Annotated in this window: 51 protein-coding genes, 1 tRNA gene and 1 other RNA gene (2 of these 53 only partly in view); 27 read left to right on the top strand and 26 right to left on the bottom strand. The window is 69.7% G+C overall.

Features of this window, described 5'->3' with window-relative positions:
• Nucleotides 1–603: the 3' portion of a DNA alkylation repair protein gene (locus tag GT755_RS07775; protein ID WP_161479021.1), read on the top strand. It extends 465 nt beyond the left edge of the window; 603 of the gene's 1,068 nt are visible here — the last part of the coding sequence; its start codon lies beyond the left edge, outside the window; the stop codon is at nt 601–603.
• Here the strand turns inward: GT755_RS07775 and GT755_RS07770 are convergent.
• On the bottom strand, nt 597–1,382 hold the full coding sequence (locus tag GT755_RS07770; RefSeq protein WP_161479020.1) for a hypothetical protein: 786 nt from the start codon (nt 1,380–1,382) through the stop codon (nt 597–599). The genes GT755_RS07775 and GT755_RS07770 overlap by 7 nt on opposite strands.
• A gap of 601 nt (nt 1,383–1,983) precedes the next feature.
• Here GT755_RS07770 and GT755_RS07765 point away from each other — a divergent pair.
• Nucleotides 1,984–3,315, top strand: a complete 1,332-nt coding sequence (locus tag GT755_RS07765; protein ID WP_161479019.1) for a hypothetical protein — start codon at nt 1,984–1,986, stop codon at nt 3,313–3,315.
• Nucleotides 3,316–3,331: 16 nt separating this feature from the next.
• Nucleotides 3,332–3,404: transfer RNA gene (locus GT755_RS07760), tRNA-Lys, on the top strand.
• A gap of 27 nt (nt 3,405–3,431) precedes the next feature.
• Here GT755_RS07760 and GT755_RS07755 read toward each other — a convergent pair.
• From GT755_RS07755 to GT755_RS07745, 3 genes are read right to left on the bottom strand one after another with little or no spacing between them, the layout of a single operon-like run.
• A complete protein-coding gene (locus GT755_RS07755; protein ID WP_328794234.1) occupies nt 3,432–4,061 on the bottom strand; it encodes a response regulator transcription factor in 630 nt (209 codons plus the stop codon).
• Nucleotides 4,058–5,158, bottom strand: coding sequence for a sensor histidine kinase (locus GT755_RS07750; RefSeq protein WP_235966196.1), 1,101 nt, complete (start codon nt 5,156–5,158; stop codon nt 4,058–4,060). Before GT755_RS07750 ends, GT755_RS07755 begins: the two co-directional genes overlap by 4 nt.
• Nucleotides 5,159–5,162: 4 nt before the next feature.
• A complete protein-coding gene (locus GT755_RS07745) occupies nt 5,163–5,345 on the bottom strand; it encodes a hypothetical protein (RefSeq protein WP_161479017.1) in 183 nt (60 codons plus the stop codon).
• Nucleotides 5,346–5,433: 88 nt separating this feature from the next.
• On the opposite strand from GT755_RS07745, the gene GT755_RS07740 reads away from it, so the two are divergent.
• Nucleotides 5,434–5,778, top strand: a complete 345-nt coding sequence (locus GT755_RS07740; RefSeq protein WP_161479016.1) for a hypothetical protein — start codon at nt 5,434–5,436, stop codon at nt 5,776–5,778.
• Between the two features lie 390 nt (nt 5,779–6,168).
• Here GT755_RS07740 and GT755_RS07735 read toward each other — a convergent pair whose 3' ends face one another.
• From GT755_RS07735 to GT755_RS07725, 3 genes are all read right to left on the bottom strand, one after another.
• A complete protein-coding gene (locus tag GT755_RS07735; protein ID WP_202609753.1) occupies nt 6,169–6,876 on the bottom strand; it encodes an HNH endonuclease in 708 nt (235 codons plus the stop codon).
• Between the two features lie 44 nt (nt 6,877–6,920).
• Nucleotides 6,921–8,225, bottom strand: a complete 1,305-nt coding sequence (locus tag GT755_RS07730) for an AAA family ATPase (protein WP_202609752.1) — start codon at nt 8,223–8,225, stop codon at nt 6,921–6,923.
• A gap of 859 nt (nt 8,226–9,084) precedes the next feature.
• Entirely contained in the window at nt 9,085–9,495 is a 411-nt protein-coding gene (locus tag GT755_RS07725) for an ATP-binding protein (RefSeq protein WP_161479015.1), read from the bottom strand.
• A 189-nt stretch (nt 9,496–9,684) separates the two neighbouring features.
• Between GT755_RS07725 and GT755_RS07720 the strand changes: the two genes are divergently transcribed.
• From GT755_RS07720 to GT755_RS07685, 8 genes are all read left to right on the top strand, one after another.
• Entirely contained in the window at nt 9,685–9,993 is a 309-nt protein-coding gene (locus GT755_RS07720; RefSeq protein ID WP_161479014.1) for a putative quinol monooxygenase, read from the top strand.
• Nucleotides 9,990–11,192 (top strand): helix-turn-helix domain-containing protein, encoded by a 1,203-nt coding sequence (locus tag GT755_RS07715; protein WP_161479013.1) that lies wholly within the window; start codon nt 9,990–9,992, stop codon nt 11,190–11,192. The genes GT755_RS07720 and GT755_RS07715 overlap by 4 nt, the downstream gene beginning before the upstream one ends.
• Nucleotides 11,193–11,370: 178 nt before the next feature.
• Entirely contained in the window at nt 11,371–11,700 is a 330-nt protein-coding gene (locus GT755_RS07710) for an SCO3933 family regulatory protein (protein WP_137249469.1), read from the top strand.
• Between the two features lie 93 nt (nt 11,701–11,793).
• A complete protein-coding gene (locus GT755_RS07705) occupies nt 11,794–13,152 on the top strand; it encodes an FtsK/SpoIIIE domain-containing protein (protein WP_161479012.1) in 1,359 nt (452 codons plus the stop codon).
• 2 nt (nt 13,153–13,154) lie between these two features.
• Entirely contained in the window at nt 13,155–13,742 is a 588-nt protein-coding gene (locus tag GT755_RS07700) for a DUF2637 domain-containing protein (protein WP_161479011.1), read from the top strand.
• Nucleotides 13,743–14,053: 311 nt separating this feature from the next.
• Nucleotides 14,054–15,382: a replication initiator gene (locus GT755_RS07695; RefSeq protein ID WP_235966194.1), complete on the top strand. Its 1,329-nt coding sequence runs from the start codon at nt 14,054–14,056 to the stop codon at nt 15,380–15,382.
• The gene (locus GT755_RS07690) at nt 15,379–15,555 is read left to right on the top strand and encodes a helix-turn-helix transcriptional regulator (protein WP_137249473.1); all 177 of its coding nucleotides are present in this window, start codon (nt 15,379–15,381) and stop codon (nt 15,553–15,555) included. The genes GT755_RS07695 and GT755_RS07690 overlap by 4 nt, the downstream gene beginning before the upstream one ends.
• Nucleotides 15,552–16,706, top strand: coding sequence for a tyrosine-type recombinase/integrase (locus GT755_RS07685; RefSeq protein ID WP_161479010.1), 1,155 nt, complete (start codon nt 15,552–15,554; stop codon nt 16,704–16,706). Before GT755_RS07690 ends, GT755_RS07685 begins: the two co-directional genes overlap by 4 nt.
• 133 nt (nt 16,707–16,839) lie before the next feature.
• Here GT755_RS07685 and GT755_RS07680 read toward each other — a convergent pair whose 3' ends face one another.
• Nucleotides 16,840–17,406: a hypothetical protein gene (locus GT755_RS07680; protein WP_161479009.1), complete on the bottom strand. Its 567-nt coding sequence runs from the start codon at nt 17,404–17,406 to the stop codon at nt 16,840–16,842.
• A 579-nt stretch (nt 17,407–17,985) separates the two neighbouring features.
• Nucleotides 17,986–18,377, bottom strand: an RNA gene (gene rnpB / locus GT755_RS07675) — RNase P RNA component class A.
• Nucleotides 18,378–18,605: 228 nt separating this feature from the next.
• On the opposite strand from rnpB, the gene GT755_RS07670 reads away from it, so the two are divergent.
• Complete coding sequence (locus tag GT755_RS07670; RefSeq protein WP_161479008.1) at nt 18,606–19,181, top strand: GNAT family N-acetyltransferase; 576 nt, start codon at nt 18,606–18,608, stop codon at nt 19,179–19,181.
• Nucleotides 19,182–19,254: 73 nt separating this feature from the next.
• Here the strand turns inward: GT755_RS07670 and GT755_RS07665 are convergent, their stop codons facing one another.
• The 3 genes from GT755_RS07665 to GT755_RS07655 are packed head-to-tail and all read right to left on the bottom strand — an operon-like array spanning nt 19,255 to nt 22,084.
• Nucleotides 19,255–20,514: a bifunctional RNase H/acid phosphatase gene (locus GT755_RS07665; protein ID WP_161479007.1), complete on the bottom strand. Its 1,260-nt coding sequence runs from the start codon at nt 20,512–20,514 to the stop codon at nt 19,255–19,257.
• A complete protein-coding gene (locus tag GT755_RS07660; RefSeq protein WP_030454429.1) occupies nt 20,511–21,251 on the bottom strand; it encodes a zinc ribbon domain-containing protein in 741 nt (246 codons plus the stop codon). The genes GT755_RS07665 and GT755_RS07660 overlap by 4 nt, the downstream gene beginning before the upstream one ends.
• A gap of 2 nt (nt 21,252–21,253) precedes the next feature.
• Nucleotides 21,254–22,084, bottom strand: coding sequence for a Nif3-like dinuclear metal center hexameric protein (locus GT755_RS07655; protein WP_161479006.1), 831 nt, complete (start codon nt 22,082–22,084; stop codon nt 21,254–21,256).
• Nucleotides 22,085–22,121: 37 nt separating this feature from the next.
• Between GT755_RS07655 and GT755_RS07650 the strand changes: the two genes are divergently transcribed.
• The 4 genes from GT755_RS07650 to GT755_RS07635 are packed head-to-tail and all read left to right on the top strand — an operon-like array spanning nt 22,122 to nt 26,073.
• Nucleotides 22,122–23,543 carry a flavin-containing monooxygenase gene (locus tag GT755_RS07650; protein ID WP_161479005.1) on the top strand — a complete coding sequence of 474 codons (1,422 nt, stop codon included), beginning with the start codon at nt 22,122–22,124 and terminating at the stop codon, nt 23,541–23,543.
• Between the two features lie 36 nt (nt 23,544–23,579).
• Entirely contained in the window at nt 23,580–24,602 is a 1,023-nt protein-coding gene (locus GT755_RS07645; protein WP_161479004.1) for a dipeptidase, read from the top strand.
• Nucleotides 24,599–25,702: a M20 family metallopeptidase gene (locus tag GT755_RS07640; protein ID WP_285583158.1), complete on the top strand. Its 1,104-nt coding sequence runs from the start codon at nt 24,599–24,601 to the stop codon at nt 25,700–25,702. The genes GT755_RS07645 and GT755_RS07640 overlap by 4 nt, the downstream gene beginning before the upstream one ends.
• Nucleotides 25,699–26,073, top strand: coding sequence for a hypothetical protein (locus GT755_RS07635; RefSeq protein WP_235966192.1), 375 nt, complete (start codon nt 25,699–25,701; stop codon nt 26,071–26,073). Before GT755_RS07640 ends, GT755_RS07635 begins: the two co-directional genes overlap by 4 nt.
• A gap of 96 nt (nt 26,074–26,169) precedes the next feature.
• Here GT755_RS07635 and GT755_RS07630 read toward each other — a convergent pair whose 3' ends face one another.
• Nucleotides 26,170–27,618, bottom strand: a complete 1,449-nt coding sequence (locus GT755_RS07630; protein WP_161479003.1) for an AMP-binding protein — start codon at nt 27,616–27,618, stop codon at nt 26,170–26,172.
• A 57-nt stretch (nt 27,619–27,675) separates the two neighbouring features.
• Here GT755_RS07630 and GT755_RS07625 point away from each other — a divergent pair, with 57 nt between their 5' ends.
• Entirely contained in the window at nt 27,676–29,064 is a 1,389-nt protein-coding gene (locus tag GT755_RS07625; RefSeq protein ID WP_328794232.1) for a sensor histidine kinase, read from the top strand.
• Between the two features lie 30 nt (nt 29,065–29,094).
• On the top strand, nt 29,095–29,676 hold the full coding sequence (locus GT755_RS07620; protein WP_202609751.1) for a TetR/AcrR family transcriptional regulator: 582 nt from the start codon (nt 29,095–29,097) through the stop codon (nt 29,674–29,676).
• Here GT755_RS07620 and GT755_RS07615 read toward each other — a convergent pair.
• The 6 genes from GT755_RS07615 to GT755_RS07590 are packed head-to-tail and all read right to left on the bottom strand — an operon-like array spanning nt 29,664 to nt 37,839.
• Complete coding sequence (locus GT755_RS07615) at nt 29,664–31,610, bottom strand: acetate--CoA ligase family protein (RefSeq protein ID WP_161479001.1); 1,947 nt, start codon at nt 31,608–31,610, stop codon at nt 29,664–29,666. The two genes, GT755_RS07620 and GT755_RS07615, sit on opposite strands and share 13 nt — an antisense overlap.
• Nucleotides 31,607–32,725 (bottom strand): Glu/Leu/Phe/Val dehydrogenase dimerization domain-containing protein, encoded by a 1,119-nt coding sequence (locus GT755_RS07610; RefSeq protein WP_161479000.1) that lies wholly within the window; start codon nt 32,723–32,725, stop codon nt 31,607–31,609. Before GT755_RS07610 ends, GT755_RS07615 begins: the two co-directional genes overlap by 4 nt.
• Nucleotides 32,722–34,470 carry a thiamine pyrophosphate-binding protein gene (locus tag GT755_RS07605; protein ID WP_161478999.1) on the bottom strand — a complete coding sequence of 583 codons (1,749 nt, stop codon included), beginning with the start codon at nt 34,468–34,470 and terminating at the stop codon, nt 32,722–32,724. Before GT755_RS07605 ends, GT755_RS07610 begins: the two co-directional genes overlap by 4 nt.
• Entirely contained in the window at nt 34,467–35,633 is a 1,167-nt protein-coding gene (locus GT755_RS07600) for an acyl-CoA dehydrogenase family protein (protein ID WP_161478998.1), read from the bottom strand. The genes GT755_RS07605 and GT755_RS07600 overlap by 4 nt, the downstream gene beginning before the upstream one ends.
• Nucleotides 35,600–36,619, bottom strand: a complete 1,020-nt coding sequence (locus GT755_RS07595) for a DMT family transporter (RefSeq protein ID WP_161478997.1) — start codon at nt 36,617–36,619, stop codon at nt 35,600–35,602. The genes GT755_RS07600 and GT755_RS07595 overlap by 34 nt, the downstream gene beginning before the upstream one ends.
• On the bottom strand, nt 36,616–37,839 hold the full coding sequence (locus GT755_RS07590) for a metal-dependent hydrolase family protein (protein WP_161478996.1): 1,224 nt from the start codon (nt 37,837–37,839) through the stop codon (nt 36,616–36,618). The genes GT755_RS07595 and GT755_RS07590 overlap by 4 nt, the downstream gene beginning before the upstream one ends.
• 75 nt (nt 37,840–37,914) lie before the next feature.
• On the opposite strand from GT755_RS07590, the gene GT755_RS07585 reads away from it, so the two are divergent.
• Entirely contained in the window at nt 37,915–39,699 is a 1,785-nt protein-coding gene (locus GT755_RS07585; RefSeq protein WP_161478995.1) for a S9 family peptidase, read from the top strand.
• An 8-nt stretch (nt 39,700–39,707) separates the two neighbouring features.
• On the opposite strand, the gene GT755_RS07580 is transcribed toward GT755_RS07585, so the two are convergent.
• The 4 genes from GT755_RS07580 to GT755_RS07565 form a co-directional block, all read right to left on the bottom strand.
• Nucleotides 39,708–40,559, bottom strand: a complete 852-nt coding sequence (locus GT755_RS07580) for a hypothetical protein (RefSeq protein WP_161478994.1) — start codon at nt 40,557–40,559, stop codon at nt 39,708–39,710.
• Nucleotides 40,560–40,624: 65 nt separating this feature from the next.
• On the bottom strand, nt 40,625–42,157 hold the full coding sequence (locus GT755_RS07575) for a glycoside hydrolase family 43 protein (protein ID WP_161478993.1): 1,533 nt from the start codon (nt 42,155–42,157) through the stop codon (nt 40,625–40,627).
• An 85-nt stretch (nt 42,158–42,242) separates the two neighbouring features.
• Nucleotides 42,243–45,125, bottom strand: a complete 2,883-nt coding sequence (locus GT755_RS07570) for an endo-1,4-beta-xylanase (RefSeq protein WP_161478992.1) — start codon at nt 45,123–45,125, stop codon at nt 42,243–42,245.
• Nucleotides 45,126–45,137: 12 nt separating this feature from the next.
• Nucleotides 45,138–46,508: a glycoside hydrolase family 5 protein gene (locus GT755_RS07565; protein ID WP_161478991.1), complete on the bottom strand. Its 1,371-nt coding sequence runs from the start codon at nt 46,506–46,508 to the stop codon at nt 45,138–45,140.
• Nucleotides 46,509–46,665: 157 nt separating this feature from the next.
• On the opposite strand from GT755_RS07565, the gene GT755_RS07560 reads away from it, so the two are divergent.
• On the top strand, nt 46,666–47,694 hold the full coding sequence (locus tag GT755_RS07560; protein WP_030454448.1) for a LacI family DNA-binding transcriptional regulator: 1,029 nt from the start codon (nt 46,666–46,668) through the stop codon (nt 47,692–47,694).
• On the opposite strand, the gene GT755_RS07555 is transcribed toward GT755_RS07560, so the two are convergent.
• The 3 genes from GT755_RS07555 to GT755_RS07545 are packed head-to-tail and all read right to left on the bottom strand — an operon-like array spanning nt 47,669 to nt 50,821.
• Entirely contained in the window at nt 47,669–48,526 is an 858-nt protein-coding gene (locus tag GT755_RS07555) for a carbohydrate ABC transporter permease (RefSeq protein ID WP_161478990.1), read from the bottom strand. The two genes, GT755_RS07560 and GT755_RS07555, sit on opposite strands and share 26 nt — an antisense overlap.
• Nucleotides 48,523–49,524 carry a carbohydrate ABC transporter permease gene (locus GT755_RS07550; protein ID WP_285583196.1) on the bottom strand — a complete coding sequence of 334 codons (1,002 nt, stop codon included), beginning with the start codon at nt 49,522–49,524 and terminating at the stop codon, nt 48,523–48,525. The genes GT755_RS07555 and GT755_RS07550 overlap by 4 nt, the downstream gene beginning before the upstream one ends.
• Nucleotides 49,525–49,531: 7 nt before the next feature.
• Nucleotides 49,532–50,821, bottom strand: a complete 1,290-nt coding sequence (locus GT755_RS07545) for an extracellular solute-binding protein (protein WP_161478989.1) — start codon at nt 50,819–50,821, stop codon at nt 49,532–49,534.
• Between the two features lie 229 nt (nt 50,822–51,050).
• On the opposite strand from GT755_RS07545, the gene GT755_RS07540 reads away from it, so the two are divergent.
• From GT755_RS07540 to GT755_RS07515, 6 genes are all read left to right on the top strand, one after another.
• Nucleotides 51,051–52,847 carry an alpha/beta fold hydrolase gene (locus GT755_RS07540; protein ID WP_161478988.1) on the top strand — a complete coding sequence of 599 codons (1,797 nt, stop codon included), beginning with the start codon at nt 51,051–51,053 and terminating at the stop codon, nt 52,845–52,847.
• Between the two features lie 250 nt (nt 52,848–53,097).
• Nucleotides 53,098–54,132, top strand: coding sequence for a Gfo/Idh/MocA family protein (locus GT755_RS07535; protein WP_161478987.1), 1,035 nt, complete (start codon nt 53,098–53,100; stop codon nt 54,130–54,132).
• Nucleotides 54,120–54,959: a DUF6807 domain-containing protein gene (locus GT755_RS07530; protein WP_161478986.1), complete on the top strand. Its 840-nt coding sequence runs from the start codon at nt 54,120–54,122 to the stop codon at nt 54,957–54,959. The genes GT755_RS07535 and GT755_RS07530 overlap by 13 nt, the downstream gene beginning before the upstream one ends.
• The gene (locus tag GT755_RS07525) at nt 54,947–55,585 is read left to right on the top strand and encodes a cupin domain-containing protein (RefSeq protein ID WP_161478985.1); all 639 of its coding nucleotides are present in this window, start codon (nt 54,947–54,949) and stop codon (nt 55,583–55,585) included. The genes GT755_RS07530 and GT755_RS07525 overlap by 13 nt, the downstream gene beginning before the upstream one ends.
• 181 nt (nt 55,586–55,766) lie before the next feature.
• Nucleotides 55,767–56,336, top strand: a complete 570-nt coding sequence (locus GT755_RS07520) for a copper resistance CopC family protein (protein ID WP_161478984.1) — start codon at nt 55,767–55,769, stop codon at nt 56,334–56,336.
• On the top strand, nt 56,333–56,435 hold the start of the coding sequence (locus tag GT755_RS07515; RefSeq protein ID WP_161478983.1) for a copper resistance D family protein. The gene runs 920 nt beyond the window's last position; the window shows 103 of its 1,023 coding nt (coding positions 1–103); the start codon lies at nt 56,333–56,335; the stop codon falls past the right edge of the window. The genes GT755_RS07520 and GT755_RS07515 overlap by 4 nt, the downstream gene beginning before the upstream one ends.

Raw genomic sequence — 56,435 nt, 5'->3', positions numbered from 1 at the left:
CGTCCCCGCCTGCCGTGGGGGTCGCGGGTGCCGTGGCTGAACGACGGCGTGACCGTGCCGATCCTCGACGCGCTGCGCGACGACCCGAGCGAATACGTGCGCCGGTCGGTCGCCAACCACGTCAACGACCTGACCAAAGACCACCCCGACCTGGCGCTCGACCTGCTCGACCGCTGGCGGTCCGAGCCCGGCGAACACACCAGGGCCGTGCTGCGCCACGCCCTGCGCGGGTTGTTGCGCGCCGGTCATCCGCGGGCGCTGACGCTGGTGGGGGCCACCCCGGGCGGCGGCTCCGTCGACGCCCTGGCCGCCGAGTCGGCGACCGTCCAGATCGGCGGGCACCTGCGGTTCACGGTGACCGTCCGGGCCGACGCCCCCGGCCCGCTCGTGCTGCGCTACGCCGTCACCCGGGAGCGCTCGCGGCGCGTCTTCCATCTGGGCGAACGGGTCGCGACGGCCCCCGGGCAGACGTTCACGCTGGTCAAGGCCCATTCGTTCCGCCCGGTCACCACCCGCAGCGAACCGGTCGGAGACCGCCGGCTGGAGATCATGGTGAACGGGGAGACCCGGGCGGAGTTGCCGTTCGTGCTGACCGGTCAGTAACCCGGCACGACCCGGCCCGCGAAGTCGACCACGACCCGGTTGCCGAGCGGTTCCTTCAGGGTGAGCGTCGCCTTCGTGAGCGGCGCGGCCACCCGCTGGTCGCAGTCCCCCATGTCGGTGCTCGACGCCTTGAGCCCGATCGAGACGAACGAGGGATGCTCGACGACCGTCGGGATGATCCGCGGCGCCGCCGTACCCGGGCAGGGCATGCCCCAGCTGACCGTGAACGTCGCCGACACCGTCCGGCCGTCGACGGACAGGTCGCTGACCAGCGTGGACGGCACGATCGAGCCCAGCCGCCAGAAGTGGCTCGCCGTGAGGGCCGGCCACCAGATCGTGCCGCCCTCGGCCAGGCGGAACTCCCAGGCCGGCAGCTCGACCGGCCCCCGGTCGGTGCTGAACGGGGACACGGTGAGCTCCGTGCCCGTGACGCGGGCCTCCGGCAGGGCCGCGTGCGCGGTCTGGGAACGGATGGCCGCCAGGGCGTCACGGGCGCTGGTGAGGGTGACGTACCGGGACAGGCCCTGCACGGTGAGCTGCCTCGACGGCGGCGCGACCGCGGACAGCGCGGCCGAGGCGGGCACCCGCCCCCGGGCCGCCTCGTCGGTGAGCGGAAGCGGATCCAGGACGATCAGCGGCCGGTCGAGCGCCGAGGTGACCGGGAAGTCACGCCACAGGTCGGCGACCTTCGGACCGGGGGCCTTCGGCGGGGCCGCCGGGTCGGGGGTGCACGCGGCGACGGCGAGGACGACGGCGAGGAGCACCAGGAACCTGCGCATGACGCCTCCCGTTTCGGGTTCCCAACCGAAGAGACGGATTCCGGGGACGTGAGGTTCGGGTCGCATGATGATCTGGAATTCCACCATAAGTGCGGGCGGACCGTTCCAGAAGGTGTAGGCGGACGCGCAGCGTAGATCGCGAAGGCGAGGACGACGGCGATGATGAGCGCTTTCCGGGTGATGTGCGGCATGGTGCATCACGCCGCCGCCGGATACGCGATCACTCCGTCGGCGACGATGAGGACGAGATCGCCAGGGCGACCTGCCAGATGGCGGTCAGGAAGAGGGCGGCGAGGACCGCCACGGGCAGGGCGGGCCGGACGCAAAGTAGATCTAGCAGCGGCCGGCATCTCGCGTCAGGACCAGGTAGCACCGCGATACTCGGACTGGGGTAGAGCCGGGTGAGCGAGGCCACCCCTGCCAGGAGCGCCGAATGCACGTCGGTGCCCCCGACCGGCGATTCGCCAGATGGGCTTCGCCCGCGATAAACGTGGGTCTGTCTCGATCACTCGCGCATGATGGCACCTGGCTGTGACGGAGTGGCCGCGCCAGGGCTTTCTCCCGGATGACGGGCCGCCGTCCGGAAACCCTGGAAGGAACCATGACCAGCCCCCTCGTCGAGCTGCACTCGACCCTTGACCGCCGATACCGGCCCGAAGACGTCGCGGAACTGGTGCTGCGCGTCCTCGACCCGTCGCTGGAGCCGCGGGAACGGGCCGTCATCGAGCGGGCTGCCCGCCACTCCCACGGCAGGCGCGGATACGCCTCATCGATGGGCGACGACTTCGCCCGGCCCGTGGGCGGCTCCCGCCAGCTCGCCGCGACGGCGCGGCTGTTCGAGGAGCCGTCCTTCGCGGCTGCCGCCGCGGACAGCCCTTCGGCCCTGGCCGCGGTGGCGTCCGCAGCGGGAGAACGGATCGGCTGGGCTCATGACCGACACGACTTCAAGGCAGACCGCCTGTCGCGCGCGGAACGGGCGGCAGCCGGAATGGACGTCTCCAAGCGTCAGTACAACCGTCGTTTCAGGGCGTTGGGGCGGCTGGCGGCCAAAGCGGATAAGCTCGCCGACGAGCAGGATCTGCGCCGTCTGCTGCTGATCGGCCGGTCGGGCTTCGCGTCGACGATCACGTTGGAGAGGTTCCGGGCCGACCCGGCGGCCGCGTGCTTCGTGGCCTATTTCGCCGCCCGGAGGAACCTGCGCCGCGAGTTCTCCCTGGACGGCCGGGACAACCCCTTCGACGAGATCGCCCAGCTCCTGCTGGCCCGCTGCGAAGCGAACCAGGGCACGGACTGGCCGATGGTCGCGTCCGTGTACGGCAGGCCGTCGATCCTCGCCCGCCTGACCGACGCCCAGCGTGGCGAGATGCTCGGGCAGTGGACCTCGGTCATGCACGAGTGCGGGCAGCGGCTGGAGCGCATCTGGACGTCCACGCCGTTCGACCGGAAGTCGATGATCGTCAAGCGTGGAGACGACTCCTCCACGTGGAACACCGTCGCCCAGGCGTACAACGGCGCGCGGGCGGGATGGTTGGCGTGTCTCACATCGATGGGCGCGCTCGACCTGCTGGACGCGGCCTGCCCCGGAAAGGTCATGCGGCTGATGGCCGCCGACCTGGCATGGTGGCACCAGGCATCCGGCGGTGGCCTCGACCCGAACACACGCGTGTGGGCCTCCCTCCCGTCGCCGTGGGACGTGCTGACGGGACGGGCCGTGTCCACCCGGGCCGACGTCGAACAGGCGTGCGCGGCGGCGAACCTGAACCCGCACGAGTCGGGGTGGACGGCCGCGCCCGCCACGCATCAGGTGGCAACGTTCGAGCCCACTCCGGAGCTGGTCCACGGCGTCACGGTCGCCGACCCGGTCTGGGCCTCTCTGCTGCGCCGCGCCGGTGTGTTCAGCGGCAGGGCCGGTGGCGCGCGTCGCGGCGAGTAGGGGATGATGGCGGAGCTCCGCTGTAGCTCAGTGGTAGAGCGCCTGGCTCTTGGACCGGGTGGACGCCGGTTCGAGCCCGGTCAGCGGAGCTGAACCATTCATGACCCGGCGGGCGTTCACAGTTGGTCGCGCGCGTACCCCGCGGCCTCCGTGCGGTTCCGGACGCCGATCTTGGCGAAGGCGTTGTTGATGTGCGTCTTGACGGTCGTCTCCGCGATGAACAGGGCCGCGCCGATCTCCGTGTTGCTGAGCCCCCGCGCCACCAGCCGCAACACTTCTGCCTCCCGCCCGGTCAGCCCGTCGGGAAGGGGCGCCGGTGGCGGCGGCGCGGCGCGGGTCAGCGCCTCGACCAGCCGCCGCGACACCGCGGCCGTGAACGTCGACTGCCCGGCCGCGGCCGACCGGAGGGCGGCGGCGATCTCGGCCCGCCCGGCGTCCTTGGTGAGATAGCCGCGCGCCCCGGCCAGCAGCGCCGAGTCGACGGACCGGTCGTCGTCGTAGGTGGTCAGCACGACGACCGCCGTCTCCGGATACTGGCGGGAGATCCGCCGGGACGCCTCGACGCCGTCCATGACGGGCATGCGCAGATCCATCAGCACGACGTCGGGACGCGCCTGCGCCACCAGGCGCAGGGCCTCCTCCCCGTTCCCGGCGTCGCCCACGACCTCGACCCCGTCGACCAGTCCGAGCAGGGCCACCAGCCCCTCGCGCATGACCTGCTGGTCGTCCACCACCACGACTTTCACTCGGGCACCTCCGCCCGGACCGTCCATTGCCCGCCGGAGGGACCGGCGGTCAGCGTGCCGCCGGCTAGGGCCAGCCGCTCCTCCATGCCGCGCAGCCCGTGCCCGGTCGTTCCGGGAAGGTCGGCGCACGGGTTGCGCACCACCAGCCGGACCACGTCCTCTCCGTACCCGAGCTCGACCGTCACCGGCGCGTTCGCGGCATGCTTAGCAGCGTTGGTCAGCGCCTCACGTGCGGTGCGCAGCAGGCAGACCTCCGCCGCCGGGGTGATCGGCCGCCGCACGCCGGTGGTCCGCAGCTCGGCGGCCACGTCGTGATCGCGGCGATGCTCAGCGATGAGCAGGCTCAACGCGTCGGGCAGCGGAGGAACGTCCTCACGTAGCGCCGCCACCGCCGACCGCGCCTCCAGCAGTCCTTCCCTGGCCAGCGCCCTCGACCGCCGGATGCGCGCCGCCGCCCCGTCCACGTCGCCCTTCTCGGTGAGCAGGACCTCGGCGACCTCCAGCTGCACCCCGAGGGCCCCGAGGGAGTGCGCGAGGACGTCGTGGAGCTCCCGCGCGATACGAGCCCGCTCGGCCAGGGCCATCGCCCTCATCCGGTCGTGCTGGGCCCGCCGGTAGTGGCGGCGGTGCAGGGCGAACAGCACCGCGCACGTCATGACGGCCCCGCTGACGACGATCGCGGACCGTGGCTGCGTCCACCACGCCATGCTCACGGCCATGATCGCCAGATCGGCCGCGGTGACCACGACGATCACCGCCATCGACGGCGTGAGGTGCGCCGCGAACAGCAGCAGCGTGGCGAACAGGAAGACGGTCGGCGCGGCCTCCGCCGACCCCGACACCGCCGCGGCGGCCCCCGAAGCGGCCGCGAGCAGGGCCGCGGCCGTCCGGGGACGTCGCGCGTCGAGCAGGACGAAGGCCAGCCAGCACACCATCGACGCCCCGAGCGCGGACCAGACGAACGCCGGGGCCCGATCGGGCGAGGCGGTCGCGAGGGACCAGGCCAGGACGAGCGTCATCAGCAGCCTGACCAGGCGACCCGTCTCCGGGTCGTCGGCCGCCAGCAGGCGCATGACCCGTGCGCGCACCTCGCTCATCGGCTCAGCGCGCGTCCTTCAGGGTCAGAATCATGTCCACCAAGATAAGGCGGAAGGCGACGAAGCCGACTACCACCAGGATGGCGACGAGGACGATCGCGAGCAGGAGCTTGCCGTTCATCTTTTTCCCGTTGGCGTCCAGAAGGCGGTGCAGCAGGTCGAGCCACATGCCTGAGCGTTTTGTCATGTGGTGGACGGTAGGGAGGGGGCGCGGTGGAGTTGGCCCTGCTTTGGGTGGAGAGGGGGGTGGAGGCCTGGGCGATTACAGTGCGAGGATGGCCCTACCTCGCAAAGGCTCCCGGCTCATCACCGTGGACGGCAAGGCCTATCGGTGGCGGGTTCGGCACAAGCCGACGTATTGCGAGGGTCTCGGCTGGAGTCCGCTGTCCTTCTCGGTGGAACACGGCGTGCGTCCCGGGAGTGTGCTCCAGGTCAGCCTGCCCTGGGCACGGCCGGACAACTGGATCGGCGCGAGAGCCGTGACGGTACGCCCGGGACTGGTGGCGTCGGTCGTCCGGCGGGCACTCGACGAGGGATGGACGCCGGATGCCGCCGGCTCGACGGTTTTCCTTGCGATCGCTGAAAACGAACTGGCTGAGTACGTCGTCCCGTTCCGGTAGAGCCTGGCCGGGAAGGACACGCCCGGGTGGGGGCGACGTCCGTCAGCGAATAGTCGGGAACGCGAGTGACGACCACGACGCACCGTCGTCAAGCAGCTACGCGATGATCTTCCTTAGAGGTGCTGAGCGGCGAACCGCTAGCGAAAAGCCAGCTCAGGGCGGACGAGTCGGCCTGTAGGCCGGGTTCTAATTCCGTAGCGGCGCTACCTGCACGAGTACGTTGAAGACAGCACCCTACCTGCAGAAATGCTTCCACTAGCTCTCATCATTTGCCAGTAATTTTTAGCGCCATGTGCCCTCAAAGTGCCCGACGGGCAGGGCTCGCGAGCTCGTCGCTGTCCACGGCACCCGAGCAGAGCGGTCATGGAAGGGCCCGTAGCAGGCAACGGATTAGAACGATGGCATTTGTCGCCCTACCAAAAGCAAGATCTCTCGTTGAAAATCTTCACCGAGAATTATCCTGACAATATGCGATCCACCTATAACGTCAGCTGCACCCGGATCGGCCGCAACCTTCAACATGGCATAGAGGACGTCCGCAAAGGGTTGCTCACAGAGCGATACTAGAAATTCGCGTGCTTGATCTACTCTTCCATCCTGCATGGAGAGGTCATAAGCAATAATCATCGCCCGACAACGCGGTAGCGCCCTTTCTCTGCCACGAGTCAAGGATCGGCGGTTTAGATCAAGGGCATTGATAGTTTCACGCCCCTTGTCCGACAAGGCATAGTAGGATCCACTGGAAAGCGTTAGCCTCATGTGATCATACGGATCTTCGGTCGTAGGATTTACAAGAAGGCAATTCCCGTTCTCATCACATGGAAATTTTTCACGCTTCGCATTACTATTACATGAGCTGCAAGCCAGCAGATGATTTAGCCAATCAAATACGCGTGCCGGCGCGTGCGCTATAGGCTCAAAGTGATCGATATCCGTCCCAAGACTGTCGCCGCAGTACATACAGCGCTCGATGCCTGCAGCCATTATCTCCAGATGCCATCGGATACCCCTCTTAATTGAAGTAGCACCCTCCCACGCTTTCCGAGCCTTGCCGGAATCGACATTATCAGCTACCAGTTCAGCCGTGCGCTTTAGCATGCGATCGGCAAGCGTTTGCTCAAGAGGAATCCGCTGTATAGGAATCAAGGTTCCAGCCCGAGACGAGAAGCGATTTCATCGACGCGTGCGCTCGGCGAGCTGGTCAAACTCCTAGTGAGTTCGCGATACTCATTTTTCTCTTCACCGGTAGCCTCGCCGTTAAGCACACGCCGTTCGAGGTACTCCAGCCGACCCCTCATTTTTTCCGCTTGAGCCGAATAGGGCGAATCCATACCGAACAAATCCGTGAGGATCGCGTCGTCTGCACTCCCAAAGACAATCCGCTCATAGAGATCTTGATCTACCTGGTGCGGGCCGACATTTTCCTCCGGCCCAGGTAGCCTGATGAGCCCTCCCGGATCGGCACTTTGGCATATGAATGGGCTATGCGTAGACACAATAAATTGCACGTTCGGAAAATGGCTCTTAAGCCAATCTCCAATGCGCATCTGCCAGCTGATATGGAGGTGCACATCAACTTCATCAATCAGCACAAGGCCGGGGTTTAGAATTACGGGAACAGCATCGTGTAGACCGAAATCGAGCTCGCCGTACGCGCCCGACATCTGACGAACTATATCAAGCACCAGCGCTACAGTTGTCTGGTAGCCGTCACTCATATGACGAAGAATGACGCGATCTGATCTCCGCCGCACCCAAAGCCCATCCGAGTCGACATCCTCAATGGTGTAATCTTCCGGCAATAGCCCATCGCCGATAAGTCCTACAACGTGCTTGAGGAGCTCCGCCGCACCGGGGCGCTTTTCAAGCCGGTAAAGATGTTGCTGAATCAGCCAACTAACGCCCTCGGTGAGTCCAACCTCATCGTCAAACAAAGTTCTGAATGAATCGAATGCAGGTATATGGTGCCGCAATCTTGGAGAAGTAAGTCTGCGCCGGGGGCCATATCCGCATGCAGGAAGCACTTTGGGCACCTCGCCGAAGATTGCCCTAGGAAGCGACGGATCCGCGCCAGGTGCGCCATGAAAGTTTAGATTTCCCCAAGTCGCAGAGTATGTAAAATTGTTAAATTGCCTAGTGAATGGCTCCGGAATTTGTACCACATTTACAGCGACATCGGCCGTACCGTTTGACGAATACCTGCCCCATTCCTCGATTTCCTCGCTATTAATATTCCCCATTCCACCCATGATGCTCAATGCAATCGCTTGCAATATTGACGTCTTTCCAGAGCCATTCCTTCCAGCCAATACAGTCCATCCTGAATATGTGCCATCAGGACGAGCGAAGTCCAGATGTACCGATCTCGGTCCAACAAAACCTCGAAGGCCGGAAATATCCAGTCGTGATATATACATGCCGCTTCTCCCTCGGATGGCTATCCTCATTTTGAACAGAAGCTCTTTAGAATTCTAGCCCTCTGCGCTGGAGCCCTGCTCTCACTTTAGGTCGTATGGAGCCCAGTGGCGCCAGACCAGCGCACACCAATACATCACCTCGTACGCCGTCGTCCCACCCCGAAGGGGCAGCGGGCCGGTGGCGGAGGGGCAAGCTTGGCTTCGTGTGTCCATGTTCCCGGTGACCTTCCACGCTGACTGGTTGCCCTACCTAGATAGCCGAGCTTGAGCCGGAGTTGCCGGTCTGCTGGGCTTGCCTGGGACGACGGTGTGCGAGGTGATCCCCCGCCACCACCGGTGAACCCATGACGTTTTGCATCGGCGATCACCTCGGGGCCGGAATCCCCCGCCGGAGGCGTAGAAAGCCTGTTTTCCTGCATGGCCGACGAGGTCGTCGCTCCGCCCGAGTCTGGTTCTCATCTCGCTCTAAACCAAGGCGCCGTCTCTAAGTCGGGCGCGGGGAGGTGGCGCGGCCGGGTCGGCCCGAAGAGGCCGCATGCCCGGCCGCGCCAGGCCGTACCGCGCCGCCGGCGCCCGCAGGGCGGCGGCTTGAACCCGTAAAGAAGGTTGTAACCAGCCTTCAGCCTGTCCTACTGAACAAGTCCGGCGAGCAATGACACCCACAAGTCATGCCCTGCGACGGTCGGCATCCGGGGCGTCTCGCACGTCACCCCTCGGCGCCGACGCCGGATGAACGTCTGCCCTCCGGCCGCGCACAGCTCATAGACAGTCGGCTGACAATCACATGTCCATGCAAGCGACCGAACCCGGCCCATGGTCTCCGTCCGCCACCACGTCAGCTTCACGTGCTTCTCCTGCGCTGGCGCGGGATGCGGGCTCAGGCACGAATTCATGCGCAAGGAAGCGGCGAACCCATCGCCACCGTCGCCCACACGGTCCGGCTCCGCTCGTCCCCGTGCACACCCCACGTCTGCGCCAGGTGGTCGACGAGATCGAGCCCACGCCCGCACTCCTGGCGATCGTCAGGCTTGCGTACCTCGGGCCGTCCGGCTCCCCCTTCGTCGAGTACGCCAAGCCAGACGCGCGACGCCTCCAAGCGGACCGTGACCATGAACCGTCCCCCAGGTTCACCGCTGCCCGTGTGCCGGATGGCGTTCGTCGCCAGTTCCGAGACGATCAACTGGGCGGTCTCGATCTCGGCCCGTGGGGGCAGATGCTCCGCCACGAACCGGCGGGCTTCGCTGACCTGTCTGGTGATTCCGGGAAAGGTGCGGCGCCACTCAAAGGGGTGGGCGTTCATCTCGGCGCACCTCACGATCATGCAGGTCACACACGGTCAGCTCGCGATCGGTACTTAAAGTACTGCTACAGTATTTCAAGTACAAGCCACTTCCAGTACTTGCCACGCACATTAAGTACTGATCGCATGGGAAGCGGCGACTCCAACCGGGCCACACGAACGGCCCCACACACGAAGGGAAGGGGTGTCATGTTCGGGCTAGTAGTCCGGTTCACCTGCAAGGACGAGGCCACCGCAGAGGCATTCGACCAGCTCATCGGCGAGACCATCGAGGGCATCAAGGCGCACGAGCCGGGCACGCTCGTCTACACCGTCCACAAGGTCGAGGGTGAGCCGCTGCTGCGGATCTTCTACGAGCTCTACCGTGACCGCGCAGCCTTCGACTTCCACGAGGAGCAGGAGCACACGAAGCGTTTCCTCGGCGCCCGGGACGACCTGCTCTCGGATGTCGAAGTCGACTGGCTCGACCTCCAGGTCGGCAAGGTCACGACCCCGTGAGCGAGGAGTACCAGCGCGCCTTGGGCCGGCGGATCGCCCAGGAGCGTAAGCGGCGCGGTCTGTCCCAAGTCGAGCTGGCCAACCTCGTCGGCCGGTCGGTCGCCTGGGTCTCCCAGGTCGAGCGCGGCGTTCGCAAGATCGACCGCATGTCGGTGTTGGAGAAGGTCGCCGAGACCCTCGAAGTGCCCTTGTCCGAGTTGGCCGCCGAGGCGCCCATCGTCGCCGCCACCGCTGAGGAGATCCCGGGCTCGGCGAACCTGCGTCTCGTGCTCTCCGGGGCACATGCGCTGCGGGCGATGCTGCACGCGGCCCCCGTACCGCCGACTGATGAGATCCGGCCGCAGGTCGAGCGGGCTTGGCATCTCACCCATGAAAGCCAGTACGTCGAACTCGGAGACCTGCTGCGCAGCCTCATTCCGGTATTGGAAGGGGCGGGCCGGTCGGCGCCCGAGGAACGGCGGCCGGAACTGTTCGAGATGCTCGCCGCGCTCTACCAAGCCTGTTCGGCGGCGCTGGCCAAGCTCGGCGAACCCGAGGCCGCGTGGATCGCCGCCGACCGCGCCATGGTCGCGGCCGAACGTGGCGGTGACCCGTTGATGGTGGCCGCCGGCGCTTTCCGGCTCGGCTTCGTGTTCCTCGGTGCCCGTCTCTTCGACCAGGCCGAGGAGACCGCGCGGACCGCTGCTGAGGCGTTGTGGTTCCTGGCCGACCAGGGCAAGCCCGAGGCCATGTCGTTGTGGGGTGGGCTCACCCTGCAACGCGCGGTCGCGGCGTCGCGGCTCAACCACGCCGATGCGGCTTACGACCATCTCGCCCGTGCCCGGAGCATCGCCGAGAAGCTCGGTGAGGGGCGCAACGACTACAACACCGAGTTCGGCCCGGCGAACGTCGCCCTCTATGAGGTCGCGGTGGCGGTCGAGCTGGGCGACGCCGGTCACGCTCTGCGGGTCGGGACGGCGGTCGACACGTCTTCACTGTCGAGTGAGCGTCGCGCCCGGCTGCACATCGACGTGGCCCGTGCGCACGCTCAGCGCCGCCAGGTCGCCGAGGCGACGAACGCGCTTCTCGAAGCGGAGAGGATCACACCCGAGCAGCTTCGCAACCATCGCATGGCCCGGCAGCTCGTCTCCGATCTCCTGACCATGCAGGACCCGCCCGCCTCTGACCTGCGAGAACTTGCAGAGCGGATCGGCGCGTAGGAAAAGTACTAGAACCAGTACTTATAGTACTAGCTAATATTCGGAGTACCAGGTAGCGTCTGTGTTGGCGCTGAGGTCCCTGAAGCACCAGGGATCACGGCCCCAGCACAGGCGCTTTCTGCGTTTCCAGGCCGCCGCTCACGGCGGCGAACACCAACAGCCAAGAGATGAGTTCAGCATGCGCAACATCCCCGTTGACCTGTCCGCCCTGTCCTTCATCGTGGCCGGCGAACCCGAACCCAAGCTCCTCGACCGCGCCACCGGTGAGGTCAAGAAGGACGCCGAGGGCCGCGAGCTCTACACCATCCCGCTGCTGCCCAAGCCCAACGACGACCGGCGCAACCCCGTGATCGTCGTGACCTTCCCGTCCGCCACGTTCCCGAGCATCCCCGAGGGCGTGCAGGTCCGGCCGGTCGGCCTGGCCGCCTTCTACTGGCAGATGGACGGCCGCTCCGGGCTTGGCTTTCGCGCCGAGGCCATCCTTCCGGCCAACGTCAAGGCCGCCTGACCGGCGACGTCCAGCGCCCCGGGAGCGGGTCTAAGCCTGCCAGCTCCCTGCTCCCGGGGCCTTCCCTTCGCTCACCGAAGAGAGGCACCAAGTATGACCGACCTACTCGATTCACTCGCCCCGATCGGGGTCGTCCTGGCCTTCGTCGCCGCGCTCCTGGTGACCTGGCGCTACCTGCACCAACCGTCGTTCTGGCTCGGCATCGGCTACCCCTTACGGGCCATGCGCGTCTACCTCACCTGGCCCAGCGTCGCCGCCGGATGCGGGCTGACCACCAAACGGCGTCGTCTCCGGCGACGGCTGGACGGCGTCGAAGTCCTCAACCTCATCGCGACCGGCCGCGACCACAAACGCCGAGTCCATCGCGTCGCCGTCGACAAGGCTCCCTGGCTCGGCCTGGTCCTGCCGCTGCGGCACGGCTTCAAGCTGTGGGTACGCCTCCCGGACGGCCACACCCCCGACCACTACGCCGCCAAGCTCGACCATCTCGCCCACGCCTGGCGCGTGCACTCGGTTCGGGTACTGGGCTGGAAGCCCGGCAAGGTCCAGCTTCAGGCGACCGTGTACGACCCGCTCACCTCGGTCAGCGCCCCCATCGTCGACCGGTTCCTGAAGGTGTGCGTCGGACGGTTGGAAACCAACGCGCCCTGGGTCATCGACTTCCTGACCGTCCCGCACTGGCTCATCACGGGCGCCACCCAGTCCGGCAAGTCGACGCTCATCAACCGGCTCATCTGCGGCCTGGCGCCGCAACGACTCGCCCTCATCGGATGCGACCTCAAGGGCGGGGTCGAGCTCACCCCGTACGAAGACCGGTTGACGGCGCTCGCCACCGACCGCGCGCAGATGACGGCGGTGCTGAACCGGCTCGTCGACGAGATCCGGCGCCGCATGGCGATCTGCCGTGACTTCCGGGTGCGCAACATCTGGCAGCTCCCCGAGAGTGGTCAGCCCATCCCGATCGTTGTGTTCGTCGACGAGGTCGCCGAACTGTTCCTGATGGCCGACAAGTCGGAGAAGGACGAGATCGCCGCGACGGCGACCAACCTCATCCGCATCGCCCAGCTCGGCCGGGCGTTCGGGGTCTATCTGGTCATCTGCGGTCAACGGGTCGGCTCCGACCTCGGGCCTGGAGTCACCGCGCTCCGCGCCCAGCTCTCCGGCCGCGTCTGCCACCGCGTCAACGACCCCGAGACGGCGAACATGACGCTCGGCGACATGGACCCGGCCGCGCTCAACGCCGCCCGGCTCATCCCCGCCGAGACGCCCGGCCTGGCCGTCGTCACCGGTTCGGACGGCCGGTGGTACAGAGCCCGGTCCGAGTACGTCACCGAACAGCAGGCGGAGCAAGCCGCGGTGACCTACGCCCACATGACACCCACGTGGGCCGACATCACGACCGTGAACGTCGAACCCGTCGGCGACGACGAGTTCGACCAGTACGCGGCCTGACCATGCGCCGGCACCTCCTCGACTCCGGCCCGGTCGCCGTCCTGGCGGTCATCGCGGCGGTCGGCTCCTTCACCCACATCAGTTCGCTCGCCGCCAAGCACGGTCAGCCCGGCTGGCAGTCCTGGGCCGTGGCCGTCTGCATCGACCTCATGTGCGTCATGGCGACCCACGAACTCCAGCGCGACAAACGCACCGGCCGCCCTCGACGTGGGCTCGTCTCGTGGCCCGGCCTGGTCCTGGCCGGCGGGATCGTGCTCACCCTGGCGGCCAACCTCGCCGAGGCCGAACCGACCGCCTGGGGCTGGATCACCTCCGCCACTCCGGCCATCGCCTTCCTGGTCGCGGTGTCGATGCTCGAACGCCGCTCCTCGCACCAACCGGAAGCACCTTCGCCTGAAGACGACCTGATCAGCAGGGCGCGGTACATCGCCCAGGACCACGGCACCTCGCTCACCTGGGAGGTGCTCAGCGAACGCCTCGACGTCGCCCCGGAAATCGCCTTCGACCTGCTGACCCGCGTACGAAGGGAGACCCCTCATGGCCAGACCTCTGAAGAAGAAACCCGCTCCCTGCCCGGCCTGCAACGGTGAGGGCCAGATAGAGGCCACGATCACCATCGCGGGTGGGCGGATCGTCGCCCAGATCGACACCTGGGCGTTCTGCTTCGAGTGCACCTCATGATCCGCTCCCGCTGCTGCACGTGCGCCGGAACCGGACTCGTCAACGACGACCAGGGCGCGGCCGTCACCTGCCTCGACTGTCTCGGCACCGGCATCGACAACCACGGCATCTGAAGCCTTCGACGCGCGGCGGGTCCACGCCTGCCAGCTCCCCGCCTCGCGTCCTCATCCCTCAGCTCACCTGGAGAAGCCTTGTCTTTCGCATGCCTTCGGGCGGTCGCATGACCCCCACCCCGCTGAACGACCTCCTCGGCCCGGTCCTCCGTGACCTGGCCCGACGATCCGGACATGACCTCAACCGCTGGTTGGAACAGGTCGACCGCCTCGGCGGCTGTCGCGAACCGATGCGACTGACCGGCCACACGGAAACCGTTGACACCCGTACCGGCCAGATCATCGCGACGTACGACACCAAGGGCGAACCCCACGGACACCTCCTCTTGCGCTGCGGCAACCGGCGCGCGTCCCGCTGCCCGTCCTGCGCCGAGGTCTACCGCCGCGACACCTTCCACCTCATCCGGGCCGGGCTGCTCGGCGGGGACAAGGGGGTGCCCGAGACCGTCAGCACTCACCCGCGCGTCCTGGCCACCCTCACCGCCCCATCCTTCGGCCCGGTCCATCGCGGACCCGGCAAGGACGGCAAGACCGTGGTCTGCCACCCGCGACGGACCGGCCCGTCCTGCCACCGATGGCACAAGGCCGACGACCCGCGCATCGGTCAGGCTATCGACTCCGGCACCTACGACTACACCGGTCACGTGCTGTGGAACGCCCATGCCGGAGACCTCTGGCGGCGCTTCGCCATCTACCTCCGCCGCCACCTGGCCGCCGCCGCTGGGCTGACCCGAGCCGTCTTCAACGACACTGCCCGCGTCTCCTTCGCAAAGGTCGCCGAATACCAGGCGCGCGGCCTGGTCCACTTCCACGCGGTCATGCGACTCGACGGCCGCTCACCTGGTGGGCTCGCCGCGCCTCCCGGCTGGGCCTCCGTCGACCTGCTCGACGGGGCGATCCGGTCGGCGGCACTGGCGGTCAGTCTCGACGTTCCGGGCCTCGGCGAACCGCTCCTCTGGGGTCGACAGGTGGACGTCTCCCCCATCGCGGCCGGCGCCATCACCGAACGCGCCGTCGCCGGATACGTCGCCAAGTACGCCACCAAATCAGCCGAGACCTCCGGCACCCTGGACCGGCCCGTCAAAGCTCACGACATCGCCCAGCTCTACGCCCAGGGCGTGCCCGACCACACCGCCCGTCTGATCCGCACCGCGTGGCGGCTCGGCAACCATCTCGTCCACCCTGAGTACGCCCACCTTCGGCTCCGCCAGTGGGCGCACATGCTCGGCTTCCGGGGCCATTTCTCGACCAAGAGCCGCCTCTACTCGACGACCCTGACCGAACTCCGCCAGGCTCGCGCCGACTTCCGCATCAGGTTCACCCGCGACCCGGCGACCACCCTCGTTCTCGGCTCCTGGACGTACGCGGGGCAGGGATTCACCGAGGGTGAACGCGCCTTAGTCGCCGGACTCACGGCGAAAGAGGTGGGCCGATGAGGAAGAACGATCGGCTGTGGTCCGTGGACGACCTCGCCGACTTTCTCGGCGTCCCGGCCGGGACCATCTACCAGTGGCGCACCCGCCGGACCGGACCTCCCGGCCGCAAGATCGGCCGCCATCTAAAGTACCTGCCCGAAGACGTCTACGCCTGGGTGCGTGAGCAGTCATGACGGTCTGGGACCAGTGGCACAAGACCCACCCCAAGCCGGATGAGGCGAAGTGTCCCGAACACAAGCGCGTACCGACCGCCCTGCACGGTCAGGGAGCGCGCTGGCAGGTCCGCTACCGCGACGAGAAGGGGCACCAGCGCAAGCGCAACTTCGAGAAGAAGGCCGACGCCGACCGCTTCGACGCCACCCGTCGCGCCGACGAGCCGCGCGGCGAGTGGATCGACCCCAAGCTCGGCCTCACCCGATTCGAGGCGTACGCGGCTTCATGGTTGGCCTCACGGCTCCACAAGCCCGGCACCTCGACGACCTACACGGCCCATCTGAAGAAGCACATCTATCCGACCTTCGGTCTGGTGCCCCTGGTGACCATCCGCCCTACGGCGGTGCAGAGGTGGGTCAAGGACCTGAACGCCAAGGGTCTCGGCCCCCGGACCGTAGAGACCATCTACGTGATCTTCTCCAGCATCATGCGCGGCGCCGTCCGGGATGGCATGATCCGCCGCTCCCCCTGCATCGACATCCGGCTTCCCGATGCCGACAAGACCACCATCCGCCTGCTGACACCCGCTCAAGTGATGGCTCTATACCGGGCCATGCGACCGGAGTATGCCCCGCTGATCCTCCTGGGCGCGGCGGCCGGCCTCCGCCAGGGTGAAGCCTTCGGGGTCGCCCTCGACCGCATCGACTTCGTCGAGGGCATGCTCACGGTGAACCAACAGGTCGTGATCGTCGACCGGCGCCCCACGCTGGCGGTGCCCAAGACGAGAGCCTCGATCCGAGACGTGCCGCTCCCGGAGCTCCTGTCCGACACGCTCGCCCGCCATATCGAGAAGTACGCCCCTGAGGATGTCCTCTTCCGCACCGGCCGGGACAACCTCATCCGCCGCGACTACTTCAACGCCAGGGTCCTCAAACCCGCGATACTCGCCGCCGGCGTCCCCGCCGACATGACGTTCCACGACCTACGCCACACCTTCGCGAGCACAGCGCTCGCCGAGGGCGTACCGATCTCCGAGGTCTCCAGATGGCTTGGCCATGAGTCCATTACAACAACCGTGGATCTCTATGGGCACCTAGTTCCTGAGGCCTCCGGTAGAGCACGTAACGCGCTGGACTCGGCCTTCGCCAAGGCTGTACTGCCTGCCAGGTAGCACCGCACCTTACCGCGTTATAAGCGCCAGAACTCCTCAAGTCTCTAATCTAAACAATAGAGCACAATGGCTCGCGGCTACCGATTCTCCCAAACAGGGTGCGCGAGCCATTTTGCGCCTGCCGCCACCACAATCAGCTATTGGGAAAATCTTCAGTCCTGTTCGTGCCCCAATTTCGCAAATACGGGTACACATTACGCTTCTTCGCGGCATATTGATTTGACCATGCCGCTAGCTCCGCTAACGGTGCACGCGGCACGCGATCCCCTTCGTCCTCAAAAACCATATCCCACCAGGCCGCATGTCGACCAACGAGTTCCACGAACAATGGAGCATATATCGACTGAGCACTTCTGGCCGCATTTGCTCTCTCGAAATATCGCAACAATAACGTCGCGTCAGAGAATGGACCGGCCTCCTCGTGGTCGATATAACGTCCCAGCTTGGAGTCTTTCAAGAGATCGAGTCGCTTGATCTGAAGCGGCCTGCCTTCCACCCCGAGATTGCGCAGATGCGTCCCCAAACGGTTCCTAGCAGCCCCAATTTCTCCAGACATTAACTCCTGATGAAATGACAGTACTCGATCAATTCTCCTATCTCTACTATCTCGAAGCAATGCATATGCCCCTATGGCCACAGTCGGTATTACGGCGAGCGCCTGTATTATCCCAGCTAATGCCGCAAATTCTTGTGCCGACATGATTCGACTCCTTCGGGATAAATTCGAGTTAGCCATGTCTTGCAAGGGAACCGAAAACTAATCAATCGATGCAGGCTTAACGGTGGAGGGCCACGATTAGTTCCCAGTACAGATACAAGGCAGCCTGGCCCGACAAGGCAGCCTCACCTGTCCCACAGTTCTATCTAGGCCACATTCCCAATTTGCATGCCGATGTATAGCCCTCAAGCAGCAGGGTCCTCGCGAAAGCGAACGAAGTGGATCCTGTGTCTCACTTTCGCGAGCCCACGCTAGATAAGCCGGCCAAAGGTCCCCTACTCGCTGCAACCACCGAGCCATTGCGGAGCAAGCCATCCCCGGCCTCCCGCCTCGTGATCGTTTGACACATGCACAGGAGTCGTATTGATCTTCGAGAGACGCCTCAGCACAGCGGGTGAGTTCCCCACCACGACAATCACTTCAAGGCAACCGGTCAACCGCTCGGCACCTTCGACTCCACGCCCGCCGTACTAGATCACCGAGGATGTGCCCGATTTGTGCCCTCCCGGCTGCTGGATCATGCTCGGAGGGCACACCCATGCAGGTCAGAGGGCTAAAAGGCGGACGAGTCGGCCTATAGGCCGGGTTCTGTGGTCATCGCTGACCGACGGCCATCCATCTAGGGCCACGATTGCTCGTGGTCTCAAGCGGTCTACCCGCGCACCATCGGACGGGCAGTCCTCAAGCGGCGCGCGCGGAAACCCGAAGGTCCCCTTCTTGACCTTGCTCCGGGTGGGGTTTACCGAGCCGCCCCCGTCACCGGAGGCGCTGGTGGTCTCTTACACCACCGTTTCACCCTTACCTCCCCCGTATGGGAAAGGCGGTCTGTTCTCTGTGGCACTGTCCCGCGGGTCACCCCGGGTCGGCGTTACCGACCACCCTGCCCTGTGGAGCCCGGACCTTCCTCGGCGGAACCCCGTGAAGGGTCCCGACGCGGCCGTCCGGCCGGCTCGTCCGCCGTACGTCCAACCCTATCGGCTCTCCACGCCGTCCTTGTGGCCCACTCCAAGTGGCCCATCACCCAGCAGGGCGAGGACCTGGGCAAACGCGTAGTGGCCCCCCGCCAAGTGGCCCGATTCTCAAGCGCACCCCAACCACGTGGCAAGCGCCAACGCGTCGAATGTCACAGAACGTGGTCGCGCGTGCGGCTACAACAGGAATCGAACAGGGGGTAGTCGACGATGAACGCCACGAACCGGCCGCCGAGGGGACCGCGGCCGATCCGGATCGGGCCGCAGGCCCATCCCCGGCTGCGGGTCGACGGGGTCGACCTGGTCACGCGGCCCATGACGCCGGACGACGCGCAGGGCGTGCGGGAGATGCACGAGAGGTGTTCCCCGGAGTCGCTGCGGCTGCGGTACTTCGGGCCGGTGCCGCGGCTGAGTGACGCGGTGATGCGGTTGTTCACCGATCCGGAGCGCGGGACCACGCTGGTCACGCAGGTCGCGGGCGAGCCGGGGGACGTCGTCGCGATGACGAACCTGATGGATCTCGCGCCCGGGGAGGCCGAGGTGGCGCTGCTCGTCGAGGACCGCTGGCAGGGGCGGGGGCTCGGGCGGGTTCTGCTGCGGCATGCGCTCGCTCTCGCGCCGTCTCGCCGGGCGCGGGTGGTCACCGCCAGTGTGTACGCCACCAACACCCGCATGCTCTCGCTGCTGGAGGGCGCGGGGGCCGAGAAGCCGTCGATGACCGGAATGGTCCTCGACGTCCGGCTCCCGCTCCCCTCCTCCGCGGCGGAGATCGCGCCCTGCGGCTGACAGCCCGACGTCGTCAGGCCGAAGGGGGCGCGGTGATGGAGAAGGGCGCCGCGAGCGGGCGAGACGCCCCGGGTCAGCGGGGGAACGTCAGGTGGGCGGTGTCGTTGAACACGCGCAGGACCGACGGGCCGTCGCTGTAGTAGTCGATCGCCGACAGGCAGGCCAGGTCGAGGTGCATGCGGTAGAGCGCCTCGGGGGGCGCGTTGAGGGCGTAGCGGACCAGGAGCTTGATCGGGGTCACGTGGGAGACGACCAGCACGGTCTCCCCCGGGTGGCCGGCCAGGATGCGTTCCCTCGCCCGTTGCACCCGGTGGCCGGCCGCCTGGAAGCTCTCTCCGCCCGGCGGGGCCACCGCCGGGTCGGCCAGCCAGGCGTTCATCTCGTGGGGCCAGCGGTCTCTGATCTCGGCGAAGGTGCGGCCCTCCCACGCGCCGAAGTCGGTCTCGCGGAGGTCGTCGTCGACGTGGACGGGCAGGCCGGTCGCCTTGGCCACGGCCTCGGCCGTCTGCCGGGCGCGGGCCAGCGGGGAGCTCACGATGGCGTCGAGTTTGGCCCCGGCCAGCCGGGCCGCCGCCTTCTCGGCCTGCGCCTCGCCCAGTTCGGTGAGGGCCGGGTCGCCCAGGCCGGAGAAGCGCCTCTCCACCGACAGCGGGGTCTGGCCGTGGCGCAGCAGGATCAGCGTGGTGGCCACCCGGGTCGCGCCGGTCCAGGGATTGCCCGGCGAAACAGTCGTGGAAGAACGGGTGGTCGTCGAGACGGAACCGAGGCCGTCTAGAAGATCCGTCTCAGCAGGCGGGCCACCAGCCTTCTCAGCAGGCTCCGGCGGCGCGTCCGCAGCCTGACCCTCGTCTTTCCGTGCCGGATCCGGATCCGGGTCGAAGAGCCGCGTCGTCGTATGCGTACTCGTACTCGTCCATTTTTCGCCACGTGCCGCCGCATCCATCGCTTCGTTGGCCAGGGCGTCGGCGTGGGTGTTCCGCTCGCGGGGGATCCACGTCCACGTCACGCGGAAGCGGCGCGCCAGGGCGGCCGCCTCGGTGGCCAGGGGCCTGAGGCCCTCGTTCTTGATCTTCCAGCGGCCGGCCATCTGCTCGATGACCAGCTTCGAGTCCATGCGGACTTCCACCGGGACGCCGTCGAGGCCCAGCCCGGACAGGGCGGTGAGGCCGGCGATCAGGCCGCGGTATTCGGCCACGTTGTTGGTGGTCACGCCGATCGACTCGGCCGCCTCGGCGACGACCGCGCCGTCGGGGGCGTAGACGACGGCGCCGTAACCGGCCGGGCCCGGGTTGCCCCGGGAGCCGCCGTCGGCCTCGATGGAGTAGCTCGTCACAGGCCCGACTCGTTGGTGCGGACGAGGATCCGGCGGCACTCCTCACACCGCACGACCTCGTCGGGCTTGGCCGCCCGGATGGCGTTCAGGTCGGCGATCGACATGGTCGTGCGGCAGCCGAGGCAGCGGCCGCCGTGGAGGAGGGCGGCGCCCACGCCGCTGGACTCGCGCAGCTTCTCGTACAGAGCCAGCAGGTCGGCGGGGATCTCCGCGGCGATCGTCTTGCGGCGGGCGGTGACCTCGGAGCCGTCCTTGTCGATCTCGGCGAAGGCGGTGTCGCGGCGGCTCTCGGCGCCGACGAGGTCGGCGGTGATGGTCTCGCGTTCGGCGCGCAGGGCGTCGACGCGGGCGTCGGCCGTCTCGCGGCGTTCCATGATCTCCAGGACGACCTCTTCGAGGTCGCCCTGCCGGCGGTGCAGCGAGGCGATCTCGGACTGGAGGCCGGCCAGGTCGCGGGGGGAGGAGACGGCGCCGGAGTCGAGGCGCTTCTGGTCGCGCTCGGCCCGCTGGCGGACGGCGTCGACGTCGGACTCGGCCTTCGACTGCTCGCGGCCCAGGTCGGCGGCCTCGGTCTCGGCGGCGATGATCTGGGTGGCGATCTGGGCCAGGCGTTTGCTCAGGTCGTCGATGCCGGCCAGTTCGGGGAGGGTGCGGCGGCGGTGGCGGAGCCGGTCGAGGGCTGCGTCCTGCTCAGCCAGGTCAAGGAGGCGCTTCTGTGCGTCCGGTGCTGCTTTCATCCCTATCCTCGCTGTGCTGTTGTGGTCCAGGCGTCGGTGACCCTCTCGGAGACGCGCGCCTCCACATTATTGCCCGTCGCCGCGAGGGCCGTGGTCAGCCGTTCGGCGGCGTCGGTGAGCCAGGGCCACTCCGTCGCCCAGTGGGCGGCGTCGATCAGGGCGGGGCCGTCGTCCTCGGCGTACTCGCTCGCCGGGTGGTGGCGCAGGTCGGCGGTGAGGAACACGTCCACGCGGGCCCGCTTCGCCGCGCCGAGCAGGGAGTCTCCGGCGCCGCCGGAGACGGCGACGGTCTTCACCAGCCGGTCGGGGTCGCCGGAGACGCGCAGGCCGCCGGACGTCCGGGGCAGGCCGTGGGCGGCCAGGGCGGCGAACTTGGCCAGCGTCATCGACACCGGCAGCTCGCCCACCCGGCCGAGGCCCAGCCGGGGGCGGTCGGGCAGCGGGGCGAGCGGGCGCAACGACCCGCTCAGGCCGACCGCGCGGGCCAGCGCGTCGGAGACGCCGGGGTCGGCGACGTCGGCGTTGGTGTGGGCCGTGTAGAGGCCGACGTTCGCCCTGATCAAACGGTGGACGATGCGGCCCTTGGCGGTGGTGGCGGCGACCGAGGTGACGCCCTTGAGGTAAAGGGGGTGGTGGGTGACGATCAGGTCGGCGCCCCAGTCGAGGGCCTCCTCGGCGACGGCGGTCACCGGGTCGACGGCGAACAGCACCTTCCGCACCGGCTGGGCGGGGTCGCCGCAGACGAGGCCGACGGCGTCCCACGACTCCGCGGTGGCGGGGTCGTAGGCCGACTCCAGCGTGCGAATGACCGTTTGCAGGGTGGTCTCAGTCACCCTGGGAGGTTACCGGCCCCCGGGTTAGCGTGTTCTCATGCGCGTCGCCATCGTCGGAGCCGGGTTCGGCGGCCTGTGCATGGCCGTGCGGCTGGCCCGGAGGGGGATCCCCCATGTCGTCTTCGAGAAGGGCGACGGGGTCGGCGGGACCTGGCGGGACAACACCTATCCGGGGGCGGGCTGCGACATCCCCTCGCACCTGTACTCCTACTCGTTCGACCCCTACTGCGACTGGTCGCGGCGCTATCCGGGGCAGCCGGAGATCCTCGCCTACCTGGAGATGATCGCGGCCAAGCACGGGATCCGGCCCCGGTTCGGCGCCGAGGTGAGCGAACTGGCCCACGACGGCGCGGGCTGGCTCGTGGTCACGCCCGGCTCGGTCGAGCGGTTCGACGTGGTGGTCACGGCCGTCGGGCAGCTCAACCGGCCCCGGGTGCCCGGCATCCCGGGCGCCGGGACGTTCGCGGGCGACGCCTTCCACTCGGCCCGCTGGGCGGGCCGCGATCTGACGGGCAGGCGGGTCGCCGTCATCGGCACGGGCTCCTCCGCCGCCCAGCTCATCCCGCCGGTCGCGGAGACGGCCGAGCACGTGGACGTCTACCAGCGCACCCCCAGCTGGGTGCTGCCGAAGGCCGACGCCGAGTTCGCGCCGCTGACCAGGGCGATGTTCCGATGGGTGCCGGGGGCCCATCGGGCGTACCGGCGATGGTTCTTCGACTACGTCGAGAAGACGGTCTGGCCCGCCCTGATCGGCGGGTGGAGCACCGACCTGATCCGGCGGACCGCGCTCAGCCACCTGCGCCGCCAGGTCCCCGACCCCGAGCTGCGCCACAAGTTGACTCCCGACTATCCGCCGGGCTGCAAGCGGGTGGTCTTCGACAGCCTCTTCTATCCGGCGCTGACCAGGCCGAACGTCGACCTGGTCACCGAGCCGATCGTCCGGATCGCCCCCGAAGGGGTGCGGACGCCCTCCGGGCTCAGAAGAGCCGACACGATCGTGTACGCCACCGGCTTCCACTCCACCGAGTTCCTCATGCCGATGACCGTCACCAACGCCGGCGGCCGCGACCTGCACGACCAGTGGAAGGACGGCGCCGAGGCCTACCTGGGCCTGGCCGCCCCCGGCTTCCCCAACCTCTTCTTCCTGTACGGCCCCAACACCAACCTCGGCCACAACTCGATCGTCTACATGCTGGAGGCCCAGGTCAGGTACGTCATGGGCTGCCTCGACCTGATCGCCCGGCGGGGCCCAATGGAGGTCACCGAAGGGGCGCTGGCGGCGTACCGGACTGCTCTGAACAGGGCTCTGGCGGCCACGGTCTGGAGCGGCGACTGCCAGAGCTGGTACAAGACCGCCGACGGGAGGATCACCACCAACTGGCCGCGCACGGCCCGCGAATACCGCAGGATCACCCGGCGGCCCAGGCCAGGGGCATACAAGTTCGGGGCGGGACGGTAACGTCCGGTAGACGCCCTCCCCGGAAGGAGCCCCGCCATGCTGCACTTCGACGCGGTGGTGGCCGACACCCACAACGACCTCCTGATGGCGGTGGCCGCCCGCCCGCCGAAACAATGGGCCCGGTACTTCCGCGACACCTGGCTCCCCCAGCTCACCGAGGGCGGGGTGGACCTGCAGGTGCTGCCGGTGTTCATCGACGACTGGTACCGCCCCGAGGGCGCGCTGCGGCAGACCCTCCGCATGATCGAGGCCGCCCACGTGATCGCCGCCGAGGTCGACGAGGTGCGCCTCTGCCTCGACGGCGGCGAGATCGACGCCGCCCTGGCCGACGGCAGGATCGCGCTGGTCCTGGCCATGGAGAGCATGCCCGGCCTCGACTCCAGCGTCGAGCTCGTCCCGACGCTCCACCGGCTCGGCGTGCGGGTCGCGTCGATCGCCCACTGGGGCCGCACGCCCCTGGCCGACGGCAGCGGCGAGGACGCCACCGGCTCCCGGCTGACCGCGGCGGGGGTCGAGGCCCTGGCGACGATGGAGGACCTGGGGATCGTCTTCGACGTCTCCCACCTGGGCGCCTCCGGCGTCGCCCACGTGCTGGAACTGGCCCGGCGGCCGGTGATGGCGACCCACTCCTCGGCGCGGGCGCTGCTCGACCACCACCGGAACCTGACCGACGACCAGCTCCGCGGCGTCGCCGCCACGGGCGGCGTGATCTGCGTCAACTTCCTGCCCGCGTTCCTCACCGAGCACCCCCGGAAGGTCACCGTCGACGACCTGGTCGACCACATCGCCCACATCGCCTCGGTGGCCGGCATCGAGCACGTGGGCCTCGGCCCCGACTTCATCCGCGAGGTGCTCCACGACGTCACCCCGCCCTGCTGCGAGGCCGCCCCGTCGGGCCTCGACGTCGACGCGGTGATCCCCGACCTCGACGGCCCGCGCGGCCTGCCGCTGGTGACCGAGGCGCTGGAGAAGCACGGCTTCTCCCCCGAGGAGATCCGGCTGATCCTGGGCGAGAACGTGCTGCGCCTGTTCCGCGCCGAGCTGGGGGTGCGCCGGTGAACCTCGACGAGATGGTCGGCGACCTGGAGGAACTGGTCGGCTGCGAGTCGTTCTCCGCCGACCACGCGGCAGTCGCCAAGAGCGCCGAGGTGGTCGCCGAGGTCGGGGCCCGGCGGCTCGGGGCCGCGCCCGAGCGGGTGACGATCCGGGGCGTGTCACACCTGAGGTGGACGTTCGGGCGGCCGCGCGTGCTGCTGCTCGGCCACCACGACACGGTCTGGCCGGTCGGCACCCTGCGCGACATGCCGTGGAGCTGCCGCGACGGCGTCGCCCGCGGCCCCGGCGTCTTCGACATGAAGGCCGGCCTGGTGCAGCTCTTCCACGCCCTGTCCGGCCTGCCGTCCCTCGACGGGGTGTCGGTGCTGGTCGTCGGCGACGAGGAACTCGGCTCCCCCACCTCGCAGCCGCTGATCGAGGACGCGGCACGGGGCCTGTCGGCCGCGTTCGTCCTGGAGGCCAGCGCCGACGGCGGGGCGCTGAAACTGGCGCGCAAGGGCATCTCCCGGTACGAACTCCTGGTGCACGGCCGGGCCGCCCACGCCGGCCTCGAACCGGAGAAGGGCGCCAACGCCGGCATCGAGCTCGCGCACCAGATCATCGCCATCACCCGGATCGCCGGCTCCGTGTCGTCGTCGTCCCAGCCGGGGTCCCTGTCGGTCACGCCGACGCTGATGTCGGCCGGGACGTCCACGAACACCATCCCGGCCCTGGGGCGGGTGGCGATCGACGTGCGGGTGCCCGACGTGGCCTCCCAGCAGCGGGTCGACGAGCTGATGCGCGCCCTCACGCCCGTCCTCGACGGCACCCGGCTCGAACTGCTGGGCGGCCCCAACCGCCCGCCCTTCGACGGCGCGGCCTCCGCCGCCCTGTTCGAGCGGGCCGTGGAGATCGCCGCGTCGCTCGGCATGCCCCCGCTGACCGGGGTGTCGGTCGGCGGCGCCTCCGACGGGAACTTCACCGCCGGGGTCGGCACCCCCACCCTCGACGGGCTGGGCGCCCTCGGCGGCGGGGCGCACGCGCCCGAGGAGCACGTCCTGGTGGAGCACATGCCGGTCCGGGCCCGGCTGCTGACGGAACTGGTGCGGTCGGTGCTGGCGTGATCGTGCGGGAACTGACCACCCTGGCCGAGTTCGAGGCCCTCTCCGGGGTGTTCGACTCGATCTGGCGGCCCGAGCCGTCGAACCCTCCGGTGACCGTGGAGCTGATGCGGGCCTTCTCCCACGCGGGCAACTACGTGGCCGGGGCCTTCGTCGACGGACGGCTGACCGGAGGGTCGGTGGCGTTCTGCTCGCCGCCCGGGGAGGCGACGCTCCACTCCCACGTGACCGGGGTGGTCACGCCGGGGGCCGGGCTGGCGCTCAAGCGGCACCAGCGGTCGTGGGCGCTGGCGCGGGAGATCTCCACGATCGGTGTCCGCGCCCGTCGTCCTGATCCGGTTGCCGGAGGACATCGAACGGCTGCGGCGGGATGACCCGGCCACGGCGAGGCGGTGGCGGATGGCCGTCCGGGAGGAGCTCGGCGGGCGGCTGCGGGACGGGTGGCGGGTGACCGGGTTCCGCGACGGCGGCTACGTGTTGCGGTCGCCCTCGGACAGGTAGCGCTCCCGGACCTTCGTCCGCGACAACTTCCCGGTCGGCGTCCGGGGCAGTTCGTCGCGGAACTCGATCACCCGGGGATGCTTGAACCGCGCCAGCCGGGGCTCCAGATGCTCCCTGAGCTCCTCCTCCGTCACCTTCTCCGCCGTCTGGACCAGCGCCACCACCGAGTGCCCCCACTCCTCGTCGGGCACCCCGATCACCGCGGCCTCGACCACGCCGGGGTGGCTCAGCAGGGCGGCCTCGATCTCGGCCGGGTAGATGTTCACCCCGCCGCTGACGATCAGGTCGGTCCGGCGGTCGAGCAGGTAGAGGTATCCCTCGGGGTCGAGGTAGCCGATGTCGCCGGGGGCGTACCAGTCGCCGCGTTTGGCGGCGGCCGTCTTCTCCGGGTCCTTGCGGTATTCGAAGGTGCCCAGCGACGACTTCACGTAGATCATTCCGGGTACGCCGGGCGGGAGTTCCTCGCCGTTCTCGTCGAGGATCCGGGCCTCCATGCCGGGGACCGGGCGGCCGACCGTGCCGGGGTGGGCGAGCCACTCGGCGGGTTTAACGGCGAAGGCGATGGCCGACTCGGTCGAGCCGTAGTACTCGTAGAGGACCGGGCCGAACCAGTCCATCATCGCCTGCTTGACCGGGACGGGGCAGGCGGCGGCCGTGTGGGTGACCTGGCGCAGCGAGGAGACGTCGTAGCGCTCCCTGGTCTCGGCCGGGAGGCGGAGCATGCGGTGGAACATGGTCGGGACCATCATCGTGTCGGTCACCCGGTGGCGTTCGATCAGTTCCAGCACGGGCTCGGGATCGAACCTCGGGGTGATCACGACCGTGTGGCCCAGGTGGAGGGCGAACTGGGCGTGCGCGCAGGGGGCCGAGTGGTACATCGGCGAGGTCACCAGGTGCACGCCGTCGCCCTGCCGCAGGTCGAGGACCTCGTCGATGAACCACAGGTACAGCGGCAGGATCTCCTCCGGGGTCTTGGACGTCCGGGGCCGCTGGACGCCCTTCGGGAAGCCCGTGGTGCCGCTCGTGTACCACATGACCTGGCCGTACGTCCGGTCGGGCGGGTCGGTGACCGGGTTGCCGAGGGCCAGGGCGGCGACGTCCTCCGGGGTCCGGACGACCAGTCGCGCGTCGCTGTCGGTGACGATGTAGCCGATCTCGGCCTCGGTGAGGTGCCAGTTGACCGGCACGTAGTAGAGGCCCGTCTGGCCGGTGGCCAGGAGCATGACGAGGGCGTCCAGGCCGTTGCGGAGCGTGCCCGCGACGACGTCGCCGGCGGACAGGCCCTGGTCGCGCAGGCCGTGGGAGACCTGGTTGGCGAGGGCGAGCAGTTCCCCGGCGCGGACCTCGGTGCCGTCGACGTCGATCACCGCGAGGCGGTCGGGGTCGGTCCGGGCGATCAGGTAGAAGCTCGGGTCCATACGTCGAGCATTGCGCCAGACGACCTGTTTGCCCAGCCTTGACCACCTTGAGTAGCCGTGATCCGACGTTCTGTGATCACCTGGGACATCAGGGGGAACAGGTTGTTCGGATGGCACCGGTGGTCGATGCGGGGCCGGTTGACGTTGGTCGCCGGTCTGGTCATGACGCTTCTGTGCCTGGCCGTGGTCGCGACCGCCCTCATCGGCCTGCGGGGGCTGGCGAGCCAGTACAACGTCGACCGGATCGTGCGGGTCACCCTCAAGACCATCCACATGCTGAAGAACGAGCAGATCCCGCCCGTGCTGCCGACCCAGGGCATCGCCGGGCTGCAGGTGGTCCGGCCCGACGGGTCCGTCAAGTCGTCCAGCGTGCTGTTGCGGGGCAAGCCCCGGATGGCGGTCTTCCAGCCGCCGGACACGACCGTTCGGCAGGACATGGTCTACTGCGACTCCGCGTTGTGGCCCGACCAGTGCATGGTGATCGTCGCCATCCGCGTCTACAGCCCGGAGGGCGACTATCTGATCTACGCCGCCGACCCGGTGGTGCCCTGGTACGTCGACCCGCGCGTCGACCTGCTGCTGCTCCTCGGGGCCGGGCTCATCATCACGGTGACGACCTTCGGCACGTACTGGCTGGTGGGCAAGGCGCTGCGGCCGGTCGACGCGATCAGCGAGGAGCTCGCCACGATCACCGGCAGCGAGCTGGACCACCGGGTGCCGGTGCCGAAGAACCACGACGAGATCCGCCGTCTGGCCGAGACCGCCAACGCCACCCTCGACCGCCTGGAGGAGGCCGTCGAGCAGCAGCGGCGGTTCGCCTCCGACGCCTCCCACGACCTGCGCAGCCCCCTCACCGCCATGCGCGCCGAGGTCGAGAGCGCCCTGCTCGACGTCGAGACGACCGACTGGGCCGAGACCGGCGAGGCCATCCTGGCCAGCATCGACCGCCTCCAGGCCCTGGTGGACGACCTCCTCCAGATCGCCCGCCTCGACTCGGGCGCCCCGGGGCGGATGGACCCCGTCGACCTCGGCCAGCTCGCCGCGACCGAGCTCGACCGCCGCCGGCACCGGGTCAGGATCATCCGCGACCTGCAACCGGGTGTGATCATAATGGGCGACCGCCTGCGTCTCGCCCGCGTGCTGACCAACCTCCTCGACAACGCCGAACGCCACGCCAACTCGCTCGTCATCGTCAAGGTCTACGAGGAGGACCTGTGCGGCGTCCTGGAGGTCGTGGACGACGGCGCCGGCATCCCGCCCGACAAGTGGGAGCACGTCTTCCAGCGGTTCACCCGCCTCGACGCCGCCCGCTCGCGCGACGTCGGCGGGACCGGCCTCGGCCTCGCCATCGCCCGCCAGATCTGCGAAAGCCACGGCGGCACCCTCGGCATCGAGGACAGCGTGAAAGGCGCCCGGTTCGTACTGCGAATCCCCGTGTCGCGCTAGGGTTCCGATGTGGCACGGGGAATCAGCCGAATGCGCCGGGAGGATCTGCTCAAGGTCGCCTGCGAGGTCATCGCGGCCCAGGGTTTCGGGCACACCCGCACCGTCGACATCGCCCAGGCCGCGGGGGTGAGCCAGGCGCTGCTCTTCTACCATTTCGAGACGAAGGAGAAACTGTTCGCCGCCGCCTTCGGATACGCGGCCGAACGCGATCTCGACAATCTCGAGGCGCTTCTCGAATCGGCCGGGGGGCCGGTCGACAAACTGCGGGCGATGCTCAAGTTGTATTCGCCGAGCGGTAAATCGAAATCGTGGGCGTTGTGGATCGACGCCTGGTCGGAGTCGATGCGGAACCCGTCGCTCGAAGACGTCTCCCGCGCGCTCGACCTGCGGTGGAAGGACGCCCTGCGAGGCATCCTGGCGGCCGGGGCCGACGACGGGGTCTTCCAGTGCCCCGACCCTGAAGGGGCGGCCTGGCGGCTGATGTCGCTGATCGACGGGCTGACCGTCCAGGTGACCGTGCACAAGAGGATGCTGACCCGGGCGCGGCTGTTCGAGCTGGTGCGCACGGCGGCCGCCGTCGAACTCGGGCTGGAGCCCGATCAGCTCGCGTAGGCGTCGAGCGCGACCCCGTCCTTGAGCGGGTTGACCTCGATCTCGGTGAGCTCGGGACGGGCTTCGAGGATGTCGCCCAGAACGACCATCACGTGGGCGACGGCGTCGACGTCGGCGGGCGGCGCGCCGCGCCAGCCGTTCAGCAGCCGGGCCACCCGCGTCCTCCCGATCAGCTCTTTCGCCTGCTCGTGGGTGAGCGGGGCGAGGGCCGTCACGGTGTCGGCGACGAGCTCGGCGAGCACTCCCCCGGCCCCGAACGTGACGACCGGCCCGGCGTGGGGGTCGCGGTGCGCGCCGACGATCAGCTCCGTTCCGGGCGTCGTCAGCTGCTCCTCGACCCAGAGCGGCGGCCCCGCCAGCCTCTCCCGCATCCGGGCCGCCTCCCGGTGCAGGTCCTCCGGGGTCCCGATGCCGAGCACGACGCCGCCCAACTCGGTCTTGTGGGCCGGTCCCAGGGCCTTGAGCACCAGCGGATAGGACAGACCGGGGTCGCCGCCGTCGTAGAGCCGGCCGTCGGGGAAGGCGACCCCGGCGGCCATGAGGGTGCGGCGAAGGGCGGTGAATCCGGAGACGTCGCCCGGCGGCGCCGGGGATCGCGGCACCGGCGGCCGGACCTCCCGCGGGGAGGTCAGCGCGCTCAGGCCGGTCATGACGGCGTCGATCGTGCCGTGGACGGGGATGCCGGCCGCCCGCAGGAAGTCCACGGTCGGGCCCTCGGGGCGCATCGTGTGGATCAGGCAGGGCCTCGTGGTGAGCGTCCGGGCCAGGTGGGCGGCGGCGGCCTGCTCCGCGCCCTCCAGGGCCGGGCTGTCGGCGGCGTAGCTGGCGAAGTATCCGGTCAGCACGACGGCGTCGACCTCGGGCGCGACGATCTCCGTGATCTTCGGGTACGTCGCCAGGTCGGCCTCCCCCGCGCCCGCCAGGTCGACCGGGTTCGACAGGCCCGCGTCCGGCGGCAGGAGAGCCGCGAGCGCCTCGACCGTGGCCGGGGTGAACGCCGGGACCTCCAGGCCGAGGCGTTCGGCCAGTTCGGCGGCGATCGCGCCCTGGCCGCCGCTGTCGGCCACCACCGCGATCCGCCGCACCGGCGTGGAGACGGCCAGGCACGCCTGGGCGATGTGGATCGCCTCCTGGGGAGTGCGGGCGCGCATCACCCCGGCCGCCCGGCACAACGCGTCCACGACCGCGTCGGGGGTGGCGAGCGCGCCGGTGTGGGAGGTGACCGCGCGGCGGCCCGCCGCCGAGCCGCCGACGGTCAGCAGGATGACGGGCTTGCCGCCCGCCAGGGCGATCAGGTCGCGGCCGATCGACAGGTCTTCGAGGTAGAGGACGAGGACCCGCGTGTGCGGGGCGGCGACGACCGCTTCGGCCAGTTCCCTGACGCCGAGGTCGGCGGCGGCCCCGACGGACACGAACCGCGACAGGCCCAGGCCCTCCTTCGCGGCCAGGTAGCCGAGCTCCAGGCCGACCGAGCCGCTCTGGGAGACGACGCCGATCGGGCCGGGCGTGAGCGTGCCCCAGGTGAGGGCGAGGCCGGCGGCGGAGTCGTACACCCCCATGCTGGTCGGACCCACGAGACGGGCGCCCGCCGAGCGCACCCGCTCGGCCAGCGCGGGCAGGCCGCCCGGGTAGACGACCCCGGCGGTGATCGCGACGAGGTGGCGGGCCCCGGCGTCGAGGGCGTCGCCGACGACCTGCTCGTAGGTGTGCGGCGGGGTCGCGATGGCGACCAGGTCGAGGGTCTCGGGGAGGTCGCGCAGCGAGCGGTGGGTGGCGTGGCCGAGGACGTCGGCGCCCCGGGCGTTCACCAGGTGGACCGGGCGGCGGGACGCGCCGCTCAGGGCGCCCCTGGCCAGCCAGTAACCCCATTTGGCGGGGTCGTCGGAGGCGCCGACCACGGCGACCGTGCGGGGGTCGAACAGGGACTCGGTCATCGCTGGGCCGCCAGGTTGCGGGCGCTCAGGTCGTGGGCGGCCTCGCGCGGTGTCCGGGCCGGATCGGACATGACCTCGGTCGTCACTCGGCGCATCCACGAGCGGATCTTCGCGAAGGCGGCGTCGGCGTCGGCCGGGATGTCGCCGAACAGGGTCCACCACCACCAGGAGTTGGTCGCCGAGTTCGCCACCACGTCCGGGACGACCACCACCCCCCTGCTCGTCAGCACGTGTTCGGCCTCCGGGGTGACCGGGACGTTGGCCGCCTCCACCACCAGGCGGGCCCGCACCCGGGGGGCCTCGTCCACCCCGATGCAGTAGGAGACGGCGGCCGGGACCAGCAGGTCGCAGTCGACGTCGAGCCACTCCTCGCGGGGCCGTTTGTCGCCAGGGACGCGGCCGAAGGGGTCGCGGGCGCGGAGCAGCCCCTCCACGTCCAGACCGGCCGGGTCGGTCAGGAGCCCGTCGGCGTCGGCGACGCCGACGATCCGCACCCCGGCCCGCGCCAGGAACCGCGCCGTCGCGCCGCCCATGGAGCCGAAGCCCTGGACGACCGCCGTCGGCTCCCGGATGCCCAGGCGGTCGAGCGCGGTCAGCGCCGACTCGGCCACGCCGCATCCTCCCGCCAGGTCGCCCAGGCCGATGCCGTCGACCGTGACGGCGAAGGCGGCGTCGAGGCGTTTGAGTGCCGTGTCGGGGTCGTCGAGCAGCGGCAGGACCGCGTCGATCGAGGTGCGCAGGCCGGCCGCGTGACAGGCCTCCTCGATCGACTCCTGGCGCAGGCCCAGGTCCTCGCCGGTCGCCCAGTAGGTGGCCAGCAGGGGCTTCATCGCGGCGATGTAGCGGTGCAGCATGCCGGTGGCCTCGGGGTCGAGCGGGTCGCAGTCGATGCCGCCCTTCGCGCCGCCGAGCGGCTGGTAGGCCAGGCCCGGTTCGTAGGCGATGGCCTCCTTGCGGGACATGCCCCGCGCCAGGTCGGCGACCTCGTCGAGGGTGACGCCGGCGCGCATCCGCAGGCCGCCGCTGCCGACCCCCCGGCCCAGCCGGTCGATGACCAGGTAGCCGGGGCGGCCGGTGACGTCGTCGGTCCAGACGACCTGGAGGAACGGGGTCATGAGTGCTCCTGGACGACGATCACCGTGGGACGGTCGGCGGCGAACGCCCGGCCGATCTCGACCGTCAGGTCCGCCGGATGGTCGACACCGCGGGCGCCGAAGGCCCGGGCGACCTGGACGAAGTCGGGGGCGTGCAGGTCGACCGCCACCGGGGTCATGGGCCGGGCCGTCATCTCGGCCCGGATCTCCCCGTAGCCGCCGTTGACCGCGACGACGACGGGCAGGTTGAGCCCCAGCTCGACGGCGGTGGCCAGCTCCTGGACGCTGAACTGAAGCGCGCCGTCACCGGCCAGGACCAGAACCGGCAGGTCCGGGTCGGCGACCTTGGCGCCGATCGCGGCGGGCAGGGCGTAGCCGAGGGTGCCGAATCCCGTGGGGAACAGGAAACGGCGCCGGAGGATGGCCAGGGCGCCGTAGTAACAGAACATCGAGTTGTCGGCGGCGACCACGGCGTCGGCGGGGAGGGCCTGGGCGATGGCGTCGAGCTCGGCTCGCCAGGGGGCGGCCAGGGCAGCACGTTCCTCGGCGATCCGCCGGGTCACCTCGGCGAGGGCGGCGTGTTCCTCGGCGATCCGACGGGTGACCTCGGCGAGAGCCGCACGCCCGGACACCTCACCGCGGTGGTCTGTGATCACGGGCCAGACGGAACCGGTACCGGGCGCGTGCCCGACCGCCGCACCCCGCCCGTCAGCGACGTCCCGGGTGACCGCGGGCAGGTCAGGGCCGGTGCGGCGCGTGTGCCTGTCAATGGCGTCTTGGGTCATCGCGGGCAAGTCGGGGTCGGTGCGGGGCGCGTGATCCGCTTGTACGGTCTTCGCCACCAGGGTGGCCAAAACGGGGAGGGCCGATTCCGCGCGGGCGGTGATCGGGATCGTCGCGGTCGTCGTCTGGGCCGGGTCGACGTCGATGCGGATGAGGGTGCCCTCGTAGGTGAAGTCGGTCCACAGGTCCGAGGGGGCCAGTTCCGTGCCCACGGCCACGACCACGTCGCACGACTTCAGCCACGCCTGGGTCGCCCCCAGGAAGAGGGCGGGACCGAGGTTGCGACGGTGGGTGGGAGGGAGGATGCCCGTCCCGTTGATGGTGGTGACCACCAGGGCGTCCACGAGGTCGGCGAGCCGGAGGGCCGCCTCTCCCGCCTCGCGGGCGCCGCCGCCCAGGACGATGCCCACCCGTCCGGCTCCGGTCAGGGCCTGAGCGGCTTCGGGGAGGCCGCCCCGTGCGGGCAGCGTGTGGTCGCCCTCGGCGTCGAGGAGGTCGGCGGGGATCTCGATGTGGACGGGTCGCGCCCGGCCCTCCGCGAAGAAGGTGAACGCCGCCGCGAGCGCCGACGGGATCTCGGCCACCGTCGTCACGCGGTGGCTCCACGCGCAGACCGCGTCCATGGCCGCCGACTGGTTCTTCGTCTCGTGCAGGTAGCCGGTGCTCCGGCGCGGATGCGTCGTCGGCACGCCGGGCGAGATCAGCAGCAGCGGGATCGAGTCGGAGTAGGCCTGCCCGGCCGCCGCCGCGGCGTTCAGGATGCCGGGGCCGGTCGTGGTCAGGACGACCCCGGGACGCCCCGAGATCCGGGCGTAGCCGTCGGCGGCGTACCCGGCCCCCTGCTCGTGCCGGGGGGTGACCAGCCGGGTGCCCTGGCGGGCGAGGGCGTCGTACAGGGCGAGGTTGTGGGTTCCGGGGATGCCGAACACCGTGTCGGCCCCGAAGGCGGCCAGGGTGGCCGCGACCGCCGTCGCGCCCGTCATGACCGGGCCAGCGACCGGGAGATGATGAGCCGCTGGATGTCGGAGGTGCCCTCTTCGAGCTCCTCCAGCTTGGCGTCGCGCAGCCACTTCTCCACCGGGAACTCCCGCGAGTAGCCCCAGCCGCCGAACGTCTGCATCGCCGCCCACGCGCACCACACGGCGTTCTCCGACGCCGTCAGCTTGGCGATCGCGGCCTCCTCGGTGATGGTCTCGCCGAGGTCGTAGAGGTCGGCGGCCCGGCGGGTCAGCAGCGCCGACACGTCGGTCTTCGCGGCCATGTCGGCGAGCCGGAAGGCCACCGCCTGGTGGCCGATGATGGGCGTGCCGAACTGCTCCCTGTCCTTCGCGTACGCCAGCGACACGTCCAGAGCGGCCCGCGACAGACCGGTGCAGGCGGCGGCGATGAGCACCCGGGAGGCGTCGAAGGTCCGCATGAGCCCGCGGAAGCCCTGGCCCTCCTCGCCGAGGCGGTCGGCCACCGGGACGCGGACCCCGTCGAGGAACAGCTCCGCGCACGCGATGCCGCGCTGGCCCATCTTCGGCATCGGCGGCCCGACCGTGAAGCCGGGTGTGTCCCGGTGCACGACGAAGGCCGTCACCCCCTTGGAGCGGGTGCCGGGCGCGACCGTCGCGAAGATCACGAACCACTCGGCGAAGGGGGCGTTGGAGATCCACGTCTTCTGGCCGGTCAGCACGTAGTGGTCGCCGTCGCGCCCGGCCCTGGTGGTGATCGACGCCGCGTCGGAGCCGACGCCGGGCTCGGTCGTGGCCAGCGCGGTCAGGGGCGGGTCGTCACCGGTCAGCGGCGCGAGCAGGCGCTCCTTCTGCGCGGGGGTGCCGAGTTCCAGCACGGGCGAGGCGAAGAAGCCGCCCGAGGTGATCAGGTTCCCGATGGAGATGTCGCCGTGGCACAACTCCTCCTGGACGAGGCACTGGGTGACCAGGTCGGTGACCCCGCCCCCGCCGAACTCCTCGGGGATCATGAACGAGGTCAGCCCGGCCTTCGCCGCCTTCGCCCAGATGTCGCGGGGGAAGACGTGGTCGCCCTCGTCGACCTCGCGCGCCCGGGGCCGGATCTCCTCGGCGGCGAACCGCCGCGCCAGCGCGACGACGTCGGCCTGCTCCGGGCTCAGCTCACGGCCGAGACGGGGGATTCTGGGCATGGTCTCTCCTCGGGTACGGGCCGGGCCACGATCCCCATGGCGGCCAGCATGCAACCGCCCCCGACGAGGACCGTCCAGGTGAGCGGCTCGCCGTACAGGACGGCGGCGAAGGCGGTGGCCCACACGGGCTCGACCGCGATGACGACGGCGGCGGCGGTCGGCGGCACGTGCGCCTGCGCCCACGTCTGGGCGAGGAACGTGCCGGCCCCCGCGACGGTGGCGAGGTAGAGCACGCCGGTCCAGTCGCCGGCGCCCTCCGGCAGCGTGATGCCGCCGGGCGCGGCGGCGACGGTCATGACGACGGCCAGCGTGAGGATCTGCACGACCGACAGCGCGTACGCCTCCTCCGGCCGCGACCACTTCCCGAGCGCGACCAGATGGACGGCGTACAGCAGCGCCGACACGGCGGTCAGCGCCACGGCGCCCGCGGGCGCGCCGCCCGACCCGCTGAGCAGGCTGAACGAGGCGGTGCCGACGGTGGCGAGCCCGACGGCCGCCCAGGTCGGCCGGCTGACCCGCGTCTTCAGCCAGACCAGGGCGATCAGCGGCGTCATCACGAGGTAGGACCCGGTGACGAACCCGGAGACCGACGACGGCAACTCGGCCAGCCCGATGGTCTGGAGGGTCAGCGCGAGGCCGTAGAGGAGCCCCAGCAGCGCGCCGGTCCCCCACAGCCGGGGGCTCAGGTTCCCGAGCACGCGCGGCCGGACGGCGATGAGAACCACCACCGCGATCCCGAACCTCGCGGCGTAGAGGTCGGCGATCGGGAGCCGCGCGACCAGATCCTTGGTCAGGGGGAACGTGGATCCCCAGATGGCGGTGACCGAGACGAGTGCCAGAACGCCCAGGTGATAGTGACGTCTCGGGGACGGCCCCGGCGATGCGGCCGGGAGGCCGCCACCTGTCGCGAACACGTCGACCGCCTCCGCACGGCCGCGCCGGGCATCGGGCACCGGTGGGGCGGCGGGCTGCTCGCCGGTGGTCATGAGGTGGTCCGCAGGGTGTCCTTGACGACCTCGCCGCCCTTCATCACGAACGCCACGTCGGCGAACTTCGTGATGTCCAGGTCTCCGGGCACGGCCACGAGGTCGGCGTACCGGCCCGGCGAGAGGGAGCCGACCCGGTCGTCCCAGCCCATGCACTCGGCGCTGGTCAGCGTCGCCGCCTTCAGCGCCTGGATCGGCGTGAGCCCGTGCTCGACCATGGTGGCGAGCTGCCGACCTTGGAGACCGTGGGGGAAGCCGCCGGCGTCGGAGCCGAACCCGATCTTCACCCCGGCCCGCACGGCTTTGCGGAAGCCCTCGCGCTGCGCCTCGGCGGTCTCGTCGTTCTTGCGGAGCTGTTCGGCGTCGTAGCCCTGCGACGGGCCGGTCTCGCGGATCCAGTCGGCCCACCAGATGTCGGCCGACAGGTAGGTGCCGTGGGCGGCCATGAGTTCGGCGGCCTCGTCGTCGAGGAAGCAGGCGTGCTCGATCGACCGCACCCCGGCGCGCACCGCCCGCTTGATGCCCTCGGCCCCATGGGCGTGCGCGGCGACGTGGCGGCCGTACCAGGACGCCTCCTCGACGGCGGCGCGCATCTGCGCCTCGGTCAGCTCGGGCGCTCCGGGGACGGTGCCGTTGGCGAGCACCGCGCCCGTGGCGATCAGCTTGATCAGGTCGGCGCCGTGGAAGACGATCTCCCGGACCCGCTCCCGGATGTCGTCGACCGACCGCGTCTCGCCGAACCGGAACTCCTTCGGCACCTCGACGTCGTGGGCGAACCCGGTCAGCATGCCGCCGCCGCCGCGCACGGTCACGTAGGCCCCGGCGACGGCCATGCGCGGCCCGGGCACGTGCCCGGCCTCGATGGCGTCGCGCAGCGAGACGTCGACGAACGCCCGGAACGTGCCGACGTCGCGGACGGTGGTGAACCCGGCGAGCAGCGTGTCGCGGGCGTTGGGGATGGAGGCGAAGGCCTGGCGGGCCGCGCTGTGCTTGAGCTCCTGGGCGTAGTCGCCGCACGCCGCCACCCCGACGAGATGGGTGTGCAGGTCGATCAGCCCGGGTGCCACGGTGACGTCGCCGAGGTCGAGGACCTCCCCGTCGAACCCGGCGTCAGGACCCGTCGAGACGATCCGGTCGCCCTCGACGACGACGAGCTGATCGGTCAGCACCCGCTCGCCCACGACGTCGACGAGCCGCGCGCACCGCACCGCTCTGGCCACCGGTCCTCCCCTCCTGTTTTACTGAGTCGCTACTCAAACACAGCAGGGTTTACCTTGGCAATAACGGGAGATCCGATGCGACCGAAGGACCTGGCGACCGACCGTCTGCTCACCGGACTGACCGTCTCCCCCGACGGCCGCCACGTCGCCGTCGTCGAACGCCGCGTCGTCGCGGGCCGCGAACGCCACCGCCTCCTGCTCGTCCCGACGGCCGGCGGCCCGCCCAGGGTCCTCACCGCCGAGGCCTCCGCCCCGGCGTTCTCTCCGTCCGGTACGTCCATCGCCTACCTGCACGGGAACCAGGTCTGGGTACGCCCCCTCGACGGCGGCCCCGCCCGCACGGTGACGGCGTTCAGACGGGGCGTCGCCGAGTTCGCCTGGCTCGACGAGAGTCGTTTCGCCGTCCTGGCGGCCGACGACGAGTCACCCGTGACGCGCGGCGACGTCGCCCGCGTGATCCGCCGCCTCGACTGGCGCGAGGAGGGCCACGGCCTGCGCCTGTACCCGACCCACGTCCACGTGGTGGGCGAGACGGTGGAACGCCTGACGAGCGGCGACTGGTGGGCGTCGTGCCTGCGCGTCCACGGGGAGAAGATCGGCTTCATCGCCGACCTGGGCGACGACCGCGACCCCCACCCACAGGTCCACGAGGTCACCCTGACCGGCGAACTCACCCGGCGGACGAATCTGACCGGCCCGGTCCTGCGTTTCACGTACACCGAGGATGGCGACGTCGTCGCGGTCGCGCCCCCGGTCCGCCGCCCCACCGACTGGGACCCGGAAACCGTCTGGCACGAGACCGAGCCCCTGACGGCCCACCTGGACCGGTTCGCCGGCCAGGCCCCCACCACCGACGAACGCCTGACGGTGATCTGCGACGACGGCCGCGAGTACGCCCACGACCTGAGGACCGGCCGCGACCTGACCCCGCGGGAACTCGACCCGGTGGTGCACGCCCTCGCGGAAGGCGGCGGCGTGGTCTGCGCCATCGTGTCGTTCGGCGGCGCCGCCCGCCCCGACCTCTACCGCCTCGACCCGCTGACGCGGCTGATGCCCTCGGGCTCGGTCTGGCTCTCGCGGCACCCGGCCCCCGTCCAGCGGGAGATCGAGATCGACGGCGTGCAGGTCTTCCTGACCGCCCCGCCGGGAACCGACCTCGACACCGCCCGGGGCCTGCCCACGGTGTTGGCCCTGCACGGCGGCCCCGCCTGGGCCTGGCCGGTGGCCCCCGACTCCGACGCGCTGCTCCTGGCGTCGGCGGGCTACCTGGTCGTGCGCCCCAACATCCGGGGTTCCTTCCACCGGGGCCGCGCGTGGGGCGACGCGCTCGGCGCGGACTGGGGCGGCCCGGACGCCGCCGACTGCCACACCGTCCTCGACCACCTGACGGAGTCGGGCCTGGCCGGAGAACTGGCCTGCTACGGCAACTCCTACGGAGGCTTCCTGGTCAACTGGCTCATCGGCACGAGCGAGCGCTTCGCGGCGGCCATCAGCCAGAACGGGGTGACGAACCAGGTGTCGGGCTTCGCCGCCTGCGACCTCGGAGCCGTCTACGACGTGGACTCGGGCCTGGGCGACACCTGGACGGAAGAGGGGGTGGCCCACCTCTGGAAGATCAGTCCGCTGCGCAACGTGGCGAGGATCACGACCCCGCTGCTGCTGTTGCAGGGAGAACAGGACTACCGCTGCCCGCCCTCGGACGCGGAACAGATGTTCGTCGCCTTGCGACGGCTGAGGAGGGAGGTGGAGTACGTCCTCTATCCGGACTCGGGCCACTCGATGACCCACGACGCCCGCCTGGATCGACGCATCGACCGCTCAGAGAGAATGCTCCACTGGCTCAACCGCCACCTGCGTTAGACGAGAACTCAGACGAACAGCTCAGCGGCCTCGTCGACCACCGCGGCGCGCCTGACCCACTCGAGGATCTGCGCCGAGTCGGTGCACGCGGTCACCGTCTCGCGCTGACGGTCGTCGAGGGTCAGGCCGCGGGCGTCGAGGATGGTGAGGAGTGACTTGATCTCGCCCTGGGTCTCGCCCACGGCGACGCCTTCGCCGAAGTGTTCCCTGGCGAACGGGCTGAACACGGGTTTGGTCTTCACGACCTGCTCCAATCGGTGTTTGGCCGACTCGGCGGCGAAGTGGAACGCGTATTGATAGTAATACGCAGCGTGTTCGACGGGCAGGCCGTCGAATCCGTCGAGGATGTCCTCCGCCACCCCCGGGTCGGCGCCGTGGGCCATCAGGGAGAGCGTGGCGAGCTCGGGATTGTCGGCGACCTGCGCCCTGGTGACCAGGGGGATGTCGTCGGGCCCGATGGCCAGCGGCTCCACGTAGAGGGTTTCGAGCTCGGTGGGCATGCGGGTGGCGGCCCAGCGGGCGGTGCGTCTGTCCGGGCAGACGACCACGACGTGGACGGGACAGTCGAGATGCAGCCACACCGCGGCCGCGTAGCGCGGCAGTTGCCGGGCCTTGGCCTCGGAGGGCTGCAGCTGCATCTCGACGATCAGCGCCGCGTAGGGCTCACGCTCGGGACCGAGGGTGAGCAGCAGGTCGGGACGGAGCTCCTTGGAGACGCGGTCGCTCAGTTCGAGCTGGTGTGCCCGGACGGGGAGACCATCGGGCACCTCCAGCAGTTTGGCCCGCCTGACCAGGTCGAGGGCGAGCTGAGGCCGTTCTCGGAAGAGCTGGTTGAGTGAATCGTGTTGTGTTGTCGGCACACGTCAGGACGTTACCGACCGATTACTTTGCGCGCACCCGTTTCAGTAGAACACGCGCTCGAATGTCAGAGCGCCTGATAGTCAAACCAGGAAAAACGCGCCGAATTCGAGCTCTCCCGTCCCTCCGAGGTCGCGTACAGGGCGATCATCGTGCCGATGAAGCCGCCCGCCACCGTCGAGCTCAGGATGCGGCCGTCGAGCGGCGGCCCCAGGGGGCGCCACTCGCCGGGCGAGAGGGCGTAGCGGGCCTGGTAGTCCTGGCCGTGGGCCTCGAAGCTCAGCCACACGCGGCCCCCGGCGGCGTCGGCCCACCCGGCGAGGGTGTCGACGCCTTCGGCGCGGTGGATGAGTTCGAGGCCGCCGGGGCGCAGGGAGAGGCGGATGTGGAAGTCGTCGTTCTGGATCAGGGCCAGGCCGGCGTGCTCCCCCGCCCCGGGGGTGAAGGTCAGTTCGGTGTGGACGGCGAAGTCGATGTGGGCCTGCGGGCGGGCCACCAGGCTGGGGTTGCCGTGTTCGGTCAGGCCGGGCGGGCGCACCTTCAGGGTCAGGCCGTCGCCGACCGTCCAGAACGTCTCGCGCGGCGTGCGGAGGAACTGCCAGACCGGGTCGAGCCGGTGGAAGTGGTCGCACGCCGGGGCGGCCGGCCACCGGTGGACCGGCAGGGACGGGCCCGCGAAGTCGAGGGTCACCTGGTCGAAGACGGGCCATTCGTCTTCCCAGGTCACCCGGGTCAGGAAGGTCTCGCGGCCCAGGTTGTAGCCGTGTTCCCGCCGGACGGCCGCCATCTCCAGGGGGGTGGCGTCGGTGCCGCCGTAGGGGCGGGTGGCCAGCAGGACCGACCACCACTCGCCGTCAGGGGTCTCGACCAGGTCGGGGTGGCCCGTCGAGGTGATCGGGTGGCGCAGGCCCAGGTGGCGGTGGGTCAGCACGGGGTTGCGCGGGTTGCCGGCGTAGGGGCCGGTGAGGGTGCGGGAGCGGGCCACCATGACCGCGTGCTCCTCGGCGGTGCCGCCCTCGGAGGTCAGCAGGTAGTACCAGCCGCCGATCTTGTAGATGTGGGGGCCCTCGGCCCAGATCGCGCCGCGCAGGTGGGGCGTCCAGATGACGTGTTCGTCGCCGACCAGCTTCAGCGACGTCAGGTCGAGCTCGCGGAGCCAGATCTCGGTGTCGCCGTCGTACTCCTTGTTCTCGCGTTCGCGGGTGCCGTGCATCCAGCAGCGGCCGTCGTCGTCGAAGAACAGGGAGGGGTCGAAGCCGCGGGTCTCGGGGAACCAGACCGGGTCGGTCCACGGCCCCTCGGGCGAGGTGGCGGTGACCAGGAAGTTGCCGGCCGTCTCCATCAACGTCGTGATCATGTAGAAGACGCCGTCGTGGTGGCGGATGGTCGGGGCGAAGATGCCCGCCGACGGCTTGAGGCCGTCGAGGTCCAGGTCGTGGCACACGTGGCCGAGCTGCCGCCAGTGCGTCAGGTCCCTGCTGTGGAAGATCGGCACCCCCGGGAACCACTCGAACGACGAGGTCACCAGGTAGTAGTCGGCGCCGACGCGGCAGATCGAGGGGTCGGGATGGAAACCGGGCAGAACGGGGTTGGTGGACACCGGCGGGAGCCTCCGGGCTGAGTGGCGCCGGGCCCCGCACGCTGCGGAAGGCGGGGCCCGGTGCCAGAACCTATTGGACCATGCACTACTTACCGAGCCGTAGCACTCCCCATCGCGCCGTGGACAGATAGCTCTGTCCGGTCGGGTCGTGCCAGGTGACCGCCGCGGTACGGGCCGCGCCGGTGGCGTCGTTGATCTGCACGTCGAAGCCGAGCACCCGGTCGCGCGACAGGGTCACCGTCGGCAGCTTGATCGCGGCCTCGACGACGTAACCGGCGGAGGTCCGCGACACGGCGCTCGTCAGGTTGCCGCGGATCGCGAAGGCGTCGAAGGTGCCGCCGATCGACTCGGCGCCGGTGAAGGAGATCCGGTACTGGCCGTCGTCGTCGTCATAGCCCTTGGTCTTGTTGTTCTCGGGGTCGACGAAGATCTCGACGCTGTCCTCCTCCCACGCGTTCGGCGACTCCTCGCTGAGGACGGGGTCGGTGACCTTCGCCAGGACGTACAGGACACCCGAGGGCGACCACAACGCCCGGACCTTGGCCGTGGCGCCCGACGTGCCCTGGATCCAGGTGCCGGTGTCGACCGGGGTGGCCTTGTTCCAGACCGCCTCGGCGACGCCGTCGACCACGGGGGTCTCCTTCGGCGCGGTGAACTCCTTCACCTCGGGGACGAACGTCAGGGTCCCGCTGAAGACCGCGTCGGGGCCGGTGGCGGCGTCGTCGACGGTCAGGTCGAGGGTGCTGGCCGAGCCGGACGGCAGCAGTGCCTCGGCCTGCCAGCCTCCGTCGGTCTTCCTGGTGTGCGCCTTGAAGCCCTGGGCGTGGGTGCCGCCGCGCTGGATCTTGTAGGTCCCCGATCCGAGCTTCAGCGTCAGGGAGTCGGTCGTGTCGTCGGTCGTGTCGGTGACGTCCGCGAAGACGTACACCCCCGAAGGGGCCTTTCGCAGCTGGAAGGCGGCCGACACGGCCCCGACCCGGGCCACGGGCCGGTCCGGCTGCCGGTCCCACTGCGGGTCGCGCTTGCCGTCGACGGTGACGGTCCCGGCCGGCACGACCAACGCGAGCCGCGACGCGGGCAGCTTCGACGGGTCGGCGACGCCCCAGAACGCGGGCTTGGCCTGGAGTTCGTCGTCGAAGGGCAGCGGCGCGTTGACGCGGTTGATCGGGAAGGTCGACAACCAGGTCTCGTCGTCGGCCACGCCCCAGATCGTCACCGACGACAACTTCGCGGCCTGCCGGCGGAAGACGTCGAAGATCTCCTTGTAGCGGTGGCCCTGCCGGGCCAGCACGTCGGCGGGCACCGTCGGGTAGGTCGACACGAAGTCGGTGTAGACCGACACGTCGAGCTCGGTGACCTGCTGCTCCACGCCCAGCGTCGCGAACCGCTCGATGGTGTCCTCGATGAAGTACGCCGGCGGCTGCTCGATGTTGACGTGGAGCTGGTGGCCGACGGCGTCGATCGGCACGCCCTCGTCGCGGAGCTGCTTGACGACCTTGTACATCGCCTCCCGCTTGCGCGGGAACTCGGTGTTGTAGTCGTTGAACACCAGCGTCGCGGCTGGGTCGACCTCGCGGGCGACCCGGAACGCGGTCCGGATGTAGTCCAGGCCGGTGATCTCGAACCACGGCGAGCGGCGCAGGCCGTCGGGCTGGTTCTCGTCGATGACCTCGTTGACGACGTCCCAGGTGCCGATGCGGCCCTTGTAGCGGCCCATCACGGCGCGGATGTGGTTCTCGACGCGCTGGAGCAGGACCTCCTTGGTGGCGCCCTCGAAGACCCACGCGGGGGTCTGGCTGTGCCAGACGAGGGTGTGGCCGCGGAACTCCAGGCCGTTGCCGGTGGCGAAGTCGACCAGGGCGTCGCCCTCGTCGAAGGTGAACCGACCTTCGGCCGGCTCGGTCGCGTCCCACTTCAGCGCGTTGCCGGGGGTGACGCTCCCGTAGTGCTTGTTGATCAGCTTGGCGTGCTCGCCGAGGGTGGCGCCCCGGTGGAAGGCCGCGCCGAGCGTGAAGGGCACGGTGTCCTTGAGCGAGGGGATGTCGGTCTGGATGGGTTTGGGCTCGACGTACTCCAGCGTGAAGTCGTCCATCTCGAACGGCAGCACGCCCTCGGCGGACTCGACGTAGACGCTCAGGAAGTCGACGTCGTGGGCGAGGGTGTAGGTGCCGGTCAGCCGGGTCCAGCCGGTGACGGAGGCGGGGGCGACGACACGCTCGTAGGAGGGCGTGCCGTTCTGCCGCCGCTCGATCGACAGGCCGAGCGACTGCGCCTCGGCGCTGCGGACCCAGACCGACAGCGTGTACTTGGCGCCCTTGGCCAGCTTGCCGAGCACGTTCAGCGACGGCCCGTCCCAGGAGGCCTGGCGGTTCGTGACGGCGAGCCCGAAGGCCCCGGCGTGCGCCGCGGCGCCCGACGCGGTGAGCGCCGCCCCGCCGCGCGGGTTCCAGCCCTGCGCGGTCCCCGTCTCGAAGTCGGTGGACAGGCCCGACTGCGTGGGGTCACCGTCCGACGTGACGACGATGTCGTCGACCGTGAACTCGGCCGTCGCGTCGGCGCTCTCGAAGTAGAGGTTCAGGGTCGAGTCGGCCGAGTAGCCGTACGTCCCGGACAACTCGGTGAACTCCCCCGGGGCGGACGTCGCCGCGCCGACCCGCTCCCAGGTGGTCGAGCCGCCCGCCGGGGTGCGCTCGACGGTCAGCGCGACCGCCCCGGAGACGCGGGCGGTCACCGTGTAGGTGACGCCCTTCTCGAAGGGCGGGGTGATCTGGGCGCCCATCCAGTTCTGCGTCCGCCCGGTGACGCGCAGCGCGCCGGAGGAGGTGTCGAGCACGACCCCGTCGCCGCGCGGGCCCCAGCCCTGCGCGCCGGAGGAGAAGTCGTAGGTGGCGATGGTGGTGACATCCGCCCTAGCCGGGACGGCCAGGCATAACAGGACGAGCAGCAAGGCCGTCGCGGCTCGGAACATGAGGGAGGTCTCCTAGTGCAGGTTCTCGTGGAGCAGGTCGAGCAGGGGCTGACGCCGGGCACAGGAGGCGAGCGCGAAGGAGTCGGCCAGGGCCAGCAGCTCCTCGTCGGAGCGGCCGCGGAAGACCTCGGCGTACTCGGGGACGAGGGCCTGGGCGATCATGATGTGCCGGATGAGGTCGTCGATCTGGTAGCGCGCGCCCCAGGGGTAGGGGTCCCAGGAGGGGAACTCCGCCTCCATGAACTGGTGCAGCGGCGCCAGTTCCCCGGCCATCTCCTCCATCGTCGAGCCCCACCGGTCGGCCCCGAGACGGCCCTTCTTGGCGATGAAGTCGCCGAAAACTCCGATGTAAGGTTCACCGGCCGTCACGAGTCCCTGGAGGCCGACGTCCTTGTACGTCCAGAGCGACCACCCCGCCGAATGCGCGTCGAAGATCTCTAGCTGGTCGCGGAGGATCTGGTAGCGCTGCCCGTCGACCTCGGGGTTCCCGGTGTAGACGGGGCCGAACTCGCCCACCCAGATGGGGGTGCCGGTCTCCCGCTGGAACACCGTGCGCCGCTCGAAGGTGGCCTCCAGGGTCGAGCGGTCGACCCATTCGCCGCGCGTCTCGCCGGGGTAGGGGCCGCCGTGCGCGAAGCCGGCCAAGGCGTAGTCGTGGCAGACGAAGACCGTGTTCTCGTACACCTCGCGGAAGATCGAGAAGTCGGTCGAGTAGGTGTTGCCGTCGAGGAACAGCACGTGGCCGGGGTCGACCGCGCGGATCGCCTTGACCAGGCGGTCGTAGAAGGGGCCGACGACCCGGCCGTGCACGTCGCCGGGCTCGTTGATGGGGTTGTAGCCGGCCACCCACGGGTTGTCCTTGTAGCGGTCGGCCATGGCCTCCCACAGGTGCACCGCGCGGTCCTGGAACTGGCGGTAGCGCCAGAAGGAGGCGATGTGGGTGGGGTTGTCGGAGTGCCAGTGCTGGTTCTGCGCGCCGGGCAGGGCGTGCAGGTCGATGACGCTGTAGATGCCGCGCTCGCCCAGCAGGCCGATGACGCGGTCGAGGTGGCGGAAGCCGTGTTCGATGATCTCGAACGGGCGGTCGTCCGACTCGAAGTGGTGGTAGTTGACCGGGATCCGGACGCAGTTCATGCCCAGGTCCCGTAAGAGGTCGGCGTCCTCCGGGCCGAAGAACGAGGTCAGCAGGCGGTCGAAGAACAGCTCCGAGCGCTCCTCACCGAGCACCTCGCGGACGGCCGCCCGCATGGTCGACTCGTTGGCCGAATAGCCGGTGATGAAGTTCTCCATGTTGAGCCAGCCGCCGAGCCCGACGCCACGAAGGCGCACCGGACGCCCGGACGGGTCGACGAGGTGAGATCCGGACACGCGCAGGTCGGGCATCGCTTCCCCTTGAAAGTTTCGGACTGTTACCGAATATTTCGCAAGCCGCAGCATAGATATCCAGCTCGCGCACCGTCAACAAAGAGCTGGGAGCGCTACCACCGGGAATGACGCCCCAGGTACGCGTACCCGAAACCTTTCGGATACACTTCCGGCCATGCCAGCGAAAAGGCGGGTGACGATCGCCGTAATCGCCCAAGAGGCGGGTGTGTCGGTCCCCACGGTGTCCAAGGTCATCAACGGTCGCCCCGAAGTCGCGCCGGAGACCCGGCAGCGGGTGGAACGGCTGCTGCACAAACACGGCTACCAGCGCCGCGTCAGCCCCGGCGACGGCCCCGTGGGGCTGATCGACCTCGTGTTCGCCGAGATCGAGAGCCCCTGGGCGATGGAGATCGTGCGGGGCGCCGAGACGGCCGCCCGCGAGGCCGAGGCCAGCGTGGTCATCTCGGTCCTGCACACCCACGCGGGCCCCGGCCGCGACTGGCTGGAGCGCATCGCCGCCCGTCGCACCGACGGCGTCGTCGTCGTCGCCTCGCGCCTGTCGGCCGGTCTCCAGAACCAGCTCGCGGCCCGGTCGATGCCCTTCGTGGTGGTCGACCCCGAAGGGGAGCCGGCCGGTGGCGTCGCCTCCGTCGGCGCCACCAACTGGCACGGCGGCCTGGCCGCCACCCGGCACCTGCTGGAGCTCGGCCACCGCCGGATCGGGATGATCGGCGGCCCGGCCGACATGTTGTGCAGCCGGGCCCGCATAGACGGCTACCGCGCCGCCCTGGAGACCGCCGGGGTGCCCGTCGAGCCGGGCCTGATCCGCTACGGCAGCTTCCTGGCCGACGCCGGGCACGACCACGGTCATGCCCTGCTGTCGCTGCCCGACCGTCCGACGGCCATCTTCGCCGGCAGCGACATGCAGGCCTTCGGGGTGTTCGAGGCGGCCCGGCAGCGCGGGCTGCGCGTGCCCGAGGACCTCAGCGTGGTCGGCTTCGACGACCTGCCGCTGGCCCAGTCGGCGTGGCCGCCGCTCACCACGGTCCGCCAGCCGCTCCAGGACATGGCCGCGCTGGCCACCCGGATGGTGCTGGCGATGGGCCGCGGGGAACACCCCGAGGCCCGCCGGGTCGAGCTGGCCACCGATCTGGTGGTCCGCGAGAGCACGACGCCGATCACCCTTTCGTCGCCCCCGCAGTGAGGCCGCCGATGAGCTGCCGCTCGGCGACCGCGTAGAAGGCCAGCGCCGGGATCATCGCCAGGACCACGTACGCGAGGATCTTGGCGGTGTCGGCCGAATACTGGCCGCTGAACTGCTGCACGCCCACGGGGAGCGTCCACCACACCTTGTCGTTGAAGACCACCAGCGGCAGGAAGAAGTTGTTCCAGCTGTTGACGACGGCCAGCACCGACACCGTGGCCAGCGCGGGGCGGGCCATCGGCAGCAGGATCCGCCAGAAGAACCCGAACGGCGAGCAGCCGTCGAGGATGGCGGCCTCCTCCACCTCGTGCGGGATCGACCGGAAGAACGACCGCAGGATGATGATCGTCAGCGCCAGGCCGAAGGCGGCCTGGGGCAGGATCACCCCGAGCGGGTTGTTCAGCAGGCCGAAGAACCGAAGGATGATGAACAGCGGCAGGATCGCCACCGCGAACGGGAACATCAGCCCGGCCGCGAAGATGGTGAACAGGAACTCCCGGCCCCGGAAGGCGAACCGGGCGAACACGAACGCCGCCAGGGCCGAGACGGCCACCGTGACCAGCGCCGTGCTGAGCGCGATCAGGGAGCTGTTGAAGACCTGCCGCCAGAAGTCCGACGACGCCAGCACGTTCGTGTAGTTCTCAGGTACCCACGGTGCCGGCAGGCCGATCGGGTTGTTGGCGAGCTGCGGGTTGTCCTTGAAGCCGCCCAGGATGCCGTACACGATCGGCACCAGCACGAACACGCCGATGACGATGACGATCGTGTGCAGGGCGATCGGCCGGGCGATCCTGGCCGGCGTGGTCCGGCGTTCCCGCGCGTGGACGCTCATCTGCGGCCACCTCCCATGGTCGTGGTGGCCCCGTCGAGGTCGCGCTTGAGCACGAACCGCTGGTAGCCGATGGCGAAGACCAGGCTGAGCAGGAACATCACCACGCTGATCGCGCTGGCGTAACCGACCTGGAAGCGGTTGAAGCCGATGTCGTACATCGTCACGCCGAGCGTCTCCGACGCGTGCACGGGGCCGCCCCCTGTCAGCACGTACACCAGGTCGAAGAGCTGGATGGTGCCGATCACCGACAGGAAGATCGTGATCCGGATCGTCGGGCCGAGCAGCGGCAGCGTCACGTAGCGGAACACGTGCCAGGGGCCGCAGCCGTCGATCTGGGCCGCCTCGGTGAGCTCCTTGGGGATGCTCTGCCGCCCGGCCAGGTAGAGGATCACGTAGAACCCGAAGTACTTCCACGTGATGACGATGAACAACGAGAACATGACCGTCTCGGGCTCGGACAGGAAGCTGGAGGTTCCGAGTCCGAGGAAGCCGAGGACCTCGTTGGCCAGCCCGCGCTCCGGCGACAGCAGCATGCTGAACAGCACGGCCGCGATGACCTCGCTGAGCACGTACGGCGCGAAGAACAGCAGCCGGTAGAGGGCCCGCAGGCGCATCTTCTGGTTCAGCAGCAGCGCGATGGCCAGCGCCAGCGGCAGCTGCACCACCAGCGACAACACGATCAGGAGCGCGCCGCGCCGCAGGTCGCCGAGGAAGATCTCGTTGTCCAGCAGCCGGGTGAAGTTGTCCAGCCCCACGAAGTTCGTCGGCAGCAGGCCGAAGCCGTTCCACTTGAAGACGCTGGAGTACATCGCCAGCAGGATCGGCGCCAGCACCAGCAGCGAGAACAGGATGACGCCGGGGAGCAGGAACAGGATGATGGTGATCCGCTTCCGCGCCTTGCCCCGGTTCTTGCTCGCCCGGGGCTGCGGCGGGGGGACCAGTCGTCGCGGGACCGGAGAGGCCGCGACGGCGCTCTCCGGTCCTTTTGTCGTCTTCACGCCGCGACTACTCCGCCTGCGCGGTCTCGGTGATGGCCTTGACCACTTCTTCCGGCGACTTGGTCCCGGCGATCAGCTCGGCCACGCTGTCGTTGACCTGCGCGCCGACGGCCGGCGGGTAGGCCTGGTCGAGGTAGAGCTGGAAGCCGGTCGCCTTGGCCAGGACGTCGACGACCATCTTGCCGCGCGGGTCGGTGACGGCGTCCTCGGTGCCCTTGACGACGGGCAGGAGGGCGCCGGTGGCGATCTCCTTGCGGGCGTTCTCGGCCGACAGGATGAACTTCAGGAAGTCGGTGGCCTCCTTCGGGGCGTCCACGCCGACGGCGAAGCCGCCGCCGCCGCCGAGCGCCTCGGTGGCCGCGCCCTTGCCGCCCTCGACCGCGGGGAAGGGGAAGAAGCCGAGCGCCTCGCCGAGGTCACCGGCGGTGTCCTTCTGGACGGTCGGCGCCCACTGGCCCATCAGCTCCATGGCGGCCTTGCCGCTGCCCATCGCGGCGGCCTGGCCGTCGGGGGTGTCGTAGGGGGCGCCCAGGAAGCCGTTCTGGAACGGCTTGAGGTCGGCCAGTTCCTTGAGCTTCTGACCGGCGGCGATGAAGTCGGGGTTCTCGAACGACTTCGCCGTCGCCGCCTCCTGGAGCGCGGGCAGACCGGCGATCCGCATCGCGAGGTAGGTCCAGTAGTAGTGGCCCGGCCACTTGGCCTTGCCGGCCAGGGCGATCGGGGTGATGCCGGCGTCCTTCAGCTTCTTGACCGCGTCGAGGAACTCGGTCCAGGTCGCGGGCGGCTGCTCGATGCCGGCCTTCTTGAAGAGGTCCTTGTTGTACCAGAAGCCGACCATGCCGATGTCGTACGGGACACCGTAGGTCTTGCCGCCTAACTGGTAGGCCGCCAGGGCGGCCGGGTTGAAGGTGCCCGACCAGTCGGCGATGTCGGCGGTGATGTCCTTGGCGATGCCGCCGTCGGCCTGCTGCTGGAGCACGCCGCCGCCCCACGTCTGGTAGATGTCGGGGCCTTCGCCCGACTGCGCAACCGTGGTCATCTTGGCCTTGAAGGCCTCGTTCTCCAGCGGGTTGATGTTGATCGTCACGTTCGGGTGGGCGGCCATGTACTCCTTGGCCATCGCGTCCCACACCGGCAACATGGGCTCGATGTTCTGGATGTGCCACCAGTCGATGACGACCTTCTCCTGCGCCGCCTGTCCCCCGGCTGCGGGCGCTTCCTCGCTCGGGGATGAGCAGCCCGCCAGCAGCAGCGCGGCGGCAGCCGCCGTCACCACTGCGCGTCGTGTCAGCGACATATCGGTGGTTCCTTCCGTCCCGGGAATGGACTCCAAGAAACTTTCGATGAAATTCCGATAGTTTCCCTTGATGGCACGGAGGTTACATCGCGTTTTCCACGGGATCAACGGCCGTTGTGGAGCTGTTACTCGGCCCTTGCCGCTAGGGTTCTGCCGTGGTCCGGGCGGAGATCACGTGAAATCGCGTGCGATCCCCCATCAAGTGCGGATTTGGCAGTGAGGTTGACGGGTGCCCGGATGGAAGACGGCGGTGAGCCTGATCGCGGCTTCCGTCACGCTCATGGGACTTTCAGCTCCCGCGTCCGCACGGGCGCGCGCGGACATGGAGGAGCGGCCCTGCCCGGTCGCCGTGCCGGAGGGCACCACGTGCGGCTACCTCCTGGTGCCCGAGCGCCGCGACGCCTACCAGAGCGACACGATCAAGGTGGGCTACGCGATCAGGAAGGCGGCCAGCCCGGCCGGTGAGCCGGTGGTCTTCATGAGCGGCGGCCCCGGCTCGGCCTCGATCCCGCTGACCGAGCTGATCACCTCGATCGCGCCCGACCGCGACGTCGTCGTCATCGAACAGCGCGGCGGGCGGTGGTCGGAACCCCGCCTGGAATGCCCCGAGATCGTGGACGGCATCCTGAAGGACCTCGCGCCGCCCACCGCCGTCACGGCCAGCCCGAGCCCCAGCCCCATGCCGGTCACCGCCACCCCCGCGCCCGCGCCCAACGGGGCGATGGGGCTGGCGGCCCGCACGTGCAAGGCGCGGCTCACGGTCGACCTGCGCGGCTACCGCACCCAGGAGATCGCCGCCGACGTGGTCGAGCTGCGCCGCTCGCTCGGCTACGACAAGTGGACCCTGTTCGGCGTCAGCTACTCCACCCGCGCGATGCTGCTGGCCGCCGCGATGGACCCCGACGGCGCCAAGTCGCTCGTGCTCGACTCCTACCTGCCCGAGCGCAGCCAGTGGTACGACGAGGCGCCCGCCGCCCTGCGGAGCACCCTCGACCGCCTCGGCGTGACCGCCCGGTTCGACCTCGCGGTCCGGAACCTCAACGCCGACCCGGTCACCCTCGCCACCCGCGACCCGCTCACCCGCCGTCGCGTCATGGTCCGGCTGACCGGCGACGACGTCGCCACCCTGCTGGCCGAGTCGTTCGCCGACCCCGAGGCGCTGCCGATCCTGCCGGCCTTGGTCGACGGCCTGGCCGACGGCCACACCGACCTGCTCCAGCCGCTGGTCGACGGCGTCGGCGGCGCGCTGACCAGCCACGAGTGGGGCCTCTACTACGCCGTGCAGTGCCAGGACGAGGCGCCCGCCAACACCTTCGCCGACCGCCGCCTGTTCACCGCCGACAACGACGCGACGGTGTGCGCGGAGTGGCGGCTGCCCCCCTCCGGCGAGGAGGGGGCCATCACCCAGGCCCCGGTCCTGATCCTGGCCGGGCAGTACGACCCCACCACCCCGTCGGCGGCGGCGAGCCGGGCCACCGAGAACCTGCCGGGCGCGCGCTTCCAGGAGTTCGCGGGCGTCGGCCACGGGGTGTTCCTGGGCAGCGAGTGCGGCCGTCGCACGATCACCGCGTTCCTGGCCGACCCGGCCGCCCCCACCCCCTGCGACGCCGGCACGCCTCCCCGGGCGACGATCGACCCGGCCTCGGTCCACTTCACCGGGGCCGCCTACACGGCCGCAGGGGCGCCGTGGGTGCTGGCGCCGCTCGGCGTGTTCGCGCTGCTGTCGCTCTTCCAGATCGCCGGGGGCGCGCTCACGGTGCGCCGCGACGGCCTGCTGACCCTGCTGGCCGGGATCACCGGCACGGTCTTCTGCGCCATCGTGGCATGGAGCGTGCTCTCGGTGGACGACGAGGTGGCCTTCGCCGTCGGCATCCCGCCGATCATCTTCTGGACCAGCGCGCTGGCGGTCGTGTCGACGGCCCTGTCGGTGGTGGCGGCGTTCCGCGAGCGGGCGCCGGGTGTGCTGATCCTTCCCGCGGCGACCGGGCTCGTCTTCACGGCCTGGCTCGTCGGATGGGTTCTCTGACTCCTTCCGGCAACCGTTTCCACCGCAGGGCGTTGACGCGCCCCGTGTGCAGCCTTTACGTTACCCGCAACGAAAAGTCTCGGTAATCTTATGAAACTTTCGGGAAACGGGTTTCCGCATGTTACGACGTCCTCCGGACGGAACCCCGGCCCTTGATCGCTCACGACGCTCGTCGTGAGGTGAGACGCCCGTGCGGGCGCCCCTGGGAGCGTGGGCGCCCGCGCGGGTCACAACCTGAAGGGATGGCCGGATGATCCGGGTCGCCGTCGTCGGGACCGGCGGGATCGCCGGCGTCTGCCACATGCCGGCGCTCCGGGCGGAGGCCCACCGGGCCGAGGTGGTCGCGGTCGCCGACGTGGACCTGGGCCGGGCCTGGCGGTTCGCCCGCGAGCACGGCGTCCCGCACGCCTACTCGTCGGTGGCGGAGCTGCTCCAGCGCGAGCGCCCGGACCTGGTGCACCTGTGCACGCCGCCGGGCGTGCACGCCGTCCAGGCGATCGAATGTCTCAAATCGGGCGCTTGGGTGTGGATCGAGAAGCCCGCGTGTCGTTCACTTGCGGAGTGGGACGCCATCACCGCCGCCGAAGGGCCCGGCTACGCCTCCGTGGTCTCGCAGCACCGCTTCGGCTCCGGCGCCGTCCACCTGAAGGAGATCGCGCCGCTGCTGGGCCGCCCGCTGGTCGCCCAGTGCGTGACGACCTGGTTCCGCGACCACGACTACTTCACGGTCCCGTGGCGGGGCCGGTTCCGGACCGAGGGCGGCGGCCCGACGGTCGGCCACGCGATCCATCAGATCGACGTCATGCTCTCGATCCTGGGCGACTGGGCCGAGGTGAGCGCGACGACCGCGACCCTCGACCGCGACGTCGAGTACGAGGACGTCGCCATGGCCACGGTCCGTTTCACCACCGGCGCGCTGGCCTCCGTCGTGACGAGCCTGCTGTCCCGCCGCGAGGAGAGCTACCTGCGCTTCGACTTCACCGACGCGACCGTGGAACTCCGTCATCTGTACGGCTACCGCAACGAGAACTGGACCGCCACGACCGACCTGTGGCAACCCCCCGACGACCGCCCCAGCTCCCACGAGGCCCAGCTCGCGGCACTGCTCGACGCCTACCAGAAGGACGAGCGCCCGCCGATGAGCGCCCGCCAGGGCCGCCAGGCCCTGGAACTGGCCACCGGCATCTACGCCTCGGCCCACCGCAGACGCCCCGTGACCCGCGCCGAGCTGACCCCCGACGACCCCTTCTACCACCGGCTGGACGGCGGCGCGTGGACGAGCTGATCTACGACGAACGCGGCGTGGAGATCCTGCGCTACGTCTACGACGACCGCGACACCGACGTCTTCGAGTCGCCCAAGCCCTACTTCCACCCGATCAGGACCCTCGACGGCGATCTGGTAAGCGCCTTCCGGCCGCACGACCACCGGTGGCACAAGGGCCTGGCGATGACGGTCTCCGACCTGTCGGGCCAGAACTTCTGGGGCGGCGGCACCTACGTCCGCGAGGCGGCGGGCTACGTCGACCTGCCCAACACCGGCACGATCCGGCACGACGGCTTCGACCGTCCGGGCGTCCAGCGGCTGAGCTGGCACACCCGCGACGGGGAGCACTGGATCGACGAGCTGCGCGAGTTCCGGGTGACCGACGTCGAGGACGACTCGTGGGCGCTGGAGTTCGCCACGACGCTCCGCAACGTCCGGGGGGCCGGCCTGGTGTTCGGCAGCCCGACGACCAACGGCCGCCCGATGGCGGGCTACTGCGGCCTCTTCTGGCGCGGCCCGCGCTCCTTCGAGCACGGCGAGGTGATCGCCGAGACCGGAGAGGGCCCTGACATGATGGGCCGCACCTCCCGGTGGCTGGCCTACGTCGGCCGCCACGACGGCGTCGACCGATCGTCGACGCTGCTCTTCCAGGCCCCGGTCCCGGTGACGTGGTTCGTGCGGACGACGCCGTTCGCGGCGGTCAACCCCTCGATCGCGTTCGACGAGATTGTTAACCTGCCGCCTGGAGAGAGCATGCGGCTTGGCTACCGCGTCGTCGTCTGCTCGGGGGCCTGGGACCGGCCCCGGCTGGTCGCGTACGTGAAGGAGCACGCATGTTCGGCATAGGCGTCACCGCCCTGAGTGTCTACGAATGGCCCGGCGCCGACGGCCGCTGCGGCGGATCGCCGCATCTGCACACGTTGTGCGCGGAGGCCTACGTCGTGGTGGCGGGCAGCGGGTCGGTGCAGACCCTGACCTGGGAGGGCTACCACGAGACCCCGCTCGTGCCGGGGGTCGTGGTGTGGTTCACCCCCGGCACCGTCCACCGGTTAGTGAACGACGGCGGGTTGAAGATCGTGGTGGTGATGCAGAACAGCGGCCTGCCCGAGGCGGGCGACGCGGTGTTCACCTTCCCCAACGCGGTGCTGAGCGGCGACTACAACCGGGCCGCCGGCATGGCCCCGCGCTGGCGGCGCGATCTGGCGCTGGAGGGTTTCCGGCAGCTCAAGGAGGCGGGCCGGCCGGGTTTCGAGAAGTTCCTGGAGCACGCCGTGCGGCTCGTCGGCGACCGGCTCGACGACTTCGAGGACCTGTGGCGCGAGGGCCCGCTGAAGGCGGTGGAGGACACCGAGAAGCAGCTCGCGTCCCTGCGCCGGGGCGACTACGACTACCTGCGCGAGGCGCGCATCCAGGAGGCGTCCGGCGAGCCGCGCGACGGCATGTGCGGGCATCTGTTCACCTATCCCGGATAAGCGGGGCTTAAGAGCGGCTTAAAGTAGTACTATCAGTAAACTTTCTTAAAAGAAGACATTGACTCACCTGATCACGCGGCTTAGGTTCACGGTCATCGGGGCGGAACGACTCTGCCCGCCGAGGCGTCCGGGCCGCGTGAGAAAGGTGACGCTCACGCGGCCCGGGCTTACCCTGCCATTCGTGCGATTTCTCACCGTCCCGCTGGTCCTCCTGGCGGTCCTGCTGCTGCCGCTCCCGGCGTCGGCCCACAACGTCCTGAAGAGCAGCGACCCCGCCGACGGCGCGACCGTCTCCCGGCTCGACCGGGTGACGCTGACCTTCGACCAGCCGGTCCGCCCCGACTTCGCCAAACTGGCGCTGACGGGCCCCGACGGTGCGCGCTACGAGGCCGGCCTGACGGTCCGCGACGAGATCGTGACAGCGACGGTGAAACCCCTTCCCTCCGGGGGCGTGTACGTCATCGGCTGGCAGATCGTCTCCAACGACGGCCACCCGGTGACGGGGACGATCCGGTTCACGTACACCCCCTCGGGCGGAGGAACCCCGACGGGGGCCGCGGCGACGCTGGCGCCCGCGCCCGGCGCGGTGTCGGCCCCGATCCCGGCCGCCTCCGGCGGCAGCTGGGTCTGGGGCCTGCTGGTCTTCGCCCTGCTGATGCTGGCGCTGTCGACCTGGGTGCTGCACCGCCACGAGTCGCGCCCGCGCCGCGCCGGCTCGACGCCCCCCGCCCACGACCGGACCCTCTCATGACCCTTCTCGACTCCCGCCCCGCCGCCGTCGACCGGCGGCTGGGCGCGCTGCCCCTGGCGGGGCTGGCCGGCGCCGGGCTGACCGCGGTCGTGGTGGCCA

This window comes from Herbidospora solisilvae (genome assembly GCF_009901565.1).
Lineage (GTDB): Bacteria > Actinomycetota > Actinomycetes > Streptosporangiales > Streptosporangiaceae > Herbidospora > Herbidospora solisilvae.
Note: the sequence above shows the minus strand (reverse complement) of the source record. Positions and strands in the feature narration are given on the sequence as shown.

Bases quoted from the DNA above. Each gene is read 5' to 3' on its own strand.
- GT755_RS07650 (WP_161479005.1), top strand. From the start codon at position 22,122: ATGCGCGTCGCCATCGTCGGAGCCGGGTTCGGCGGCCTGTGCATGGCC.
- GT755_RS07770 (WP_161479020.1), bottom strand. From the start codon at position 1,382: ATGCGCAGGTTCCTGGTGCTCCTCGCCGTCGTCCTCGCCGTCGCCGCG.
- GT755_RS07555 (WP_161478990.1), bottom strand. From the start codon at position 48,526: ATGAGCGTCCACGCGCGGGAACGCCGGACCACGCCGGCCAGGATCGCC.
- GT755_RS07685 (WP_161479010.1), top strand. From the start codon at position 15,552: ATGACGGTCTGGGACCAGTGGCACAAGACCCACCCCAAGCCGGATGAG.
- GT755_RS07615 (WP_161479001.1), bottom strand. From the start codon at position 31,610: ATGACCGAGTCCCTGTTCGACCCCCGCACGGTCGCCGTGGTCGGCGCC.
- GT755_RS07690 (WP_137249473.1), top strand. From the start codon at position 15,379: ATGAGGAAGAACGATCGGCTGTGGTCCGTGGACGACCTCGCCGACTTT.
- GT755_RS07600 (WP_161478998.1), bottom strand. From the start codon at position 35,633: ATGCCCAGAATCCCCCGTCTCGGCCGTGAGCTGAGCCCGGAGCAGGCC.
- GT755_RS07670 (WP_161479008.1), top strand. From the start codon at position 18,606: ATGAACGCCACGAACCGGCCGCCGAGGGGACCGCGGCCGATCCGGATC.
- GT755_RS07605 (WP_161478999.1), bottom strand. From the start codon at position 34,470: ATGACGGGCGCGACGGCGGTCGCGGCCACCCTGGCCGCCTTCGGGGCC.
- GT755_RS07525 (WP_161478985.1), top strand. From the start codon at position 54,947: ATGTTCGGCATAGGCGTCACCGCCCTGAGTGTCTACGAATGGCCCGGC.
- GT755_RS07750 (WP_235966196.1), bottom strand. From the start codon at position 5,158: ATGAGCGAGGTGCGCGCACGGGTCATGCGCCTGCTGGCGGCCGACGAC.
- GT755_RS07730 (WP_202609752.1), bottom strand. From the start codon at position 8,225: ATGAGGATAGCCATCCGAGGGAGAAGCGGCATGTATATATCACGACTG.
- GT755_RS07740 (WP_161479016.1), top strand. From the start codon at position 5,434: ATGGCCCTACCTCGCAAAGGCTCCCGGCTCATCACCGTGGACGGCAAG.
- GT755_RS07595 (WP_161478997.1), bottom strand. From the start codon at position 36,619: ATGACCACCGGCGAGCAGCCCGCCGCCCCACCGGTGCCCGATGCCCGG.
- GT755_RS07585 (WP_161478995.1), top strand. From the start codon at position 37,915: ATGCGACCGAAGGACCTGGCGACCGACCGTCTGCTCACCGGACTGACC.
- GT755_RS07645 (WP_161479004.1), top strand. From the start codon at position 23,580: ATGCTGCACTTCGACGCGGTGGTGGCCGACACCCACAACGACCTCCTG.
- GT755_RS07630 (WP_161479003.1), bottom strand. From the start codon at position 27,618: ATGGACCCGAGCTTCTACCTGATCGCCCGGACCGACCCCGACCGCCTC.
- GT755_RS07545 (WP_161478989.1), bottom strand. From the start codon at position 50,821: ATGTCGCTGACACGACGCGCAGTGGTGACGGCGGCTGCCGCCGCGCTG.
- GT755_RS07620 (WP_202609751.1), top strand. From the start codon at position 29,095: ATGCGCCGGGAGGATCTGCTCAAGGTCGCCTGCGAGGTCATCGCGGCC.
- GT755_RS07565 (WP_161478991.1), bottom strand. From the start codon at position 46,508: ATGCCCGACCTGCGCGTGTCCGGATCTCACCTCGTCGACCCGTCCGGG.
- GT755_RS07695 (WP_235966194.1), top strand. From the start codon at position 14,054: ATGACCCCCACCCCGCTGAACGACCTCCTCGGCCCGGTCCTCCGTGAC.
- GT755_RS07725 (WP_161479015.1), bottom strand. From the start codon at position 9,495: ATGAACGCCCACCCCTTTGAGTGGCGCCGCACCTTTCCCGGAATCACC.
- GT755_RS07710 (WP_137249469.1), top strand. From the start codon at position 11,371: ATGCGCAACATCCCCGTTGACCTGTCCGCCCTGTCCTTCATCGTGGCC.
- GT755_RS07745 (WP_161479017.1), bottom strand. From the start codon at position 5,345: ATGACAAAACGCTCAGGCATGTGGCTCGACCTGCTGCACCGCCTTCTG.
- GT755_RS07570 (WP_161478992.1), bottom strand. From the start codon at position 45,125: ATGTTCCGAGCCGCGACGGCCTTGCTGCTCGTCCTGTTATGCCTGGCC.
- GT755_RS07705 (WP_161479012.1), top strand. From the start codon at position 11,794: ATGACCGACCTACTCGATTCACTCGCCCCGATCGGGGTCGTCCTGGCC.
- GT755_RS07765 (WP_161479019.1), top strand. From the start codon at position 1,984: ATGACCAGCCCCCTCGTCGAGCTGCACTCGACCCTTGACCGCCGATAC.
- GT755_RS07700 (WP_161479011.1), top strand. From the start codon at position 13,155: ATGCGCCGGCACCTCCTCGACTCCGGCCCGGTCGCCGTCCTGGCGGTC.
- GT755_RS07680 (WP_161479009.1), bottom strand. From the start codon at position 17,406: ATGTCGGCACAAGAATTTGCGGCATTAGCTGGGATAATACAGGCGCTC.
- GT755_RS07735 (WP_202609753.1), bottom strand. From the start codon at position 6,876: ATGCTAAAGCGCACGGCTGAACTGGTAGCTGATAATGTCGATTCCGGC.
- GT755_RS07535 (WP_161478987.1), top strand. From the start codon at position 53,098: ATGATCCGGGTCGCCGTCGTCGGGACCGGCGGGATCGCCGGCGTCTGC.
- GT755_RS07660 (WP_030454429.1), bottom strand. From the start codon at position 21,251: ATGAAAGCAGCACCGGACGCACAGAAGCGCCTCCTTGACCTGGCTGAG.
- GT755_RS07720 (WP_161479014.1), top strand. From the start codon at position 9,685: ATGTTCGGGCTAGTAGTCCGGTTCACCTGCAAGGACGAGGCCACCGCA.
- GT755_RS07610 (WP_161479000.1), bottom strand. From the start codon at position 32,725: ATGACCCCGTTCCTCCAGGTCGTCTGGACCGACGACGTCACCGGCCGC.
- GT755_RS07560 (WP_030454448.1), top strand. From the start codon at position 46,666: ATGCCAGCGAAAAGGCGGGTGACGATCGCCGTAATCGCCCAAGAGGCG.